We start from the raw sequence: 57,308 nt of genomic DNA, 5'->3' as shown, positions 1-57,308 counted from the left end.
ACTCCGATGGACCAGGATCCGTTCTCGGCGGTTTCCGTTTCGGCTTCGTAGCCGTTGGCGCTCGCCTTGATTCTCACGCCCGAAACCGGGGAGCCGGCGTTCCGCAGGACGCCGCTGATGCGGTCCTGGTACTCCGCGCCGTCGGTCACTTCGCCCTCTCCGGCACTGCCGGAGTCCTGCGCTGTTGCTTCGGTACTGCTCTCCGGTGCCGGGGACTCCGACGCCGGGGGTGGAGCTGTCGTTGCATGCACGGCTGGGGCGGCAAGCAGCAGGCCGGCAAATATGCCAGCCACCGCCACGAGCATCCCCATATACCGGGCGAGTGCCGATATTCTTCCCAAAGTGAATTACCTCCGCCGGGGGTATATATGCGCCGGGTGTCGGCGCGTTTTATATGTGACCTTGTGATGTCCGTCACGAATGGTGATCATGCTACCCGGCGTTTGTTTCGGTGGGGTGACACAATGTGCGAGGTTGTGTCGCGATCAGGTAACGACTCCGCCGGGTGCTTCATTATGGAAGTCCGGAGGCGGATTTGGACCCCCTGGGTACCAAACCGTTACCAAACCCATGGGCCCGGGCGGAATCATCCGCCCCGCCCGAACGTTCCCATTGGTAGGCTGAACTTTAAACCAAGCCCCCAAGACGGAGGACACTTTCATGGCACTAGGCGGCAACCCGGTTTTCAACGGAAAGAATTTCCGTTCCCAGACCCGCGGCGGAGCGCCCACCGTTCCTGCAGGCGGCCCCTTTGCGGGTCAGGATCCAATGAGCCCGCAGGATCTGCAGAACCTCTACTCAGCACCGGCGGCCGGCCCGCGCGAGACCGGCCGGATGACGTATGACGACGTCATTATGAAGACGCTCGGCTGCCTGGCAGTCGTGCTTCTGGGTGCTGCCATCCCCGTCTTCGTGCTTCCGGGCGCAGCCGGACTGCTGATGATTGTCGGTGCCCTGGGCGGTTTCGTCCTTGGCCTCGTCAACTCCTTCAAGCGTGAGCCGGTTCCGGCACTGATCCTTGGCTACGCGCTTCTTGAGGGTATGTTCCTTGGCGCACTGACGGCTGTACTTGATGCCATGTACCCGGGCATCGGCCTGCAGGCCGTGGTCGGTACCCTGGCCGTGTTCGCTGTCACCCTGGTTCTGTTCAAGAGCGGCAAGGTCCGTGCGACGCCGAAGGCAATGCGCTTCTTTATGATCGCAATCATCGGCTACGCGGTGTTCTCGCTGGTCAACGTAGGCCTGATGATCTTCGGTGTCGTCGATGACCCGTGGGGCGTGCGTGGCATCGAGATCGCCGGCATTCCGCTGGGCATCATCATTGGCCTGCTGGCCGTGGGCCTCGCAGCCTTCTCCCTGATCATGGACTTCACCTCCATCGAGCAGGGCGTCAAGGCCGGTGCGCCGCAGCGTTACTCCTGGACTGCAGCCTTCGGCCTGACCGTAACGCTGGTCTGGCTCTACGTGGAAATCATCCGTATCCTCGCCATCCTGCGCGGCGACGACTAGGGACAAAACGGCATGGGCCCCGGGCCCGTAGCCACAGGCGGGACCGCAGCTGCGAAGCTGCGGTCCCGCCGTTCTTTAAGCCGTGCCCCCTTATGCCATTCACGGACCACCCGTAGCATCGTGCTTTCACAGATCTAGGGGGAATTGTGACCGAGGTACATCCCGAGCCAGCTGCCGTCTTCCAGGACCTTTTACTGGGCGCGGAGGAACTGCAGCCGTATTTGTCCGAGCTGGCCGTACTGGCGGTCACCCTCCTTGACGCGAGCCAGGTGCTGGGCTGTTCGATCCTCATTGACCGTCCCAGGCGGACCCGTGCCGAGGCCCACAGTGATGCCCGCACTGCCCGAATGGCAAAGGCTGTCTTCGCCCCGGAGGGACCCGGTGCCGTTGGCCTCTCCGGCGGAGAATCCGTGGTGGTAACGGATGCCTGGAACGAGCGGCGCTGGCATGGTTTCCCGGGCGCCGCCGCAGCGGAAGGTATCCGGTCCCTTGCGTCCGTGCCGCTGAGCCTGGAGGGGACGGCACGCGGAGCGCTGTGCGCCTTCTCGCCAAGGCCGCATCTGTTCCAGCCCCGGGTACTGCGGCTGGTGGAGCGGACAGCGGCGGAAGCGTCCAGCACGCTGCGCCTGGCCCTTCGGATAGACAACCACATGAACCGGGCACACAACCTGCAGGCGGCACTTGAATCCCGGACAGTGGTGGACATAGCGGTGGGGATCATCATGGCGCAGAACAGCTGCAGCCAGGAGGCGGCCGTAGAGATCCTCCGCAGTGTCTCCAACACGCGGAACATCAAGATCCGGACGGTCGCAGCCGGAGTGGTAGCCGCGGTCAGCGACCGGGTCAGTACACACTTCGAGGAATGACAGCGGCGGCCGCCCAGCCGGAGGCATCCCGGGTCTACGCTTAGAGGATGACTTCTGGGACCAAGGACGCGGCCATGCCGGCAACCGGGCGGCAATACCGCCTCTCACGTGGGAACTCTTCCGCCGTCATCGCTTCGCTGGGTGGAGCCCTGCGCAGCTACACGGTGGGCGGGACCGAACTCGTTGAGACCTACCCTGACAGCAGTATCCCGCCGTCGGCTTCGGGCATTCTGCTGGCACCGTGGGCCAACCGGATTGCCGGCGGGCAGTGGACCCTGGACGGCACCAAACAGCAGCTCGATATCACCGAGCCCCAGCTAGGCAATGCCATCCACGGGCTGCTGAGGAACACCGGGTATACCGCGCGGGAAAGCTCTGCGGCCTCGGTAACCCTGGCAGCGGAGATTTTTCCGCAGCACGGCTATCCCTTCCACCTTGTGCACGAGGTCCGTTACAGCCTGGACAATGACGGCGGACTGCGGGTGCGCCAGGAACTGGCCAACCTCTCCGCCCGAAGGGCACCCTTCGCGCTCGGAGCACACCCGTTCCTTCGCCTCGGCGAGGTGCCCAGCGAGGACCTGGTCCTCCGGGTCGACGCCGCGGAGAAGCTGACTACGGATGGGGCAATGATTCCGAACGGACGCGTGCCCGCTGAAGGCGCTGACGACCTGAGTTCCGGGAAACGGGTGGGCGGACTGGACCTGGATGCAGCCTTTACCGGCCTCACTGTGCGGGACGGTGCCTACCGGCACGTCCTCACGGCGGCAGACGGCCGCAGGGTGCAGCTTTGGGCGGAGCCCGGCTTCGAATATGTGCACGTCTTCGTCACTGACAAGTTCCCCGGCCGGAGCTGTGCCGTGGCCCTTGAACCCATGACCGCGCCGGCGGACTGCTTCAATTCAGGGGAAGGGCTTCGCTGGCTCGAACCGGGCGGGAAGTTCGGCGCCGAATGGGGCATCCTCGCGGACCTCTAATGTCCTTGGCCGGCAGGTTACCGAGCGGCGTAAAGGTCAGGGAACGACCAGCAGAATATGGAAAGATGAGGCCATGAGACCACATGCCCGTAATGTCGCCGCGCCCAAAGCGATGCAGGCAGCTGCGGTACGATCCAGCCGGGCCGGCGATGACGTTCCCTATGCCCTGAGGGTGAGCGCCTCCTGGGCCTGGCGGCTGGGAATCGTCCTGGTGGTCGGCGGCGGACTGGTGTGGCTGCTGGGACACTTCTCCCTGCTGATCATTCCGCTGATGGTCGCTGCCCTGCTGGCCGGGCTGCTCGCTCCGGTCAGCTCCTGGCTCCGCCGGAACAAGGTGCCGTCCGGACTGGCCGTCGCCGTCACAATCGTCTCTTTCCTCGGCCTGATTGTCGCTGCACTGACCCTGGTCGGCAGACAGCTTGCACTGGGCTTCCGCGACCTGTGGGACGAGGTCATCAGCGGCTTCGACCAGGTCCAGGGCTGGCTGGCTGACGGCCCGCTCCGGGTGACCTCCACCCAGATCGACAGCCTCCTCAACGAAGCCACCTCCGCGCTTCAGAACAATTCCGCCAGCATCCTCTCCGGCGCAGTCAGCGTTGGCACCAGCGCCGGGCATTTCGCCGCGGGCGTCCTGCTGGCACTGTTCGCCCTGGTCTTTTTCCTGCTCGACGGGCGCAGGATCTGGCGCTTCACCGTAGGGCTGATGCCCCAGCGTGCCCGGGCCGCAGCCTTTGGCGCCGGCATCCGCGGCTGGGAGTCCATGACCAACTACGTCCGGGTGCAGCTGGTGGTGGCCTTCATCGACGCCGTCGGTATCGGCGGCGGCGCTGCGATCATCGGTGTGCCGCTGGCCCTGCCGCTCTCCGTCCTGGTGTTCCTGGGCTCCTTCATTCCGCTCATTGGCGCCTTTGTCACGGGCGGGATCGCGGTGCTGCTGGCGCTTGTCGCCAACGGCTGGATCAACGCCGTCGTCATGCTCGGAATCGTCCTGGCGGTCCAACAGATCGAATCCCACATTCTCCAGCCCCTCATCATGGGCAAGGCCGTCTCCCTGCATCCGCTCGCGGTGATCCTGGGCGTCACCGGCGGCACCCTGGTGGCAGGTATTGCCGGGGCACTGTTCGCTGTTCCGCTGATGGCAATCCTGAACGCGACCGTCCGGTATATAGCCGGAAGGAAATGGGAACAGGACCCGATGCTCAGCCGGGACAGCGAGTTCGGTCCGCCGGGCGCCCCGCCGCCGGACCCGGATGACGGGGACGATGCCGAAGACCTTGAAACCATCCGTGCGGGCGCAGGCCCGGACGGCGACACCGACACCACAGAAGAGAACCCACGTTGACCGATCTGCCCCACCTGCCAGTAACCCTTGACGACATCCAGGCAGCTGCGAAGCTGCTGGACGGGGTAATTGCACACACGCCCATTGAGCAGTCCAGGGCACTGGGCCGGCTCACCGGGTCCAACGTCTACCTCAAGTGCGAGAACCTGCAGCGGGCCGGTTCCTTCAAGGTCCGGGGCGCCTACGTGCGGATGGCCAAACTGAGCGAGGAGCAGAAGGCCCGCGGCGTAGTGGCAGCTTCGGCTGGAAACCATGCCCAGGGCGTGGCCGTCGCGGCTGCCCGGCTGGGAATCAAGGCCCGGATCTTCATGCCCCTGGGTGTGGCACTGCCGAAGCTGGCCGCCACCCAGGGCCACGGCGCGGAAGTGGTTCTCCACGGCCACAACGTGGATGAGGCCCTGGCGGAGGCGCAGCGCTTCGCGGATGAAACCGGTGCCGTTTTTGTCCACCCCTTTGACAATGTGGACATCGTCGCCGGGCAGGGAACGCTTGGCCTGGAACTGCTGGACCAGATCCCGGAGCTGGACACCGTGCTGATGGGCGTGGGCGGGGGAGGCCTGCTCGCCGGCGTCGCCGTCGCCATCAAGGAACGTGCCAGGGAGCTGGGCCGGGAAGTGCGCATCATTGGCGTCCAGGCCGAGAACGCCGCCGCCTACCCGCCCTCCCTTGCTGCTGACGCCCTGGTGCCGCTGAGCAAGGTTTCCACGATTGCTGACGGCATTGCCGTCGGCCGGCCGGGCCAGCTGCCGTTCTCCATCATCAAGGAACTGGTGGACGACGTTGTCACGGTCAGCGAAGACTCGCTGGCACGGGCACTGATTTTCCTGCTGGAACGGGCCAAGCTTGTGGTCGAACCCGCCGGTGCGGTGGGCGTGGCGGCACTGCTGGACGGGAAAATCGAGAACCCGGGCAACACTGCAGTGATCCTCTCGGGCGGAAACATCGACCCGATGCTTATGCTGAAGGTAATCCAGCGCGGCCTCGCAGCCGCAGGGCGCTACCTGGTAGTGCGGATGCTGCTGGATGACCGTCCGGGCTCGCTGGCCACGATTTCGCGGATCATCGCCGAATCGGATGCCAACGTCACCGGGGTGGACCACACCAGGGTTGGAGGATCGATCAGCATGGGAGATGTTGCCATCACCATCAACATGGAGACCAAGGGGCACGATCACTGTGAAAAGGTGCTGCAGAACCTCCGTGCCGAAGGCTTCCACCCCGTAGTCCTGCACGGATAAGCCATGAGGCAGCGGGCAAAGAGCGCACTGGTTGTTGCGGCCGGCTTCACCGCCTGCCTGTGGATCATCTACTTCCTGACCCTGCCGTTCCAGGCCACGCTGCTTCCCGGCCTGGGCATTATTCCGCGCCAGCTGCAGGGACTGGACGGAATTGCGTTTGCCCCGCTCCTGCACGCCGGAACCGGCCACCTGATCAGCAACTCGCTGCCGCTGCTGGCGTTCGCATTCCTGGTGCTGCTCGAAGGCCTGCGGCGGTTCGCCGCTGTGCTGGCGATCTGCTGGCTTGCCTCCGGCATCGGCGTGTGGATTTTTGGCGGGGGACTGACCATCGGCGTATCCGGCGTCGTGTTTGGGCTGTTCGCCTACCTGATGGTCCGCGGCTTCTACAACCGGGACCTGATGCAGATCCTTCTGGGCGGCGTGCTGTTCCTGATCTACGGCTCCCTGCTCTGGGGCGTCCTGCCCACCGCAGCGGGCGTGTCCTGGCAGTCCCACCTGTTCGGCGCCGCCGGCGGAGTGGCCGCAGCGATCCTGCTGCGCCGCCGCGGAAACGGCCCGGAAAACAGGAACGGGCCCGCCATCAGGCGGACCCGCTCCTAAACCACACTTATGGCTGGTTACCCGGCGTACGGGGTGGCTGAAACGATCTCAACGGAGATGCTCTTGCCGTTCGGAGCCGTGTACGAGGTGGATTCACCTGCACGCAGACCGGAGATGGCCGAGCCCAGGGGCGACTTTTCGCTGTAGACGTCAATGTCGCTGTCCCCGGCGATTTCGCGGCTTCCCAGCAGGAACCGCTCCAGGTCGCCGGCAATCCTGGCTTCCACGAGCATTCCCGGTTCGACGACTCCGTCATCAGCGGGAGCTTCGCCGACGTGCGCGTTTTCGAGCAGCTGCGTCAGCTGGCGGATACGGGCCTCAGCCTTGCCCTGTTCCTCCTTGGCCGCGTGGTAGCCGCCGTTCTCCTTCAGGTCGCCTTCGGACCGTGCCTGCTCGATTCGTGCAACGATCTCGCTCCGGCCGGGGCCGGAAAGGTGTTCCAGCTCCGCCTTCAGGCGGTCGTAAGACTCTTGCGTGAGCCAGGCGACAGATGCGCTGTTGGTAGACACGGGTCTCTCCTTATGTGACATCCGAATTCATGAACACAGATTCGGCTTGGCTGAAATTGCCTGGGACCGGATGGCCTGACAAGCAAAGACCCCGCCGGACGGTGACCGGTTGGCTCGGATTTTGATCCGGTGATCACCTGGGCGGGGCGTAACGTAGCCTCCATACTAATCAGGGACCGGCACAAACCCAAGACGCGCGGCAGGGTTTCTCTGCAAGCGTTTAGCGCAGCTAGGCAGGATCAGGACTCCGGCTCAACGATCCAGCACGCGTTGACACCGCCGGTGACCCCAAGGGAGTCGGTCCGGACCGTGGTGCTCAAGGACACGGTTTGGGTCTCCGCCGGAGGAATCCGGACGGTCTTCCAACCCACCACTGCATAGCTTTCGTTCAGGACCTGAACAGCGCAGTCAACGGTGGTGTCAACAGGTTTGGTGACATTAAAATCGACGACGGCGGTAGTCGCATCCGGGATGGTGAACCCGACGTCCTTCGAAGTCAGGGTCCCTGTTCCGGACGGGACGGCCATGTACACCACTGCACCGACCGCTGCGGCTCCGGCGAGGGACCCAAGGATGATCTTGGCGCGGCGGCTGAGGCCTGGCTTGGGGGCACCGTAGCGATTGGCTAATCTTGTCGTGGATGACAAACCGTCCGCGGGGCGCTCGGGAGCCGGTGTGCCGGCAGTATTCTCCTCAGTGCTCACCGTTTCATTTTATCGAACATTCTCGTCGGCGCTTTCCGCCGGCTGTCAGGAGTAACCGCGTTGTCCACCGAAACGAGTTCCGTGCCCGGCGAACTGCGCCTGCTGGCCGTTCATGCCCACCCCGACGACGAGGCCAGCAAGGGTGCTGCGACCATGGCGAAGTATGCCGCTGAGGGAGTCCGCGTGATGGTAGCCACCTGCACCGGAGGGGAACGCGGCGACGTGCTCAACCCTGCGGCGGCAGGCATTCCCGCAGCCAAGCGGGACCTGGCAGGCCTGCGCCGGACTGAAATGGCAGCATCCCAGGCCGCCCTGGGCGTCGAGCACCGCTGGCTGGGGTTCATGGACTCCGGCCTGCCCGAAGGTGACCCGCTGCCGGACCTTCCAGCCGGCTGCTTCGCCCTGCGTCCCCTCGAGACGGCCGCAGCTCCGCTGGTGAAGCTGGTACGTGAATTCCGCCCGCACGTGATCATCAGCTATGACGAAAACGGCGGCTATCCCCACCCGGACCACATCATGGCGCACAAGGTCGCTGTGGAGGCGTTCCACAGTGCCGGCGACGCCGAAAAGTACCCCGGCACCGGGGAACCCTGGGAGCCGCTGAAGCTCTACTATGACCGCGGATTCAATCCGGAACGCTTCCGCGCCCTGCACGAGGCGTTGATTGAGGCCGGGCTGGAATCGCCCTACGCCGAGCGGCTGGCAGCCTGGCTTGAAGCGGACACCGAAGGCCACCAGCCTCCCGCACCGGTGCACCCCACCACCACACAGGTGGACTGCGGCGGGTACTTCCCAGTGCGCGACGCCGCGCTGAAGGCCCACCGCACGCAGGTGGATCCTGAAGGTTTCTTCTTTGCGGTCAGCACGGACATGCAGAGCCAGGTCTGGCCGTGGGAAGACTATTCGCTGATTGAATCCCGCGTACCGGCGCAGGTACCTGAAACCGACCTCTTCGCTGGCATACGATAGAGGGTAGATCCGGCGCCTGAGTGCGCCGCCTTCTGCCAAGAGAGAGAAACTTTGTGAACCTGCTGTACAGCCTGCCCCTGACTGTCACCTCACCCATCGAGGGGGACCTGAAGCCCGGCCTCGAGGAAGGTGACATCACCCCTGGCCTGCTGGGCTTCCTGGCAACCCTGTTCCTGGCGCTGTGCGTGGTCTTCCTGATCCGTGACATGGTGAAGCGGATCCGCCGGGTCCGTTACCGTTCCCGCATGGCGGGAGAGTTCGACGGCGAGGGCACTGGCATTCCGATCCGGCGCGACGGAGACGAAGCAGCCGACGAAGCCACCGAAGATGCAGCGCTTGACGCTGCCGAAACCGAGGCGGCTCCCGACCCGGCGCCCAGGCCCTCCGGCACCAACCCGGCGGGATAAGACATGGCGGAGCGCTTGAAGGACCAGGCCTCCGCTTACCTGCGCCAGCATGCCGGAAATCCGGTTGACTGGTGGCCCTTTGGCGACGAGGCATTCGACGAAGCCCGCCGCCGGGATGTTCCCGTTTTTGTTTCGGTGGGCTATGCGGCCTGCCACTGGTGCCATGTCATGGCACATGAGTCCTTTGAGGACCCGGAAACCGCGCAGATCCTCAACCGGGACTTTGTCAGCATCAAAGTGGACCGCGAGGAGCGGCCCGACGTCGACTCCGCCTATATGGCGGCAACACAGGCGCTGACCGGCCAGGGCGGGTGGCCCATGAGCGTCTTCACCCTTCCCGACGGCCGGCCGTACTTTGCCGGCACCTATTTCCCGCCCCGGCAGCTGCAGGGAACACCGTCCTTCCGCCAGGTGCTGGAGGCGGTAGCGTCCGCATGGCGGGACCGGCGCAGCGAGGTAGAACAAAGCGCCGCCCAGATAGCGGCCCACCTCGCCTCGAACCAGGTCGCCAACCGGAACCTGCTCGGGGACCTCTCCGCGGTGCATCCGGCACCCGGTGCAGGGAGCGGCGCCGCGGAAGCACTCGAGGCTGCCGTCACGGCCCTTGCCGCGGCCGAGGACACCGAGTACGGGGGGTTTGGCGGTGCCCCGAAGTTCCCGCCGTCCCCGCTGCTGAGGTTCCTGCTCGCCCACACCCGCAGCGGTGCGCCCACTGCGGAAACAGCAGCAGCGCTGGCCAGGCGCACGCTCACCGTGATGGCCCTGGGCGGACTGTATGACCAGGTTGGCGGAGGGTTCGCCCGTTACACGGTGGACAGGCGCTGGCAGGTGCCGCACTTCGAAAAGATGCTCTACGACAACGTCCAGCTCCTGCGCGTCTACGCACACTTTTCCCGGCAGGAAGCCGACGGCGACCTGCAGGCACTGGCACTGCGGGTCACGAGGGAAACCGCCCGGTGGATGGCCGATGAGCTGGGCGTGCCCGGCGGCGCCTTCGCGTCCTCACTGGACGCCGACACGATGGTGGACGGGCACCGTGTAGAAGGGGCAACCTACGTCTTTACCCGGGCAGAGCTCAGCGACATTCTGGGCGCAGGTTCGCCGGCACTGGATCTGCTTGATGTTGATGCCGACGACGGTGCCTCCCACCGTCTGACGGGCAGCACCCTGCGGCTCAAATCCGTTCCGGACGAAGCCCAGGCCGCGGTCTGGGAAGCCGCGAGAAGCCGTCTGGCAGCTGTCCGTTCCCACCGGCCGCAACCGGAACGGGACGGGAAAGTGGTTGCCGGCTGGAACGGGCTGGCCGTCGCTGCGCTGGCCGACGCGGCGCTTGCCCTGGCCGACGCCGGAATGCCCGGGGACTGGATGCTCCCTGCCGCAGAGGCTGCCGCAGGCTACCTCATGGATGTGCACTGGGACGGGCGGATCCTCCGCCGGGTCTCCAACGAAGGCGCAGCACAGGGTATCGAGGGACTGCTGGAGGACTATGCCGGGGCAGCGGAGGGGCTCTTCGCGCTGTACGCGGCAACCGGCGATCCACGCTGGCACCGGGACGCACAGCAGCTCACAGCCACCGCCGTCGAACGTTTCCTGGGCCCGGACGGGCTCTCGGACACCGCGCTCGAACCGGAACAGATCAGGCAGGCCCAGGGCGGGCAGTCAGCTGCCAACCCCCTGGACGACGCGGTGCCCAGCGGCACGGCGCTCTTTGCCGGCGTGCTGCTGACTTCAGCGTCCTACGGCGGCCCTGGGCGGCACCAGGAACTGGCTGAGGCCCTGGTGGCGCACGTCCAGCGTGCGGCTCCCGCTATTCCCCAGGCCGTTGGCTGGGCCATGTCCGTCCAGCAGTCCATCCTGGACGGGCCGCGGGAACTCGCCGTCACGGGAACGGACCCGGGAGCTGTGGCCCGCCTGCTGGCCGCCGCCCGCGGGGCCGGGGGACCAGGACTGGTTATCGCCCATGGCCCGGCCGGCGGTGTTCCGCTGCTTGAGGGCCGTGAGACGGACGAACCTGCTCTTGCCTACGTATGCCGCGGGATGGTGTGCCGCCGCCCGGTGGCAACAGCCGACGAGCTGCGTGCCGAACTGGCGGCAGGCCAGGCGGACTAAGCCGGGACGGACAGTACGGCCAGCATGATGGCGATGAAGTGGCAGGTGAAGCCGGCCAGCGTGAAGGCATGGAAGATCTCATGGAAGCCAAACCAGTCCACTGACGGATTCGGACGCTTCATCGCGTAGATGACGGCGCCGGCAATGTAGGCGACGCCGCCGGCGATCACCAGGACCGCTGCAGGCATGTTCACGGACCAGAACTCCGGGATATAGAAAACAGCCGCGCAGCCCAGGGCGATGTAGACGGGGGTATACAGCCAGCGGGGCGCGTGCAGCCAAAGCAGGCGGAACGCGATTCCTGCCAGGGCACCGCTCCAGATAATGACCAGCAGCACAATCGCCCTGTCCCGGGGCAGCAGCGACCAGGCCAGGGGAGTGTAGGAACCGGCGATGACCAGCATGATGTTGGTGTGGTCCAGCCGCTTCAGGACTGTCTTGACCCTGCGGCTCCAGTTGCCGCGGTGGTACACCGCTGAGACGCCAAACAGGAGGATTCCGGTGAGGGCGTACACGGCGGAGGCGATCCGGGTGCCGGTGGTTGGGGCCAGGACCACCAGGACTATACCGGCGGCCAGGGCCAGCGGTGCAGCTCCGGCATGGAGCCAGCCGCGCAGGCGGGGCTTGATGTCCAGGATGTCGGCCGCGGTCTCCACAGCGGATTCCAGCGGCCCCGGCTGCTCGCGGGATTCAGGGTCCCGCTGTGCCGGTACTCGGGAAGAATTCATGCTGCAATCCTAACTTACGACCCGGTAAGTTACCCGCGGGTAAGCGCGGCTCGGTGAACGATCTGCACAGGAGCGGCGCTGCTGCGCGGTAGCCTTGTGGTGAGAAGTTCCAGCGTTCCGCGGAACCCCGTTTCCATTAAAGGCAGGTGAGTCACCCGTGCGGTTTCCCGGTGTGGTTTACGCCTATTACGAACGCCGGCTGCGGCGCAGCCTGGTGAACGACCGGATCCCCGAGCACATCGGTGTGATGGTGGACGGCAACCGCCGCTGGGCCAAGCTGGCAGGGGCACCGACCTCGGACGGACACCAGGCCGGGGCCGACAAAATCCTGGAGTTCCTGGGCTGGTGCGAGGAACTGGGTGTCCGCGTAGTGACGCTCTACATGCTGTCCACGGACAACCTCAACCGGGACCCCGATGAGCTTGAGCCCCTCCTGGGGATCATCGCCAACACACTCGACCGCCTGGGCGAAAAGGGGGACCTGCAGGTCCAGCCGGTCGGTGCCCTGGACATCCTTCCGCCGGAACTCTCCGGACAGCTTGCACGCCTGGGTGAGGCAACGGCGTCGGCAACGGGACTGCATGTAAACGTGGCCATTGGCTACGGAGGCCGCCGGGAGATTGTCGATGCGGTGAAGGAACTCCTGCGCGATGCCCACGCCCAGGGCAAGGCGATAGAGGAAATCACCAGCGAACTCTGCGATGCCCAGATCTCCGAGTACCTCTACACCCGGGGCCAGCCGGATCCGGAACTGGTGATTCGAACGTCCGGAGAGCAGCGGCTGTCCGGCTTCCTCATGTGGCAGAGCGCCTACAGCGAGTTCTATTTCTGCGAGGCCCTGTGGCCCGACTTCCGCCGGGTCGACTTCCTGCGGGCCCTGCGGGACTACGCCAGCCGCCAGCGCCGGTTCGGATCCTAGCCGGCTCGAAGTCCCATGCTGACGCACACCCGCTCGGAAATTGCCCTGGCCTCCGGCCTGGCCTGGACGGCCGGCTATGTGGACGCAGTTGGTTTCCTTCACCTGGGCGGGTACTTCGTTTCCTTCATGACGGGCAATTCAACGCGGGCAGGGGCCTCGGTTGCCGACGCTTCGCTGAGCGGCTTCCTGCAGGCCTTTGGACTGATTGCGGCTTTCTTCATCGGCGTCGTTGCGGCATCCACACTGCGCCGCACCCTTTCCCGGCACCGGCGCCCAGCCATCTGCCTCCTGTCCGGCGCGGTTCTGGGTGCTGCCTGGGCCAGCACGGCTGTGCCGGGCGCCGAAGGAGTCCTGGCACCGGCGCTGGCGGCTTCCATGGGGCTGCTCAATGCCGTCTTCGAACGCGGCGGCGAGGTTTCAATCGGCATTACGTACATGACCGGGACCCTGGTCAAACTCGGCCAGAAAGTCACGGCAGCGCTGTTCGGTGAGCGGGGTAACGGCTGGCACCGGTACCTCCTGCTGTGGTGTGCCCTGACCCTTGGCTCACTCTGTGGAGGTGCCGGCTATCTGCTGCTGGGCCTGGCCGCACTTGGGCCGGCCATCGTCGCGCTGCTGTCCGCGGCCGCCGCCTCATGGGGGCACCCGGGCCATGTGAACGGCTGAAGGGCACACCGCCGTCGAACGGGCCCGTAAATAGTGTGTGAACAATCCAAACACCGTCGTGTCCCTGTGTCCTGCAACGCAGGCTCGGGCGTAGCTTGTACGTATCGATCAGCCCCATGCTGATGGAACCGGAGGCCGGATGCTCACACACTGTGTGCTCGCAGGGAGGCCGCAGTCCGGCACCCCGCGCCGGACTGCGGACAACCACACTTCTAGCTATTCGGGGCCTTCGGTCCCTGACTGGAGTTCTAAGTGGCCGTAACCAAGAAATCCGTGCCAGCACATACCGGTACCTCCGGGAAACCTCAGGGGTTCGTGCTGGACACTTCCGTCCTGCTCTCCGATCCGAAGGCAATCCTGCGCTTCGCCGAACATGAAGTGATCCTGCCGCTGGTGGTCATCAGCGAACTCGAAAGCAAGCGCAGTGACCCGGAGCTGGGCTACTTCGCCAGGGCCGCCCTGCGCCTGCTCGACGACCTGAGGGTCCAGCACGGCGGTCTGGATAAGCCGGTGCCGATCGGCGATGCCGGCGGGACACTGCGGGTGGAGCTGAACCATGTTTCGCTCGAGGTGCTGCCGCTGGGCATCCGGGGATCCGAGAATGACAACCGCATCCTCGCAGTGGCCCGGAACCTCGCCGACGAAGGCCGGACCATCACCGTGGTGTCCAAGGATTTGCCCCTGCGTGTGAAGGCCGCTGCAGTGGGGCTGACCGCCGATGAATACCGCAACGAGCTGGTCCGGGACACGGGCTGGACCGGGATGGTGGAGCTGGAGGTGGGCGACGCCGACGTCAGTTCCCTGTACGACCACCAGCCCGTGTTCGTTCCTGAAGCGGCCGAACTGCCGGTCAACACCGGGCTGGTGCTGCTGGCCGGACGCTCCTCGGCGCTCGGACGCCTGGGTGCGGACAAACAGGTCCGGCTGGTGCGCGGGGACCGGGATGTCTTTGGGCTGCACGGACGCTCGGCCGAACAGCGGCTGGCAATCGACATGCTGATGGACCCGGAGGTCGGGATTGTCTCGCTCGGCGGACGCGCCGGGACAGGTAAATCCGCCCTGGCCCTGTGTGCCGGACTCGAGGCCGTCCTGGAGCGCAGGGAGCACCGGAAGGTGGTGGTCTTCCGGCCGCTCTACGCCGTCGGCGGCCAGGAGCTGGGCTACCTTCCCGGCAGCGAAGCGGACAAGATGGGGCCGTGGGGCCAGGCAGTGTTCGACACGCTGGAGGCGCTGGTTTCCAAGGAAGTCGTGGAGGAAGTCCTGGACCGCGGGATGCTCGAGGTGCTGCCGCTGACCCACATCAGGGGACGGTCACTGCATGATTCATTCGTCATTGTGGATGAAGCGCAGTCGCTTGAAAAGAACGTGCTTCTTACGGTCCTCTCCCGGATCGGGCAGAACTCCAAGGTTGTCCTGACGCACGACGTCGCGCAGCGGGACAACCTGCGGGTGGGCAGGCATGACGGGATTGCTGCCGTTGTGGAGACGCTTAAGGGCCATCCGCTCTTCGGCCACATGACGCTCACACGCTCCGAACGCTCCCCAATCGCCGCGCTGGTAACGGATCTCCTGGAAGAGGGCGCGATCGGCTAGTTCGTCCACAGGCACCGTGCCCTGCGGTACGCCGGGACAACCCGTGGCGTACCGTAGGGCGCATGTGGGGGATCGTGGGGGAGTACTGGGACCAATCCCGTCCGGCCGCGTGGCTGGTGCTGGTGGCACTTGGCTACTTTGCCGTGCTGGCCTGGAAACTGGCGCGGACGGACATCCAAAGCAGGCGGCTGCCGGACCGCCTGGTGCTGCCTGCCTATCCTGCCGCCGCGGTGCTGCTGGGATCCGCGGCCCTGGTAGGCGGCGACGCCGGGCGCCTGGCCGGTATGGCGGGCGGCGGATTCCTGCTGCTCGCCGGTTACTTCCTGCTGCGGGTCCTGTCGCCGTCCGGGCTGGGGCTCGGAGACGTCAAGCTTGCCGGTGTGCTGGGCCTTTATCTCGGTTTTGCGGGGTGGAGCCATGTGCTGGCAGGTGCAGCGGCGGGGTTCGTGCTGGGTGGCCTGTGGGGGCTGGGGCTGGTCCTGACCGGGAAGGGGACCGGCAAGACCCGTATCCCCTTTGGCCCGTTTATGCTCGCAGGAACGGCCCTGGCGCTCGCGGTCCCTGGCCTAGAGTAGTGCCATGCCCACACCAGACTTCATCCTTTCCCTGCGCGAAAAAGTGGGCCACGACCTGCTGTGGCTTCCCGGGGTTGCCGCCGTCGTCTTCAATCCGGCAGGCGAAGTGCTGCTGGGCCGCCGTGCGGACAACGGCCGCTGGACCATCATCACGGGCATTCTTGAACCGGGAGAAGAGCCCGGTCCCGGCCTGCTGCGGGAGGTCGAAGAGGAGACCGGTGTGCGGGCGAAGCTCGAGCACCTCATCCACGTGGGCACCACTGACCCGATCATGTTTCCCAACCAGGACCGCTGCCAGTTCCTGAACCTGGCGTTCCGGTGCGCCTGGGTTTCCGGTACCGCGCGGGTGAACGACGACGAGTCCTCCGAGGTGGGCTGGTTCGCACTGGACGGGCTTCCGGAGCTGAACGCCCGGCACCGGCTGCTCATCGAGCTGGCCCGCACGTCCACCGGTGTGCCGGTTTTCGAGGTCTAGGGTCTTCGACGCCTGGATAAGGCAGGAGGGTGCACCACCTGCCGGCGGTGCACCCTCCTGCCGGGCGTTCCTTAGCCCGGGCGCCTGTTGGAGCCCCTGCTAGGGCTGCTGGTCAGCCTTGGGGTCCTGATTAGAGGCCCCTGCTCCGGGGCGGGCTGCATCCGCCTCACCGGCACCGGGTCCGCCTTCCACGGACGATCCCTGCTGCCCGGCCAGGCGCTCGGCTTCGAGGCGATTTGCTTCCTCGCCGCCGATGGCCTCACCGCGTGCCACCATGCCGGCAACGTCGGAGAGCGGAATCTCCTTGAGGAAGAAGGCGAGGATCAGGGCCAGTGCAAGGAACGGCACCAGGTACCAGAAGACAGGTGCCAGTGACTCGGCGTAGGCGTTGACGATTCCGTCGCGGACGGGCTCGGGCAGGGCTGCCATCGCGGCGGGCTGCAGTGTGGCAGTCGCTTCACCGGCGGCAGCGGCATCGAACCCGGCACCTTCGAAGACACCCATGAGGTTCTCGGAGAGGCGGGTGGTGAACATGGCTCCGAAGATGGCCACACCCAGTGAGGCGCCGACTTCGCGGAAGTAGTTGTTGGATGAGGTTGCCGTACCAATCTGGTCCACCGGCACGGAGTTCTGCACCACCAGGACAACCACCTGCATGATCAGGCCAAGGCCGGCACCGAAGACGAAGAGCTGGGAGCAGATCACCCAGACCGGAGTCTCTGCGGTGAGGGCGGTCATCCAGAGCAGCGCAGCGAGGACCAGGATGCCGCCGGAGATCGGGTACTTCTTGTACCTGCCGGTCTTGGTGATGGCCAGTCCGGACCAGATGGACGTGCCCATCATGCCCACCATCATGGGCAGCATCAGCAGGCCGGATTCGGCCGCGGAGGTGCCGGTGGACATCTGCAGGAAGGTGGGCAGGAAGGCCAGGGCAGCGAACATGCCCATGCCGAGGGTGAAGCCGATTGCGGTGCTGTTCACGAAGATGGGGTTCCTGAACAGGCTCAGCGGAATGATCGGGTCTTCGGCCCGGCGCTCGGCCAGCACGAAGGCGAAGGCAGCTGCCAGCAGGCCGGCCCCGAACGCGAGCGTCAGCGGGTCGGTCCAGCCGCGGTCGGCGTCCCCGCCAAAGTCGGTGAAGAAGATCAGGCAGGTGGTGGCGATGGAGAGCAGGACGACGCCGGGAAGGTCGATCCGCTTTTCTGCCTTCTTGGTGGGCAGGGTCAGGGTGAAGAACGCGATCAGGAAGGCCGCAATGCCGATGGGGATGTTGATGTAGAACGCCCACTGCCAGGTCATGTGGTCCACGAAGAAGCCGCCCAGCAGCGGACCGGCCACAGCGGAGAGGCCGAAGATGCCGCCCAGCGGGCCCATGTACTTGCCGCGTTCATTGGCCGGAACAATGTCCGCGATGATCGCCTGGGAGAGGATCATCAGGCCGCCGCCGCCCAGGCCCTGAATGGCGCGGAAGAGCACGAACATCCAGAAGTCGGTGGCAAAGGCACAGCCGACCGATGCGAGGGTAAACAGTGCAATGGCAAAGAGGAAGAGGTTGCGCCGGCCCAGCACGTCACCGAACTTGCCGTAGATCGGCATCACGATGGTCGTGGCAAGCAGGTAGGCGGTGGTGATCCAGGTCTGGTGCTCTACGCCGCCGAGTTCCCCGACGATGGTCGGCATGGCCGTCGAGACGATGGTTTGGTCAAGGCTGGAGAGGAGCATGCCCGCAATGAGGGCGGAGAAAATGATCCAGATGCGTTTCTGGGTCAGCAGCAGCGGTCCGGAGGAGCGCGCGGCGGTGGTGGTCATGACTGGTCCTTGCTGGAAGTGACGGGAGAGAAGGAAGAAAACGCGGCACGGGCTGACTCGACGGCGGAGGTGAGCACCGCCCGGTAGCTGAGCTTGTTCTCCGGATCGAAGAACTCCGGTCCGGCCCGCTGAATGAGTGCGGAAAAGACGGTGGCGACTGCAGTGACCCGGGGATCGCCGGGATCAAGGTGCTCGCGCCGGGCAATAAGCCCGCGCAGGCGCTCGTCCGCTTCCCGCGTGCCCTGCATAAGTTTCAGGACGAGCCGCGGTTCGGTGGACAGTGCGTCCTTGAGCTGGGCAAGCTCTGCCCGGGAAACGGCCATCGACTCCATGTAGGCCACGGAGAGGTCCACCAGGTCCTGGAGCAGGGTTGGTGTAAGTCCGTGATCCGCGGACCCCGCGGCGACAAACGGTTCGGTGAGCTCCTGGGGCAGAGTGGCCGGGGCGCCGAGTACAGCGTCTTCCTTGGCCGGGAAATAGTTGAAAAAGGTGCGGCGGGAAATGCCCACCTGGTCACACAATTCCTCCACCGTGAAGCCTGCCAGCCCGTGTTCGGCGGTGAGCGCCCGTGCTGCGCTGGTGATGGCACTGTGGGTGGCAGCCCGTTTGCGCTCCCGGAGCCCGCCGTCAAAAGCTGCACTATTCTTCACGAAGTAAACTTTTGCACGCTGCGGAGCTTAGTGCAAACAGGTCATCGATGCCGCAAAAACTGGCAGCAAAAAGGGGCCGCCGGCAACCCGGCGGCCCCTCATTGAATCCGAAAGACTAAGCCTGCGGGGGCTTGGTCATGGACAGGACGTCCAGAGCGGCGTCGAGCTGTTCCTCGGTGACCTCGCCGCGCTCGACGAAGCCGAGTTCGACGACGGCCTGGCGGATGGTCTTGCCTTCCTTGACCGCGAACTTGGCGATCTTGGCCGCGTTCTCGTAGCCGATGTACTTGTTCAGCGGCGTGACGATCGAGGGGGAGGCCTCTGCGAGGTAGCGGGCGCGCTCCACGTTGGCTTCGATGCCGTCGATCATCTTGTCCGCCATGATGACGGAGGAGTTGGCCAGCAGGCGGATCGACTCCAGCAGGTTCGAGGCAATGACGGGGATGCCGACGTTGAGCTCGAAGTAGCCGAAGGTGCCTGCCCAGGCGATGGCGGCGTCGTTGCCCACTACCTGTGCGGCAACCTGCATGACGGCCTCGGAGATGACCGGGTTGACCTTGCCCGGCATGATCGAGGAGCCCGGCTGCAGGTCGGGGATGGCGATTTCGCCCAGGCCGGTGTTGGGGCCGGAGCCCATCCAGCGGAGATCGTTCGCGATCTTGGAGAAGGAGACTGCGATGGTGCGCAGCATGCCGGAGACCTCAACGAGGGCGTCGCGGTTGGCCTGGGACTCGAAGTGGTCCCGTGCTTCGGTGAGCGGCAGTCCGGTGTCCGCAGCCAGCAGCTCGATCACGCGCTGCGGGAAGCCTGCCGGGGTGTTGATGCCCGTGCCGACGGCGGTGCCGCCCAGCGGGACCTCGGCAACGCGGGGGAGGGAAGCCTGCACGCGCTCGATGCCGTAGCGGACCTGTGCGGCGTAGCCGCCGAATTCCTGGCCCAGGGTCACCGGGGTTGCGTCCATCAGGTGCGTGCGGCCGGACTTGACCACGTCCTTGAATTCTTCGGCCTTGCGCTCCAGCGAGGCGGCCAGGTGTTCCAGCGCCGGGACCAGGTTGTTGATCAGGGCGGAGGTAGCGGCAACGTGCACGGAGGTCGGGAAAACGTCGTTGGAGGACTGCGACGCGTTTACGTGGTCGTTCGGGTGGACGGAAGTCTCGCTGCCGGCGGCCTTCAGGGCACGCGTGGCAAGTTCGGCCAGAACCTCGTTGGTGTTCATGTTCGAGGAGGTGCCGGAGCCGGTCTGGAACACGTCGATCGGGAACTGTCCGTTGTGCTTGCCGGCGGCAACCTCGTCAGCTGCTGCGGCGATCGCCTTGGCGCGCTCGTCGTCGAGCACTCCCAGTTCGGCGTTGGCGGTCGCGGCTGCCTTCTTGATCCGGGCGAGTGCCTCGATGTGGGCGTCGTCCAGCGGCTTGCCGGAAATCGGGAAGTTCTCCACGGCGCGCTGGGTCTGGGCGCGGTAAAGGGCGTTTACCGGGACGCGGACCTCTCCCATCGTGTCATGTTCAATGCGGTATTCAGCGGAGTTGGAAGTCATGGCTACCAGCCTAGTCGGCGTGCCCGCCGGCGCTGAAAACGCGTGTCGGATTGGGGCGGGGCCCGTCCCGGCCTAGCCGGCGGCGAGATCCGGGGTTTCCGCCTCCAGGCGGCCGATGCTGGACACCAGATCGGCACGGCCTTCGGCCAGGCGGTAGGAGAGCCCGACGACGGCGGTGGAGCCGGAGGCAACGGCGTCGGAAATCAGGCGGGAGCTTTCCACCAGGCGCTCCGCGGTCTGGCGGGTGTGCTCAACCACCATGTCGTTGACGTCCTCGAGGCCGTTCCGCCGGGCAGCGAGGACGGACGGGGTGATCCGCTCAACCAGGTTGCGGACGTAGCCGGCCGGCATTGAACCGGTGTCCACGGTGTGCTTGGCTGCGGTCACGGCTCCGCAGCTGTCATGGCCAAGGATCACGATGAGCGGGACACCCAGGACGCCGACGCTGTATTCGAGCGAACCGAGGACGGCGTCGTCGGTGACCTGCCCGGCAGTGCGGACAACAAAAACGTCGCCCAGCCCAAGGTCGAAGATGATTTCAGCGGCCAGCCGGGAGTCCGAGCAGCCAAATATGACCGCGAAGGGATTCTGCTCGTTGACCAGGGAACTGCGGCGCGGGGCATCCTGGTTTGGATGCCGTGAAGCGCCGGAGACAAAACGCTCGTTTCCTTCTCGGAGCCGCTGCCATGCTTCGGCCGGCGTCAGGGGAGCAGTAAGGGGGCTGTTCAATTCGGTCACCGTTCAAGAATACGGCGCGTTGGGAGCCGAACCGTTCCTGCACTGCTTGTGTTACCGCCGGAGTTCCACCCGCGGCGGGAGTCCCTGCTACTGCTGCTGGGTATTGAGGTCGGCCAGCACTGCTTCGGCCAGTTCGTCCACAGTTGCCAGGTCCGCTTCGGAACTGAGGATCACGGTCATGCCGTTGACCTCGGTGACTAGGTGGCCTTCTCCGTTGGCGCTGTCCCGCAGCTGCCAGGTGGCACCGCCCGCGGTGCGCTCACCTGCCACCAGTGAATCCTTGGTGGTCTGGGAGATCCATGTGGGGTTGGCTGTATTGGTCTGGGTCAGCCGGATGAACTGGGTGTCCGGAGTGAGATATCCCACTTCCCAGGTCGGGACTCCGGTGTTGACGCCGGAATCCCAGCGGGCGTAATTGGCGGTCCAGCCCTCGGGCAGATCCGGAGCCAGCGGCGGGTACCCGGCGTCGTCGGCTGCTTCCGAGGCAATTGCCTGGACATCCACGTTGCGCGGCTGCATCTTCTGGTACGGGTTCAGCAGCACCGGCACCAGTACGATCGCCAGCGTGATTCCGGTGGCGATAAGCATTCCGATGACCGTCGCGTTGGCGCGCTTGGCCTGCTTTGCGGTCAGGGTAGGGGTAACGGGCTCTTCGGGCTGCTGCTGCTCACTCACTCTTCCATGATCGCCTATCCGGGGCGGCAAGTCCTATTCGCGCACAACGGGACACCGGCGGCGCATGGGGCCCTGTGAATTCCAAATTGCCCGGTGCCAGCAGTGGCGCCGGCCACTTGGCGACTATGATCAGATCAAGGAACAGCAGGCGGCGTACTGTTCGGGACCCAGTTCCGGAGAGTTCTGCCCGAATTTCAAAGATGAGGTTAGACGTGTCCCAAGGTGCCCAGTATTCAACTCTTTCACCCGCGCTGGCAGTCGGCGACGACGAGCCGGACCGCAACCTCGCGCTGGAACTTGTCCGCGTAACTGAAGCCGCCGCCATTGCAGGCGGACACTGGGTTGGCTTCGGCGACAAGAACGCCGCTGACGGCGCGGCAGTGGACGCCATGCGTTCGCTGATCTCCACCGTCCACTTCAACGGCGTTGTGGTCATCGGTGAGGGCGAGAAGGATGAAGCGCCCATGCTTTACAACGGCGAGCACGTTGGCGACGGAACCGGGGCGCTCTGCGACGTGGCAGTGGACCCGATCGACGGCACCCGCCTGACCGCCCTGGGTATCAACAATGCCCTGGCCGTACTGGCAGTCGCCGAACGCGGAACCATGTTCGATCCCTCCGCAGTGTTCTACATGGAGAAGCTGGTCACCGGGCCCGAAGCCGCAGACATGGTGGACCTCCGTCTGCCGGTCAAGCAGAACCTGCACCTGATCGCCAAGGCCAAGGGCAAGAAGATCAACCAGCTCAACGTCATGATCCTTGAGCGCGACCGGCACAAGCCCCTGGTCCAGGAAATCCGCGATGCCGGTGCGCGTACCCGGATGCTGATGGACGGCGACGTCGCCGGCGGCATTGCAGCAGCCCGCGAGGGTACCGACGTCGACGCCCTGATGGGCATTGGCGGCACGCCTGAGGGCATTATCACCGCCTGCGCGGTCAAGACCCTTGGCGGAGTCATCCAGGGCCGCCTGTGGCCGACCTCGGACGAGGAAAAGCAGAAGGCCATCGACGCCGGCCACGACCTGGACCGGGTGCTCTCCACCAACGACCTGGTTACCAGCGACAACTGCTACTTCGCAGCTACCGGCATCACCGACGGCGACCTGGTGCGCGGCGTCCGCTACAAGAAGGACCGGGTGCTCACCCAGTCCATCGTGATGCGTTCCAAGTCCGGGACCATCCGCATGGTTGACGGCGAGCACCAGTCACACAAGTGGGAGTCCTACGCCCGGCTTCGCTAGGCGGGAATTCGCCCCTAAGGCATAAGCAAAGGGAGGGCCCGGCATCCGGACCCTCCCTTTGCTTATGCCTCCTGCCCGGAGTTATCAGTGATCAGCCACGGCTCAGCCCCGGCGGATTGCTGCCACTCGAGCGCCGGCCGTCGCGATCACTACGATGGCGGCTGCCGCTGCCGCCGCGACTGCGGTGGGAGTGGAGAGCAGTTCGCCGTTTACCCGGGAAACAGCGATCCAGGACAGGCCCCAGGCCAGAGCCGCCGCGGGAGCAAGGCGTCCTCGGCCGTAGAGGGCCAGCCCAACACCCACGGCTGCCGCTGCGGCCAGCACAATGAAGGCCCAGATAACCGGGTCCAGGCCGAATCCGTTGAAACCGCCGGAGGTCAGTGCTGAAGCAATGTTGGCGCAGATCGCCACGCAGACCCAGCCGAGGTACAGCCCCAGCGTGCCGTCCACAACGACGGCGCCCAGCAGGCTGTCCGGACGGCTGCGGGAGTAGCGCTTGAAAATGATCGCCAGAACCACCAGCAGTGCCGCGATCACCACAACGGAGAGGGGGACGGATCCTGCCTGCACACTCAGGATCCAGGCCGCGTTCAGGATCAGGGACGCGGCCACCAGCCAGCCCAGGCTGCGCTGGCGGGGCGTAGCCCGCTGGGAGGGGAACCACTGGTAAATGGTGTAGGCGCCCAGGCCGGTGTAGATCACGGACCAGATGGAGAAGGCCGGGCTGGCAGGGGCAAGGTAGGTGGCGTCAGCGCTCAGCGCCCCGCCGGCGGCTTCGGCGATGCGGGTGCCGCCGAAGACCCCGACGCCGATCACCGATCCGATGATGCAGACGATGAAGGAGACTGTGACCGTCAGCTGCCGGGCCAGGTCGCTGCGCTGATAGGAACCCGCGACCGCCGGATCCGCAGGCGAATGACTGGATGTGTTGGGAGTCGAAGTAGCCATATTCGAGCGTAACAAAGCCTGCTTACTAATTTCCCGGGTATTTTCCGGTCCGTGGGTTTCGGCTCTATAACATCCGTGCGAAATCCCGTGCGTTCGGAGGCGGTGCCGGCTTCCACGTAGGCTAGTTGATATGACATTGAGCGTTACTCCCTGCACCGATCCGTCCCGCTGGAACGGCTTCGTTAACCAGTTCAACGGGCACCCGCAGCAGCTGTGGGGCTGGGGCAAGACCAAGGCGGAACACGGCTGGAGCGCGGAGCGGCTCCTGCTTTCCGACGGCGGGCAGGTGGTTGGAACGGCGCAGCTGCTTCTCCGGCGTCTGCCTTTCCCGTTCCGCGCACTGGCGTACATCCCGCGCGGGCCGCAGGGGGAACCCGGACGCGAAACGCAGCTGCTTGACGCCGTCGCCGGCTATGCCAGGGACAAGCATCATGCCGTGGCGCTGACCACCGAACCGGACTGGGAAGCTTCCTCCGACGCTGCCGGCCGGCTCCCCGCCGCCGGTTTCCGGCAGAGCACGAACACCATCCTGATCCCGCGCACGCTGATCCTGGACCTTCGCCTCAGCGAGGAGGATCTGCTGGCCGCGATGAGCAAGAAACACCGCCAGTACATCCGGAAATCCGGCAGGGAAGCGCTGGAGTACCGCGCGGTGCGCCGGGAAGAAATCCCGCAGTGCCTGGCGGTGTACAAGCAGACCGCTGAGCGGGCCGGCTTCGGTATCCACGAAGACGGCTACTACCTGGACATCTTCGACAACCTCGGTGCTGATTCGCCCGTCTACGCAGCCTTCAAGGGCGATGACGTGGTGGCTTTCCTCTGGCTTTCGGCCAGCGGCTTCACCGCATTCGAACTGTACGGCGGCATGAGCGAGGAAGGCGAACGCCTGCGCGCCAATTACGCGCTGAAGTGGCTGGCCATCCGCGAGATGAAGGAACGCGGTATTACCCGCTACGACTTCAACGGCCTGCTCAACGACGGGGTATCCAAGTTCAAGATGGGCTGGGCCCAGCACGAGGACCTGCTGGCAGGAACCTGGGACAAGCCGCTCTCCCCGCTCTATCCGCTGTACAACTCCGCCCTCCCGCTGGCCAAGACGGCGCTGCGCAAGGTTCGCGGAGCTGTTGCCGGTGTCCGGGAGCGGCTGGGCCGGTAGGGGCCTGCTCCGGCACCTCATCCCAGCCGGCGCATCCCAGCCGGGCGTAACCGCCCGGCTGGGAGACGCGCTAAAGCTGCAGGGTCGGCGCGTCCGGATCCGCTGCCGGGGCAAGCGAACCGGCAGTTACGGCGAAAGCCAGCGCGCCGTCGTCGTGCTGGGCTGAGTGGGACGCGAGCTTGGCGATCACCGGCGCCTCATCGGCGCCGATAAATGCGCAGTCGCCCGGATTGAGGATGAGATCCTGTTTTGGGGAGTCCAGCACCAGCGAGCCGCGCAGTGCCATGACGAGGGTGGGCCCGTTCTGCAGCAGGGGCACATCCGCGGCTGACATGCTGCCGGGCTCCGCGCTTTGTGCGAGTTCAAGGCGCTGCAGTGAGAACTCTGAGAACGGCGGACGGTAGATTTCCTGGCCCAGGCCTGTGCGCTGTGCCTGAAGGCGGGGGACGCCCAGCGCCTGGAAGTCGATGGTTTTCAGCAGCTCAGGCAGGTCAATGTGCTTGGGCGTCAGGCCGCCGCGCAGCACATTGTCCGAGGAAGCCATGACCTCTACGCCCAGGCCGCGCAGGTAGGCGTGGACGTTTCCCGCGGGAAGGTAGATCGCTTCGCCGGGGGAGAGGGAAGCCCTGTTCAGCAGCAGGGAAATCAGCACGCCGGGATCACCGGGGTAGTAGCCGTGAAGTTCATCCAGCTCAGCGATTGCGGGGTCCAGCTCGGATCTCTCCGCGGCGTCGAGACTGCGCACTGCGTCCGCGGCGGCCGCAACCGCTTCACGCACGTCGTCACCACCGCTGATGAGGCGGCGGAAAACCCCCTCCAGCCGTTCGGCTTCCGGACGTCCGGACTCGAGGTCCGAGGCTGTTTCGCTGAAGAGCGCGGGTACCGGCTGGCCGGCTGCGTCCACCAGCCGCGCCACGGAGCGGAACAGCCGGGCCGAATCGTCCGGCTCCCGGAAACCGCAGAGGGCCTCGAAATCAGTGAGCGCGAAGATCATCTCCGGCTTGTGGTTCTCATCCTTGTAGTTCCGGTCCGGTGCAGAGCGGTCCACGCCGGCGGCCTCCTCGGCCGCGAATCCTGCCGCGGCCTGTTCGCGCGTGGGATGAACCTGGAGCGAGAGCGGCGAGCCGGCGGCGAGGACCTTGGCAAGGAACGGCAGGGCAGGGCCGTGGACTGCCACCGTTTCACGGCCCAGCATCAGCTCCGGATCCCTGGCAATGAGCTCATCCAGGGTGGCCGCCTCCCCGCCTTCGGTGAGGACGGGAGAGGGAGCTGCGGGGTGGGCGCCGAACCAGAGCTCGGCTTCCGGTTCGCCGCTGGGGTCGCGGCCGAAGAGCTCAGCCATGGCTGTACGGGATCCCCAGGCATAGGGGCGGAGGGTGCCGGAAAGCAGGTACATGTTTCTCTCTTCGGTGCCGTTCAAGCTGCGGACCGGTTACCCGGGCCCGCAGCTTTTGGAGGAGGTCGTCCTGGTCAGCCTGCGCTGCAGACGCCGTTGTTGTCCAGCAGCATGCTCAGCGTAGCCGTGTCCCCAATAGCGGCAAGTTCCTGAAGATACTCTTCGGTGATTTCCGGCTGGGCCGGCGCCGCCGGCTCGGGGACCTCAGGTTCCGCGGGAGCCTGCTGGCTGTCGGGGTTCTCCGGGCTGTCCTGTCCGATTGCACCGTCCTCGACGGGGGCCGGGGCCTCCTGCTCGGCTGTGGCTTCGGCCGCGGCGTCGGTCTCGGCGAGCATTTCCTGCACCCTGGCGTGAATGAGGGCGAAGTCGGGATAGGTGACAAAGTTGTCCGCTGCGGTGCCGAAGTCGGGAGGACCGATGGTCATCCGTTCCACCTCGTGGTTCTTGGACTTCAGGGCGAGGTCAACAAAGCTGCCCAGCTGGTCCTGCGGGATGTCTGTATGGACTACCTGCTCACCGGCGGAGGCAATTGCCTGGAAACGGGTGAGCAGCGTCGCCGGGTCCAGCTGTGCAACCATCGCCTGCTGCACACACTGCTGCCGGGCGATGCGGTGGTAGTCAGTGACGAACTCGCGCGAACGGGCATACCAAAGCGCCGTGTAGCCGTCCATGGTCTGCAGGCCGGGGGCAATCCATCCGTCCGGCGGATAGTGCCGGTTGGTGCCCGGGATTTCAGCGGCGGTGATGGGAACCCATCCTCCGACGTCGATCTTCACGCCGCCCATGGCATCAATCAGGGAGGAGAAGCCCTCCATGTCCACGATCACATAGGACTGGATTTCAAGCCCCAGGATGCCGCCGGCGGCATCCATCATTGCTTCCGCTCCAGGATCCTCCGAACCCGGGTAAAGGTCCGGGTACTGCTCGGTCACTACGGGGTAGAGGCTGTTCAGGATGCACTCGTCGCCGCAGCTGTAACCGTCGGGAAAGACCTGCCAGAGCGGGGAGTCCTGCGTGAACTGGGCGTTCTGGAAGTTCCGCGGAAGGCCAAAGGTGACGATCTGCCCGGTGTCCGCGTCGACGCTGAACACGGACATGCTGTCCGGCCGGAGGCCTGTGCGGTCGGCGCCGGCGTCTCCGCCGAGGAGCAGGAAGTTGTAGCGGCCGTCCACCGGGTCAAAGGCGGGCCCGGAAGCGAAGATGCTGTCGAAGGTCTGCCGGCTGACGTTCAGCAGCCAGGCTCCGTAACCCAGCCCGCCGCTGGTGAGTGCCATCAGCACGACCATGGCGGCTGCCACTGCCGGACGCACGTTCCGTTCCAGCAGGGGCGGGCGGATGATGCGGAAAGTGTTGAGGAAAAGCAGCGCCCAGCCCACGGCCAGCAGGGCCAGGACTGCCATGATCAGGAAGGAGCCCCAGTTGTTGGTGAAGATATTCACCAGCAGGATCCTGTTGGTCAGCGCCAGGACAGCCACGGCAATGACTGCCGCCCAGACCAGGAAAGTAACGCGCAGGGCCGTGCGGCCCAGCCGCCGGTCCCCAGCCACAATCTGTGCTGACCCGGGCAGTACCAGGGTTAGGAAGAGCAGCAGGAAAGCGCGCCTGTTGCGCAGCCGCGGCGATGCGGACTGGGGGTAGCGGACCGGGTCGGTGTACACGGAACCCGCTGCTGAAGCCGCTGTCCTGCTCATCCGGGGCCTATGCGCTTTCCGGTACCGAAGTGCGCAGCCGGGCGCCCTTGGCCATGGCGGTCTGGCGCAGTTCGCCCGCGAAGTCGATCAGTTTCTGCTGCAGGCCCGCGGCAAGGGGATCGGTGCCGGCAGCAAGCATGCGCACGGCGAGCAGGCCGGCATTGCGGGCGCCTCCAATAGACACTGTTGCTACCGGAACCCCGGCCGGCATCTGCACGATCGAAAGCAGCGAATCCATGCCGTCCAGGTACTTGAGCGGAACGGGAACCCCGATGACAGGCAGCGGGGTCACTGAGGCAAGCATGCCGGGCAGATGCGCAGCCCCGCCCGCGCCGGCAATGATCACACGGAGTCCGCGGCGGTGGGCCTCCTGGCCGTACGAAATCATCTCGGCGGGCATGCGGTGGGCTGAGACAACGTCGGCCTCGTAGGGGATGCCGAACTCGGCCAGTGCTGCTGCGGCTGCGTCCATGACGGGCCAGTCCGAATCGGAACCCATCACGATTCCGACCAGCGGCGTTTTGGCAGTGCTCATGCCTTCTCCTCATTAGGTTCGCGGCCATCGCGGATGATCGCTGCTGCGCGTTCGGCACTGCGCCGGACGGCCGGCAGGTCTGCCGTGTCCGCTCCGACGACGTTGACGTGGCCGACCTTGCGCCCCGGGCGTACTGCCTTGCCGTAATTATGGACCTTGGCGCTGGGTTCAGCAGCCATTGCCAGCCGGGTGCCGCGGTAAAGATCAGTGTTGTCAGCGCCAAGGAAGTTCTTCATGACCACAACGCCGCCCAGCACGCCGGTGCCGCCAAGCGGCAGTCCCAGAACTGCGCGGAGGTGCTGCTCGAACTGCCCGGTGACGGATCCGTCCATGGTCCAGTGCCCCGAGTTGTGGGGGCGCATGGCCAGTTCATTGATGAGGAAACCAGGCCCGCGGCCCGGGGTTTCGAAGAGCTCCGCAGCCATAACGCCGGTGACCCCTAGTTCGGCGGCGATTCGCAGTGCTGCATCGGCTGCGGCCGATGCAGTTTCGGGAGCGAGGTCCTGTGCCGGGGCGATTACCTCGTCACAGACACCGTCCACCTGGATTGAGTGCACCACTGGCCACGCCACGGACTCGCCCGCAGGAGTCCTGGCGACCAAAGCGGAGAGCTCGCGCGTGAAGGGGACCTTCTCTTCGGCCAGCAGCGGGGAACCGGTGAACCAGTCGGCAGCGGCGGCAGCAGCTTCGGCGTCCTCGATAATGCGCACGCCCTTGCCGTCGTAGCCGCCGCGCGGCGTTTTCAGGACTACGGGCCAGCCGGCCGCCTTGCCAAAATCAACGAGGTCGGCGACCGAAGCCACAGCCGCCCAGCGGGGGTTCGGCAGGCCCAGGCGATCGACGGCAGCGCGCATGACCAGCTTGTCCTGGGCGTGCAGGAGGGCATCAGGGCCCGGCTGCACGTTAATGCCCTCAGCCTGAAGCGCCTTGAGGTGCTCACCGGGTACATGCTCGTGGTCAAAGGTCAGCACGTCCACGCCGCGGGCAAACGCGAGCAGCGTCTCATAGTCGGTGTAGTCGCCGACTGCGGCGTGGGCTACGGCTGAAACTGCGGATACGTCCGGGTTTTCTGCCAGGACACGCAGCTCGAACCCGAGTTCGGTGGCCGCCGGGGCCATCATCCGGGCCAGCTGGCCGCCGCCGACAACGCCGATAATAGGAAATCTCACGAGTACAGGTTACCGAAACCGCGGGAACTTCCTGCCGTGTGTCGCCCGCGGAAGCGGCCGCCCCCGGGGTAATTCCCAAGATTGGCAGGTAAAGTAGGTTCTTTCTGCCGCGCCATCGCGCGGCAGCGACTTCGTCCGGCGGGGATCCCCGTGCGTACACGATTGGCCGCGGAGGGTCATGATCAGAACATTTATTTCCTGGCTCAGGGGACTGGCGTCTGCCTTTTGGCGCGAGGTAGCCAAGTTCGGCACTGTAGGTGCCGTTGCTTTTGTGGTGGACAACGGCCTGACCTGGATCTTCATGCACTCGGTCATGGAAGGAAGCCCGGCCAAGGCACGTTTCGCGGGCGCCACCATCGCTACCCTCTTCTCCTGGGTTGCAAACCGGTGGTGGACCTTCCGCCACCGCAGGCAGTCGAACGTGGCCCGCGAATTCGGGCAGTTCATCCTCATCAACGGCATCGGGATCGTCATTTCCACCGGCTTCACCTGGATTGCCCGCTATCCGATGGGTATCACGGACAACGGAACTCTGTTCATGGCCGGTGTCATAGGCATCGGTGTGGCCACCGTGGTCCGGTTCTTTGCCTACCGGTACTGGGTCTTCAACAACTCAGCCAGCGAGGCTGAAGCTGACGAACGTGCCATGGAGCTCACCGTGGACCCGGCGCATACGGCCGTCCCGGAACCCGCTGCGGGGGAGGCCCCGGCGAAACCGGTCAGGCCTCAAGCCGGGCAGTAACCCTTTCTGCCTGCAGCATCCGCTCAGTGGGCTCCACCCCGTCTCCGGTGAGTACAACCGCCCCGCCGCCTGCCCAGACCGAAAGCGCCTTCGCCAGGATTCCCGCAGTTCCTGCTTCAGCCGGGAGCAGCACAACCTGCCGTCCGGTCTCCGGTGCCTCCCCGGCATCAAGACCGAACCCAAGGACCCCGGCGTCCCCCGCCACGGGCTGCGCCGGCTCGCTGCGGTAGAGCGGCCCTGCCCAGGTGTCAGCGAAGGATCGGACCTCGGCGGAGTAGTCGCTCGTCCCGGCGGGCAGCGCACCAGGCCACGCCATCGCAAGTGCCGGCAGCGCTACTGCCGCAACCAGCTCTGCGCCCTGCGGCTCAGGGTTTTCGGCCGTTACCCTTACATCCACCCTCGGCACAGCCGATAGGGCAAGTGTGCAGCCGGACTGCCAGACGGCCAGGGCCCACACCAGGGTTTTCCAGTGCGCTGGAAGATCCAGCTGCACTATGGTTCCCGGTTCGGCATCAAGTTCTTCGGTCAGATAGTTGGAAGTCTTGGCAACCCAGTTGTCCAGCACCTTGCCTGAGAGCTCGACCCGTTCGGACCCGGGACCGTACCAGATCAGGGCAGGCGAGGTTGCCTGCTCGCTGCGCAGCGTGGACAGTATGTTGGGAACTGGGTTTTCCGTCATGGAATTCGCTTTCGCTTGGAAGTGGATCATGCCTCGGCGGGCAACGCCGGCGCGTCGGGAGCAAAATTCACGGCGTGGCGCGGCGCCGTGGAACGGTTCCGACTCTATAGGATGCCGAAACAGCTTGACGTGACCGTATTACACGCGTGTAATTAGGGAACGGATTTGTTCCAGCAAACCATGACCTACATGCGTTCACAGCAGGCTGATTGTCGCCTGTGTGAAGCCAGATATCCGCTGCTGGAGCATTTACACCGGGAGGACTCCATGGGGCAAGCAGAGAAGAAGCAGGGCCGGCCGGACATCCAGGCGCAGGCCTCCAAGAGCTACGGCTCGCGCGGTGTGCCCGGTGACTGGTACGTCGATCCCGCTGATCCCGAAGCTGCGGACCGCTTCCGGGAAGGCGCAGGGAGCCTGGAAGATGCGGCTACCGCCTTCCTTGCAGCGCATGAAGCCCTTGCCGGCGGCGAGGAGCAGCGCGGGGACGAACTCCTTGATCCTCCGGTTTCGCTGTTCCCTGCCCCCGCCGAGTCCGAGCAGCGTCCCGTCTGGATCGGACTGCCCGGGATCGGAGACGGCTACGCAGACGAGAGTGAACTCGGCTGGCAGGCCGACGCCCTCTGCGCCCAGACCGACCCGGAAGCGTTCTTCCCGGAGAAGGGCGGCTCCACCCGCGATGCGAAGAAGGTCTGCGCAGCATGCACCGTACGCTCCCAGTGCCTCGAATACGCACTCGCCAATGACGAGCGGTTCGGTATCTGGGGCGGACTGTCCGAGCGGGAACGCCGGCGGCTTCGAAAGCAGGCAGTCTAATTCTTTCGCACGTCCGAGTTATTGCCGTTGTGGTCGCACACAACGGCGCCGAGTACCTCCCCGAAACACTCTCCGCACTGGCGGCACAGACTCGTCCGGCGGACTTCTGCGTCGGCGTTGACGCGGGTTCCACCGACGCCTCCGCATCCCTGCTGCAGCTGGGCCTTCCGGTGGGAAGCCCTGTTACCGGTGCGCCCGCCCGCTCCGGATTTGGTGCCGCGGTCAAGGCCGGCCTCGAGCAGCTGCCCCGCCGCACTGAGCCGGACGAAGCGGCCCAGGAATGGCTCTGGCTGCTCCACGACGATTCCGCTCCGGATCCGGAGGCTCTGGCCCAGCTTCTCCGCGCCGTTGAGCTTGCACCCTCGGTGACGGTAGCCGGCACCAAGCAGGTCGAATGGGAGAACCCGCGCAAACTGATTGACGTTGGAGTCTCCGTGAGCCGCTGGGCTGAACGGCTGACCATGATCGACGTCGACGAGCTGGACCAGGGCCAGTACGACTCCCGCAGCGACATCTTCGCGGTCAACTCGGCGGGCATGCTGATTCGCCGCGATGCCTGGGACGCCCTGGGCGGATTCGACCCCGCGCTTCCCGGCACCGGCGACGACATTGACCTTTGCTGGCGCAACCGGCTTGCGGGCCACAGGGTGGTGGTGGTGCCGTCCGCGCGAATCAGGCACGCCGGAAGCCGCCCCAACTCCGCGGCCACGGCACGGGCCGCGCGGAAGGCCGAAGTCTTCCTGCGCCTGAAACATGCCCCCGGATGGCAGGTGCCGTTCCTGGCGCTGGGCGCCGTGCTGGGCGGTTTCGGCAGGTTCTTCCTCGGCATGCTCGCCAAGGATCCGGGCTACGCCGCGGGTTCGCTGGTCTCGAGCATCGCTGCCGTGCTTCGGCCGGTGGACCTCTACCGGTCCCGCCGCCGGGCTGCGGCTACCCGGAAGCTCCCGCGCAGCACAGTCCGCGGGCTGATCACCAGTCCCCGTGAGGTTCGAGAGCACCGCCGCTCGGTCCACGAATCCGATGCCGCGGCTAACGCCTACCGGACCGACGTGCCGTCCTCCGGACCCTCCTATGAGCCAAGCGGCGACTCCCACGACGATTTCACAGCCCTCTCCGGTCCCGGGCGGACATGGTCCGGTGCCGGAGCGCTTGCCGCCGCCCTGATTCTGGCAGCCGCGTCCCTGGCCGGGCTCCACCGGCTCGTCGGAGCGCCTGCATTGACCGGAGGGGCACTGCTGCCCGTATCCGGCACGCTTGGCGAAATCTGGGCCAGCGCCACTGGCTGGTGGGCTGAGGTGGGCGCCGGATATCCCGGACATGGAGACCCCTTCGACTACGTTCTGTGGCTGCTCGGTGCCGCCGGTTTTGGAAATGCCAACGCTGCGGTGGTGGTGCTGGTCCTCCTGGCGATGCCTCTGGCGGGACTTGCAGCGTGGTTCGCCTCGGGTGCGCTTACCCGGCGGCAAGGCCCCCGGTTCTGGGCAGCCATGGTCTGGGGCTCGCTGCCTGCGCTCCAGGTCTCCCTGGGCGAAGGACGCCTCGGCGCGCTGATAGCCCATGTGGTGCTGCCGCTGACGGTGCTGGCCATGGCACGCGCTGTCGGCGCCGGAGCACCTGCCTCCGCGGAACGGGCGGCCACAGACCCCTCGAACGCACCTCGCAAACCCGGCGTGCACGGTGTCCCCAGCTGGACCGCCGCCGCTGCAGCGGGTTTGCTCCTCGCCGTGCTCACCGCCAGCGCCCCTGCGCTGCTGGTCCTGGGCGTGCTGCTGGTCCTGGTCCTGTCACTTCGGATGGGAACCCGCGCGCGCACCCTCTGGTGGTCGTTGCTGGCACCCGCGGCACTGCTGCTTCCCGTGGTGCTCTCTGCATCCCAAAACCTCCGTGCCGTTGCCGCTGACCCGGGCGTACCGCTGGCCTTTGAACCGGCAGCCCTGTGGCAGCAGCTGCTCGGCTACCCGTCAGCCTTCGGAATCAGTGATCCCGTTGCCGGGCTGGATTTCCTCCCGGCAGGCGGACCGTGGGCACTGGTCCTGGCCGTGATCGTCGGCGGCCCGCTGGTGGCTCTTTCAGCAGCCGGCCTGTTCCTTTCCCGGCGCAGCGGAACAGCGCGCCTGGCCTGGCTCATTGCCATCGCCGCGCTGGCCCTTGCCGCAGCTTCGGGTTACCTGGCTACCGGCAGCGCAGCAGCAGCACTGGTGACTCCGTTCCCCGGCCCGCTGGTGTCCGCGGCCGTGTTTGCACTGGTATGTGCCGCCCTGCCGGCGCTGGACACACTTCTTTCTGCACGCACATCGGACTCAGGCCAGCAGCGCCGGCCGGTTACCGCCGCCGTCGTGACCCTCGCGGTCCTGCTGGGAGCAGGCCCCGCTGCGAGCCTGGCTGCCTGGACGATTCCGCAGGCAACCGGGGCAGCAACGGCTGAGGGAAGCGGGGGAGCGCAGCCCGGCCGGCAGCTCGCCGTGCGCGCCACGGAACCCCGTGTTCTTCCGGCTACGGCCGCAGACCGGGGCAACAGCCCCGACCAGACCCGTTCGCTGGTCCTCTCCGCTGGTCCCGAAGATGATGTAACGGCGACCCTTATGCGCTCGGGCGGCAGCACCCTTGACGGCCTGAACGCTGCCTACGCCGCCCGATCGGTCCAGGGTGAGCCCGGAAGCGAGACGCTGGGTGCTGACGACGAAGCCACCGCAGCGCTCCGGAACGCTGTTGCCGTGATTACTGCAGGCACAGGGGTCGACCCGCGGGAGGACCTGGCCCGCCTGGGCGTTGGATTCGTAGTCCTGCAGTCCTCGGACACCGCAGCCGAACTGCTGGCGGACCGGCTGGACGCTGTTCCGGGCCTGACCGCTGTGGGCGAAACCGGGTCCGGCTGGCTGTGGAGGGTCACCGGTGCACTCGATGATCAGGGAACCGAAACGGTTGAGGGGCAGACAGCCCGCGTACGGATCGTGGACGGGGATGGCCGGACGCTGGCGCTGGTTCCGTCCCGGGCTTCCGGCGTTGACGCGGAGATCCCGGAGGGCCCCGAAGGGCGGCGCCTCGTCCTGGCTGAGCGTGCCGATACCGGCTGGCAGGCCAGCCTGAACGGGAACCGGCTCAGCCCGGCGACCGACGGCTGGGCACAGGCTTTCGACCTTCCGCCCGAGGGCGGGAACGTCACGGTCAGCTATGGCAGCGCCTGGGGACCCTGGACCGGGATCGTGCAGGTTGTCGTGTTCGGCCTGACGCTCCTCCTGGCCATCCCGACGCCGGCCCGCTCCGGCATCATCCGGCTCCCGGGCAGGCAGGGGCCGGTCCGTTCACCGGCTCCCGCCGGGAACCATGACGGTGAACCGGACAAGGACCCGGGCTCAGGCACCGGCAAAACGAAGACTGAACCTGCCCTGACCAGGGACGGACGCACCGGGGCCCGGGCACGCCGGGACAAGCCATCCCGCGGCCGGACCCGGTCCCGGGCCTCGTCGGAGAGTAAGTCCGGAACCCCGGGCGTGCCTGCCGCCAAGAACTCGTCTGAAGGAGTGCGCTGATGGCCGAAGCCAACGAGGCCACGCGTGCCGGTAACCGGATCCGCCGGTCCGCCGGCCGGAAGGCGGCTTACACCGTTTTCTCCGGCACTGTGCTGCTCGGCGTCGCCGGAGGGCTCGTAGCCGCGTCCGCCATTGCGGCTCCGGAGCGTTCGGACCTGTCTGTGCCGCCTCCGCGGACAGAAGTGCCGGCCGGAGTCCTCACCGGAGTATGTCCCGAACCCCTGCGCCTCCTTTCCGGTAGCGGTGACGGAACCGACGCTGAGTTCAGCCCGGTTTCGGAATCAGCAGCCACCGCCGTTACCACCGCCGTGGTGGGCGGAACCGGAGCAGCGCTGCCTGCTGCGGAACTCTCCGTCCTTGGGGGAGGGGAGTCCGTTGCGGCCCTGGAACCCGGAGCCGACGTACCGCTCGCAGGAGCGCGCCTCGCCGGGGTCCTGGCCAAACAAGCGGTTACCAAAGTGACGGCCTTCGAAGCTGCCCCCAGCGGCGGGCAGCAGGCAACCGCCAATGCGGTTATGGGCTACACCGCGAACGACGGCGATCTGGCCGGGCTGGCTGCCGCGAACTGCCAGACACCGGCTAATGACATGTGGCTCGTTGGGGCCAGGACGACTGTCGGTGCAACGGCCGTCCTGCGGCTCAACAATCCGTCCGGCACGGCTGCAACCGTGGACCTGGAGATCTACGGAGCCGACGGCCGGGTGGAGACCGGCGGCAGCCGCGGAATCGTGGTTGCGCCCGGTGAGACCCGGTCCATCATCCTGGCGGGCCTGGCCTCGAACCAGGAATCCGCGGCCGTGCGTGTGCGCAGCTCCGGCGGCCCGGTCAGCGCCTTCATCGAGCAGACAATTCTCCGGGGACTCACCGCCGGCGGCGTCGAAATTATCGAACCGACCGCCGCGCCGTCCCCGCGCCAGGTGATCACCGGCGTCGCGCTCCAGAAGGCTGAGGACACACGCAAACTCGCGGAGCAGGACGGCTACAGCTCTGTTTCGCCGGTGCTGAATGTTGCGGTTCCAGGAACCTCGGACGCATCGGTTCACCTGCGGGTCTTTGGCCCCAAGGGAGAGGTGGAGCTCCCCGGCGGGGGAATCTTCAGCGTTCCGGCAGGGACAGTCGGGAAGATCCCGCTGGCAGAGCTGCCCGAAGGAACCTATTCCCTGGACCTCTCAGCCGATGTGGCTGTTGCAGCTGCGGCTGTGTTCAGCCGGGGCACCGAACCGGGCGAACGTGTGGAACTCGCTGTGGCCTCCGCGGATACCAGACTGGGAAGTGAACACCTGGCTGTGGCCGTTCCCGGGGGAGATTCCTCGCTGGTCTTCACCGCCCCGGACGGGGCTGCAGAGGTCAGTGTCCGCGGAATAGGAATGAACGGGACAATCCAGGAAGCCAGGACCGTCCAGATCCCCGAGGGCCGGACGCTCACGCTGCAGCGCGGGGACATCGGCAAGGGAGAGCTCGCAGCCGTGCTGGTGAGTGCCGCCGGAGAAGCTGTTTACGGTGCCCAGCTGGTGACCGGCGAAGGCCCCGGCATCTCTGTGCTTCCGCTTCCGGACGGGGCATCCGGAACCCGCTCGGTCCAGGTTGGCATCGGTTACTAGCCGCAGTCCAAGCACAAAACGCGCTAGAGCGGGCGGAAACGGCCGTAAGTAGGGTCGATCAACTCCGGATCCAGTCCCATGAGGGACGCCAGCTGTTCTACCACGACGTCGTGGATGAGTTCGTTTACCGGAACCAATCCCCGGGCCGTTGACTCAACGGGTCGCCGGTAGATGGTGATGACGGGGGGCTTGGGGCCGTTGCCCGGAGCCGAGGCTGCGAGGGGAACGTTGCCGCCGCGCCGGACCAGGTCTTCCAGCCCGTCCGGGATCTCCTGCACAACGAACTGGTAAGACTGGATGTCCTCTCCCCACAGCCTTTCCAGCCGCTGAGCAGATTCCATGACCCAGTCATCGAACCGCTCGGCCCGCGTCCGGGAACCTGCCAGGTGTGCCGGCAGCAGTTCTCCGCGCAGTCCGCGTCCGTGCCGGTTGCGCCGTCGCCTGCGGAAGGAGCGCGCTGCAGCAGGGTCCGGCTCTCCTGCGCCGGACCCGCCGTCGAGCCTTATCCGATAGGAAGATCCTGGAGGCATGGCACCTACTCTAGCCCGCACCGTCCGCCACGGGGAGCCCGTCCCGCAGGTCGCCAAGGGCCCCGGCGTGGCTGCGGTGGGAGGAGAGGGCAGCGGGGTAGAGTATTGCTCCGTGGGATCCTTACGTCTTTGTTCACGTTCAGCGTGCCGGCAGGCCGCCGTCGCTACTTTGACGTACGTTTACGCCGATTCCACCGCCGTACTCGGCCCGCTGGCCACCTACGCCGAACCGCATTGTTACGATTTGTGCGAGCTGCACGCCCAGCGGCTTACCGCTCCCCGCGGATGGGAAGTCCTCCGCCTGGATCTCGGCACGCTTCCCCGCAGCCCCGGCCCCGATGAGCTCTCCGCCCTGGTGGACGCCGTGCGGGAAGCCGAGGAACAGGCCCCTGCCGAAGAACCCGCCCGGCGCAGCGGGAAACACGCCCTGGAACCACCCGCAGACCTGGCCGGCAGCCGCCGTTCCCACCTGCGCGTGCTGCGCGAAGAAGTCAGCGAACCCAGCTGACCTGCGGCTCACGGCTTCGCACGCTATAGGCTGGAGGAATCAGCCGGGGACGAACCGCGGCCTGACCCGTCAACCGTTTCGCAAGGAAGTGCCGTAGCCATGGCTAACCTGACCGCAGATCTTTTGGACACCCTGCGGTGCCCGCAGACCCACTCCCGCCTCTTGCAGGAGGGAAACGAACTCGTTTCCTCTGCTCCGGGCCCCGATGGCAAGCCGGTGCGCTACGCCATTGAGGAAGGCATTCCGGTGCTGCTGCCGGCTGCAGGGACCACGGCCGAGAACACACCGAACTGAGGATCCAAATCCAGTGAGCATCGACTTCAAAGTAGCTGACCTGTCCCTGGCCGAAGCCGGCCGCCACCAGATCCGCCTGGCTGAGCACGAGATGCCCGGGCTTATGGCACTGCGGCGGGAGTTCGGTCCCAGCCAGCCCCTCGCCGGTGCCCGCATTGCCGGTTCCCTGCACATGACGGTGCAGACCGCTGTTCTGATCGAGACGCTGACCGCGCTCGGCGCTGAGGTCCGGTGGGCTTCCTGCAACATTTTCTCCACACAGGACGAAGCCGCCGCCGCCGTTGTGGTGGGCTCAGGTACCCCTGAGGACCCGCAGGGTGTGCCCGTCTTCGCCTGGAAGAACGAAACCCTCGAGGAATACTGGTGGACTGCAGAGCAGATCCTCACCTGGCCCGAAGGCTCCGGCGGACCGAACATGATCCTGGACGACGGCGGAGACGCCACCCTGCTGCTGCACAAGGGCGTTGAATTTGAGGCTGCAGGTGCTGTCCCGGCAAACCCGGATGAAGACGACCCGGACTACGCCTACGAGTACACGGTCATCCTGGACACCCTTCGCCGGTCACTGGCCGAGGCGCCGGGGAAGTGGACCGAAATCGCCAAGGGCATCCGCGGCGTCACCGAGGAGACCACCACGGGCGTGCTCCGGCTCTACCAGCTTGCCGCAGACGGCCAGCTGCTCTTCCCCGCGATCAACGTGAACGACTCGGTCACCAAGTCCAAGTTCGACAACAAGTACGGCATCCGCCACTCGCTGCCCGACGGCCTGAATCGTGCCACGGACACACTGATTGGCGGCAAGGTCGCCGTCGTCTGCGGCTACGGTGACGTGGGCAAGGGCGCAGCCGAAGCTCTCCGCGGCCAGGGTGCACGGGTGATCGTCACGGAGATCGACCCGATCTGCGCGCTGCAGGCGGCGATGGACGGCTACCAGGTTGCCCGCCTGGAATCAGTGGTGGGCCAGGGAGACATCTTCATCACCACCACCGGGAACAAGGACATCATCATGGCCTCCCATATGGCACAGATGAAGCACCAGGCGATCGTCGGCAACGTTGGCCACTTCGACAACGAGATCGACATGGCAGGCCTTGCCCGTGTGCCGGGGATCCGCAAGGTTGAAATCAAGCCGCAGGTCCACGAATGGATCTTCGACGAAGGCAAGGACACCCAGCGCAGCATCATTGTGCTCTCCGAGGGCCGACTGCTGAACCTGGGCAACGCCACCGGCCACCCCTCCTTCGTTATGTCCAACTCCTTCGCGAACCAGACCATCGCGCAGATTGAGCTGTTCACCAAATACGGGCAGAACAAGGAAGACGGAACGCCGGAGTATGCCAACCAGGTGTACGTGCTGCCCAAGATCCTGGACGAGAAGGTTGCCCGCCTGCATCTGGGCGCACTCGGCGTCGAGCTGAGCGAACTGACCAAGAGCCAGGCCGAGTACCTCGGTGTGGACGTGGCCGGGCCGTATAAGCCGGACCACTACCGGTACTAAGACCGAAACAGCCGCGCCGTCTCCCTGCAGGGAGACGGCGCGGCTGTTTTGTTTAGGGGTTTGTCCTGCCGGGCCGGGGCTGGCGGCCGCCGGGCCTAGCCTTCATCGGTGAACGGCAGGCGGTGCAGCCGCTGTCCCAGCTGGTCGGTCCGCCGGTGCTGGGTGCTCAGGTGGACGTAGTCGCGTTCCCTCCGCTGGGAAACGACGGCGCGCAGATAGGTTTCTGGGAGGGTGCCGGCAGGAGGAGGCGGGGAAACAAAGGCAGAAACCTCGGTAGCCAGGGAAGCAGCCATTGAGGCGCGGGCCTGGGGAGCCATCCGTCCGGACTGGGCCAGGAAGCGCGAGACCCGGCGGGACAGCGGATCAGGCAGGCGTCCAATGTCTGCCAGGCCGGCCCACGGCTCCAGTTCGGCCGGCATTGAAACTGTTGGGGGAGGCAGAGCCTTCACCCGTTCCCGCATGGCATACGTTCCGGCCAGCATGTCACCCAGCCGCTTGGACTTCTCATTGAAGACGGCAACCACAAAAGCCAGCGAACCAGCCAGCATGTAGATTTCCAGCACGGCCAGGATTCCACGTGTGAAGGCCTGCCGGAACCGAATCGCGCCGCCGTCGTCCCGCACGATCCGCAGGCCCATGATCCACCTGCCCAGCGACTTGCCGCGGGTCAGCGTCTCCACGGTCACCGGGATCACCAGGATCAGGAGCACCACGGAAACCAGCAGCAGCGCCCGGCTCAGCGCCGGATCCAGTGCGCCCTCCAAGGCATTGCCGAGTACCAGGAAAAACAGCAGAAGCAGCACCAGGACCTGCGAAACGACGTCGATCAGGACGCTCAGCGCACGGGCCGCAAACGACGCAGGGCGCAGCTCCAGGACAACGGCCTCGCCAGTCACTACCGTGCTCATGCCTGTCCTGCTCCCGCTCCGGTACCACCCTGCATCTGTCCGGACCCACTTTACCCATGCGCACCGGACGACGCCGCGGCCGGCCAGGCACCCACCAGCAGCGGCCGCTCCGGTTAGGGTGGAAGCGTGGACTTGGATGCCTTCGCCGCCGTACACAGCCAGGACTGGAAGCGGCTTGATGAACTGATTGCCCGGCGCCGCCTCAGCGGAGCCGAAGCAGATGAGCTGCTTCAGCTCTATCAGCGTGCCTCCACACACCTGTCCGTGATCCGCTCCGTGGCGCCGGAAGGTGCGCTTTCTGCCGCCCTTTCAATGCGGTTGTCCCGGGCCAGGACAAGGTTCACCGGTGCCCGTTCGAACTTCTTCGAGGACCTGGCGGGGTTCTTCGTCTATTCACTTCCGGCTGCGTTCTACCGTGTCCGGATCATGACCGTGGTGGTTGGAGCCGTGTTCATCCTCGTCACGGTCCTGAGCGCGCTCTGGGTGGTGAATACCCCCGGAGTGCTGGCCGCCATGGGCACCGACGCCCAGCTGCGCCAGTACGTTGAATCCGACTTCGTCAGTTACTACTCCGAGAACCCCGCGGCGTCCTTTGCCGGCATGGTGTGGACCAACAACGCCTGGATTGCGCTTCAGGCGGTGGCCTTCGGCGTCACCGGCATCTGGGGACCCTACATCCTGTACCAAAACGCCGTAGGGGTGGGCACCGCCGCGGGCACCATGGCGTCCTTTGACCAGCTGGGTGTGTTCTTCACCTACATCCTTCCGCATGGCTTTATGGAGCTGACGGCCATCTTCATCGCTGCCGCCGCCGGCCTGCAGATCTTCTGGGCCATGATTGCCCCCGGGCCGCGCACCAGGATCTCGGCACTGGCCCAGGAGGGCCGGTCGCTGATGACGGTGGCCCTGGGCCTGGTGGTGGTCCTGTTCATCTCGGGACTCGTGGAGGGTTTCGTGACCCCCAGCGCACTGCCCGCCTGGCTGCGCATCAGCATCGGTGCACTGGTCCTTGCCGCGTACTGGGCGTACACGCTGATCCTGGGAAAACGCGCCTACCAGGCCGGCCACCGGGGCGACCTGCTGGCCCGGGATGCCGGCGAAGCCACCGTCCGGTCAGCCTAGGGCACCTGGCGAACAGAAAGCAGTTGGCAGGACTCGCCGGGTACTCCTTCGGCTCAGGGACCGGTGGCCGGTAGTGTCTATGAAGGACGAAACCGGACACACCCCCACCACACCCGGTGACTTCAAACAGGATTGGGATGAGAGACGAAGCAGTGGCAAGCCAGGACCATGACCCCACCACGGAAGGCGCCTCCACGGGCGAGACGCCGGACGGGCGCGGCACAGGCCCGTCCGACGCCAGCGAGACGATAGTCAGCGGCAGCCATGCCGCCGCCACGACCGGCGGCCCCCAGGATCCGGCCCAGCACGACGACTGGGATGCGGAGTTCGCAGGCCTGGCCGGCGCTGCCCCGGAAGATTCCAAAGCCGCGGCCGGTTCCGAAGCTCCGGACCAATCCAAAGCCGCGGCCGGTTCCGAAGCTCCGGCTGAAGAAGCGGCCGGAAAGCCGGTAGCCGGTGATTCGGAAGGTGCAGAAGGCCTAGCCGGCGGCATGGCCGCCACGGGCAAGGATATGGCCGACGCCGGTGCCCGCCGGCGGGCAGCTGAGCCCGAGCCACTTGCCGAGACCGGCACGGGTGAAGGAGCCACCGCAGCCAAACCCGGCCCCAAACGCGACGAAGTCCCCGGCGGACATCCGTCCCTTCCGCAGCGCAGCACCCTGCCCATGCGGGCGGCAAGCACCATGCCGGACCTCAACCGGTTCAAGGGCGAGGATAAGTCTGACGCCGTCGGGAGCACGCCGGAACCGGAAGCAGAACACACTCAGCCAGCCCCGCATCCCACAGAGGCAGCGGGAGGCCCGTGGTACGGTCCCGGCGACGCCGCTGAAGCTGCCGCGCCGAAAGCTCCTGCCGCGGACCCGGTTGCAGAGGATCCCGCCATTTCGACTGAGGAAGCTGCACGCCGCAGTGCCGAGCGGGAACGCGCTGCCACAGCCAAGCCGGTTTTGGGCAGGGTTATCCAGGTGGCTATCGCCGTCTTCTTCCCGGTCATGCTCCTTGCCGCAGCCATCCGTGCCGTCGCTACCCCGCTCTTCCTCTGGGTTGAGTACAACCGGCCCGGTTTCCCGGTGGACAGCTTCGGTTTCAGCTCCGAGGACCGCCTGACGTACGGCTCCTACGCCGTGGATTACCTGCTGAACTTCGCCTCACCGCGGTACCTGGGCGACCTTGTAACGCCCGACGGCGATCCGCTGTACCTCGCCAGCGAGGTCTCCCACATGGCCGACGTCAAGACCGTGCTGACCATCGCTTTTGTCACAGCGCTGGGCATGGCCCTGCTCAGCCTTGCAGGCGGGGTGTACCTGGCCCGTCGCTGCCCGGGCGGCATCCGCCGTGCGCTGTTTGCCGGCGCCGTCGCCACGCTGGCGCTCATCGCAGGACTGCTCGTGGCCGCTGTGCTGGCCTGGGAAGAGTTCTTCACCATGGTGCACACCATCTTCTTCTCGCAGGGCAACTGGACCTTCCGGCTCGATGACACGCTGATCCGGCTTTTCCCGGCACAGTTCTGGATGGACGCCGGAGGCGCCATTGCAGGCATTGTGCTGCTGGTGTGTGTGCTGGTCATGATCTTTACCTGGCCCACCAGGAAACGCCGGGAGCGTTCCCGCCTGGCGCGCGAAGAGGCCCGGCGCCGATACCTCGAGTCACTCGAGGGGATCTAGCCGGCGCAGCGCAAAACTGCCGAGTACCAGACACAAACAACCAGTACAAGACACAAAACAAGCAGGGCCTGTATTCGACCGAATACAGGCCCTGCCTGTTTTGGGCGGGGGTGCTACTTCGTGTAGAGCTTCTCCACCTCAGCGCTGAAATCGGCGATGACAGCCTGGCGCCGGAGCTTCAGGGTGGCCGTGACGTGTCCTCCTGCCAGGGAGAAGTCCTGCGGCAGGACGGTGAACCGGCGGATCTGTTCGGCGCGGGACACCGTCGCGTTGGCGGCATCAACGGCTTCCTGGACCTGGGCCAGGACCAGGGGGTGGTCCGCCGGCGGGGTCTTAGCCGGGTCGACGCCGTTTTCACGCGACCAGGCGGCCAGAGCCTCGTCGTCGAGGGTTACCAGGGCACCCACGAACGGGCGGCCTTCACCGACCACCACAACCTGGGAGACCAGCCGGTGTTCCCGGACTTTCTCCTCCAGCGGGCCGGGGGCAACGTTCTTGCCGCCCGCCGTGACCAGAAGGTCCTTCTTGCGGCCCGTGATGGTGAGGAACCCGTCGCCGTCGAGCTCCCCGATGTCCCCGGTGTGGAACCACTCACCGCTGAAAGCGGCAGCCGTGGCGTCGGGATTGCGGTGATAACCGCTGAAGACTCCGACACCGCTGACCAGGACTTCTCCGTCCTCCGCGATGCGGACTGCGTTGCCCGGCATCGGCAGGCCCACGGAACCCACACGGGTGAGGGGAATTGTGTTCACCGATGCCGGGGCGGTGGTTTCCGTCAGGCCGTAGCCTTCCAGGACGGCTATCCCGGCACCCCGGAAGAAGTGTGAGAGCTGGGGGCTCAGCGGACTGGCTCCGGAAATGGCAATGTCCATCTGTCCGCCGAAAGCGGCGCGGACCTTGGGATACAGGAGGCGGTCGAAGGCAGTGTGGCGCAGCCTCAGGGCCAGGGACGGGCCGCGGCCGCCGCGCGCTTCACTGTCCAGTGCGCGCGAGTACGCAACGGCAGTGGCAGCGGCAGACTCAAACAGCTTGCCCTTTCCTGCGGACTGGGCCTTCTCTTCGGCTCCGGCATAGATTTTCTCGAAGACCCGCGGCACCGCGAGCAGGAACGTCGGCCGGAAGGTACGCATATCCTCGGCCAGGGCAGCGGCTCCGGAGCTGTGGCCCACCGTCACTCCGGCGGCGAGGCAGCCAACCTGCACTGCGCGGGCCAGGACATGGGCCAGGGGCAGGAACATGAGTGTCCGGGCACCCGGGCGTTTCAGCATTTCCGGCAGCAGCTCAATGACATTGACGGCGAACAGGGCGAAGTTGCCATGGGTGATGCCGCATCCCTTGGGCCTGCCAGTGGTCCCGGAGGTGTAGACCAGGGACGCGGTGTCGCTCAGGCGCCGGGAGGAACGGACCGCTTCGAGTTCCGCATCCGTTACTCCGGTACCGGAGGCCGCCAGAGCCGAAAGCGAATCGGTGCTGTTTCCGCCCGTGAGCATCCAGACCTGCACCGACCGTTCCGCAGCAGCAGCACCGGCCGCAACAACGGCGGCCTTGTTGCCGTCACCGGCGAAGACGATCCGCGCGCCGGAGTCGGACAGGATCCACTGGACCTGGCTGGGGGAGGACGTCTCGTAAATGGGAACCGTCACGGCACCGGCGAACCAGATGGCCAGATCCACAACGGTCCATTCGTACCGGGTTCCGGACATCACCGCCACGGCGTCGCCGGGACGGACACCCTGGGCGATCAGCCCTTTGGCGGTCTCGGTGACCTGCGCCAGAAAGTCGGCAGCGCGTACGTCTTCCCACCCGGCACCGTTCTTCCTGGCATACAGCGCCAGATCCGGGGTCCGGGCAGCAGTAGCCAGAAGCAGATCGGTGATATTGGAGTCTTCCGGGAGTTCCACGAATAATCCGGTGGAGGATTCGCGCACGGGACCTCCCTTTCTGTGCGAGCACATTGCGTTGAGACCTAGATCCAGCTCGGCATCCAGATGCGGAGCCGCCAATCAGGATAGGGGATGATCTCCGCCGTCCAGACTGGATAGAAGAAAGCCGAGACAAGAACCACAGCCAGCAGGAACAGTGCTGTGATAAGTGCCCCGCGACGCCTCCGCAGCGGTGGATCAGCTGCCCGGCCCAGAACGAGGCCCAGGGTGAAAGTCAGCGCCAGGACCAGGAACGGCAGGAAAGAGACGGCATAGAAGTAGAACATGGTCCGGTCCGGAAAAGCGAACCAGGGGAGGTAGCCGGCAGCAATTCCGGACAGTACCGCGCCGGCACGCCAGTCCCGGCGGCCCAGCCAGTAGGCCAGCAGGACACCCAGGCAGAGCAGAGCAGTCCACCAGATCAGGGGGTTGCCCACAGACGTGATGGCGGAGGTGCAGGTGTCCGCGCCGCAGACGGCGCCGTCCGGACTCTCATAGAAGAAGGACGTAGGGCGGCCCAGGAACAGCCAGGTCCAGGCACTGGCCTCATAGTTGTGTTCCGAGCTCAGCGAATTGTGGAAGCTGTAGGCGCTGCGGTGGTATTCGGCCAGTGACCGGAGGGGATCCGGGACCCAGCCCAGCGCCCCTGACGGGTTGGATTCCGCCCATTGCCTCCCGTAGCCCCCGCTGGAGACAAGCCAGCCGGTCCAGGTGGCCACATAAGTGCATGCTGCCAGCGGAATGAGGGTGAAGAAGGCAGGGACGCCGTCCTTGAGCAGCCCTGCGGGCCAGTTCCGGATTCCCGCGGTCCGCCGCGCGCTGACGTCCCAGAGCACAGTCATCAGGCCGAAGACGGCCACAAAGGCCAGTGCCGACCATTTGGTGCCGACTGCAAGCCCCAGGCAAACTGCCGCAACGAGCCGCCAGGGCCGCCAAAGCAGCCATGGGCCGGTCCGCAGCACCGCTGCATCGGGGATGCTGCCCGGGGGCCGGGCCAGCTTCCGCGCCAGTCTGCGTCTGCCGTCGTCGCGGTCCAGCAGCAGGGCACCGAAGGCAGCCAGCAGCCAGAACGTCAGGAAGATATCCAGCAGGGAGGTGCGGGAGAGGACAAGATGGTGACCGTCGACGGCGAGCAGCAGCCCGGCCACTCCGCCAAGCAGCGGCGACTTAAACAACCGGTAGGCGATCAGCGCCAGCAGGAGGACTGTCAGGGTGCCGGTCAGGGCCGCTGAAAACCGCCAGCCGAAGCTTGAATCGCTGCCAAACAGGGCCATGCCGAAGGCGATCATCCATTTGCCCACCGGAGGATGCACTACATATTCGGGGCCTTCCAGCAGCACGTCCTGCCGGCCGGAGGTGAAGGATTCGTTGGCGCCGTCGGGCCAGGCCCGTTCATAGCCGGAGACCAGATAGGAATAGGCGTCCTTGACGTAATAGGTTTCGTCGAAGACCAGGGTGCCCGGTTCATCCAGCCGGACAAAGCGCAGGACGCCGGCCAGCAGGGCCGCACCGAGTGCCGCGCCCCAGGCCCAGTAGCGCGACGGAAGTGCGGCACCCAGGAGCCGCTCACGAAGGGACTGTTCGGTGAAAGCCTGTGCCGGTGCCTGAACCCGGGCTGCCCTCTCGGGGGCCGGGGCAGAAGGCAGGGACACGGTCACGCGCTCAACTCTATAGCCTGTCGCGTAGGGTTGAAGGGTGAACTTCAGCAATAACGACTCCCCGGAACCCACCAGTGCTGACCGCGCGGACTCGGAGCGGGGGACCGGAGCAGGGCAGATCGTTCTGGCGGCGACGCCCATCGGGAACATGGGCGACGCGACGGTCCGCCTGATTGACCTGCTGCAGCACGCCGATGTCATTGCTGCCGAAGACACCCGGCGGCTGCACCGCCTGGTCAGTGCGCTGAAGATCAGCACCACCGGCCGGATCATGAGCTACCACGAACACAACGAACAGTCCCGCACCCCGGAACTGCTGGAACTGGTGCGCGGCGGAGCCACCCTGCTGATGGTCACCGATGCCGGCATGCCTTCGGTCTCGGACCCCGGGTACCGGCTGGTTGAGGCGGCAGCCGCAGAGGGCATCGCCGTGACGGCAGCGCCCGGACCCTCGGCCGTCCTGACGGCCCTGGCCCTTTCCGGCCTGCCAACGGACCGTTTCTGCTTTGAGGGGTTCCTTCCCCGCAAGTCCGGCGAACGGGCATCACGGCTGTCTGAGCTGGCGGGGGAACAGCGCACGATGGTCTTCTTCGAAGCCCCGCACCGGCTTGAAGCGATGCTCCGTGCATTGGACACGGCGTTCGGAGGGGACCGGCCAGCCGCCGTCGCCCGTGAACTCACCAAGCTGCATGAACAGGTGCTGCGTGCGCCGCTGCGCGAGCTGCTGGAATGGGCTGAGGCAAGTGAAGTGCGCGGCGAGATTGCCGTGGTGGTCGGAGGTGCCGGCGAAGCGGCTCCGGAGGCTCCGGAAGACCACGTTGGCGCTGTCAACGAGCTGATCGCGCAGGGCTCCCGCCTGAAGGACGCCGTAGCAACAGTGGCCAGTGACGCCCGCATCAGCAAGCGGGAGCTTTACGCTGCAGTCCTCGCGGCCCGCGGCAGCAAGTAGCTTTCGCGGGCCCTGGCCAAGTGCACAGGGGATGGTGCATGTCATTGTGCAGCGGTGCATTTACACTGGTCGGCGCTGCCTTTACGGTGAATTCAGCACCGGGCTGATTGTGATCCGGAAAACCCGCACACTTTGGAGGCACACCCATGGCTGTTAGCGCTGAACGCGAAGCCGAACTGCTGGCGCAGGTTCCCACCGGACTGCTGATCGACGGAGAGTGGCGCGAGGCCGCCGGCGGCAAGACCTTCGAAGTCGAGGATCCGGCAACAGGCAAGGTCCTGCTGAGCATCGCCGACGCGAGCACAGAAGACGGCGCCGCTGCCATGGACGCAGCCGCCGCAGCCCAGGAGTCCTGGGCAGCCACCCCGCCGCGTGTCCGCGGCGAAATCCTGCGCCGTGCGTTCGAGCTTGTCACCGCCCGTGCGGAGGACTTCGCACTGCTGATGACGCTGGAAATGGGCAAGCCACTGGCCGAAGCCCGCGGCGAAGTGGCCTACGGTGCCGAGTTCCTGCGCTGGTTCTCGGAAGAAGCTGTCCGCGTAACCGGCCGCTACGGAACTGCTCCGGACGGCAAATCCCGCATCATGGTCACCAAGAAGCCGGTTGGTCCCTGCCTGCTGATCACGCCGTGGAACTTCCCGCTGGCCATGGCCACCCGCAAGATCGCTCCCGCGGTCGCCGCAGGCTGCACCATGGTGCTCAAGCCGGCGAAGCTCACTCCGCTGACCTCGCAGCTGTTCGCAGCCGTCATGATGGAAGCCGGCCTCCCCGCGGGCGTCCTGAACGTCGTCTCGACCACGAAGGCAGGCGAAGTCACAGGTCCGATCATGCAGGATGACCGACTGCGCAAGGTTTCCTTCACCGGTTCCACACCCGTGGGCCAGGGCCTCATCCGGGACGCCGCAGACAAGGTCCTGCGTACTTCCATGGAACTGGGCGGCAACGCCCCCTTCCTCGTCTTCGAAGATGCGGACATCGACAAGGCCGTTGAGGGCGCCATGGCCGCGAAACTGCGCAACATGGGCGAGGCCTGCACGGCTGCGAACCGCTTCATTGTCCACGAGGACATTGCGGACGAGTTCTCCGAGAAGTTCGCTGCCAAGGTCAGCGCCATGACCACCGCACGCGGCACCGAAGACGAATCCAAGATCGGCCCGCTGATCGATGCCAAGTCCCGTGACAAGGTGCACTCCCTCGTCGAAGACGCGATCGACGCCGGTGCCACCGCCGTTGTTGGCGGCTCACCGGTGGATGGTCCGGGCTACTTCTACGCTCCCACCGTGTTGAAGAACGTTCCCGCAGGCGCCCGGATCCTGAAGGAAGAGATCTTCGGCCCCGTGGCTCCCGTAATTACCTTCTCCACCGAAGCGGAGGCCGTGAAACTGGCCAACGCCTCTGAATACGGTCTGATCGCCTACGTCTTCACCGAAGACCTGAACCGCGGCCTGCGGATCGGCGAAAAGCTCGAGACTGGCATGCTGGGCCTGAACGCCGGCGTCGTTTCCAACGCGGCCGCTCCGTTCGGCGGCGTCAAGCAGTCCGGCCTGGGCCGTGAAGGCGGCGACGAAGGCATCGAAGAGTACCTGTACACGCAGTACATTGGCATCGCTGACCCCACAGCGTAACTGCATAGCTGACAGCGGGTCCCGTCCGGGGAGCACAGTCTCCCTGCACGGGACCCGCTGGCTTAAGCTGCCGGTGATGCGGCGTCGGACTGCCTCCGCGAAGAGGGCAGGAATGAAGCCGGGAAAAACCGGGCACGCAGCCGGACTCCGGTGGACACAGAGGATCGCAGGGCGCGGTGGAGCGTGTCCACGTCCGCCCAGTCTGCGGGGTTCCGGCCAGGACCATTCCGATCAGGGGAGGCAGGGCCGGCGTACGCTTCGGTCTCATAAGCGGCCCGCAGACGGGCCAGCGCAGCCGCAGCGGGCGGCGGGAAGGCAGCCTGGACGGCAAGGCGGTCTGAGTAGGAGCGGGGGCTGTCAGCCGTACGGGCACGGTAACCAAAGTCCTGGGCCAGATCAGTGACCTCCGCCCACGCCGGTGCCGCGCTGCCTGAACGGGTACTCTCCAGCCGCCGCAGGGAGCTCCGGCGGCGCCGTACCGCCCACGGCGCCAGCACAGCCGCTGCGGCCACCAGCACACCGATTCCGACGCCGGCCCACGGTGCCCCGGCGGTCTCTTCCGGGTTCAGCGCCTCGGTTTGCGAACCCGGTGCGGGTGAAGCCGCCGGCGGCACAGCGGGCAGGGGATTCTGCAGTTCACGCGGATCGGCGTCGGCCTGTGCCGCGGAGGCGGCGTTCTGCCGCCGTTGGACGGCGTAGGCCGGCACCACGCCGCGGGACGGGGTGGGTTCGAACCGGACCCAGCCCACGCCTTCGAAATAGAGCTCGGGCCAGGCATGCGCGTCCCGCGCATCCACCGCGAACTCGTTGAGTTCTGTGCCGTCTTCCGACTCGATAGTCTCGCCCGTTGCCCGGCCGGGCGCGTAGCCCAGCCCCATACGGCTGGGGATCCCTACCTCGCGGGCCATCACAGCCATGGCCGACGCGAAGTGGATGCAGTACCCCGAGCGCTGTTCAAGGAACCTCGCCAGGACGTCGATGCCATTGCCGTCGTAGCCGCCCTCGACCGGGGCCTCGAGGGAGTAGTCAAACTGGGCGCCGCGCAGATAGGACTGCAGGGCCAGTGCCTGGGCGTAGGGGGTCTCGGCGCCGGCGACAGCCTCCTGCGCAGTGTCACGGATGATCTGGGGCAGGTTGTCCGGCAGGCTGGTAAACATCGGTTCCACGGAGTCCGGGGACGCAGCAGGCAGTCGGGAGAGAGTCTCGCTGGTCACAACCGGGGTCTCACTGAGCACCCGGTAGCCGGCCCGCGGCTCGGAGCTGCCGCTGGCGGACAGGATGGTCATTGTTGCCGGGTCCCATGTCCAGGATCCGCTGAGCTCCGAGACCTCCGAGGGTGCATATGGAGCCAGCAGCCAGGGACTGGCATAACTAGGGGAGCTGACCACAGTGGTGACGGTATCCGTGGGGATAGCCGAATCCAGTGCTTCCGGCGGCTCCATCCCGGAGATCCCGGAGCGCCGTTCCTGATTGCGGGGGTCCGGCGCCCAGCGGCTGCCGGAAAAGTCCTCGAGCGTGGTTGAGCGGAGGTACACCGGGCGCGTGGAATCGGTCGCGTAGGTGATCCGGCCCGTGGCCGTGGGCTGACGCAGGTCATTTCCAAGCGTGACCACCGGGTTCAGGCCCGTGGAACCGCTGAAGATGGTGAAGCGGGCGCCCTGGGGGAATGCGCCGGTGGTAAAACCCGGGATTGCCAGAGAAACCAGCAGTGCGGCCACCAGCGCTGCGGCCCCGATCCCGGCTGCTCCGGCGGCTTGGGGACCCGTGGGCCGGGCAACGCTGGTTTCGGCTGAGCGGTCCCTCCGGTCCTGCCAGGTTCCCGCTGCCAGGACGAGCAGGTACCCGGCTGCTGCGGCCGTGAAACCCGCGACCCCCACACTCTGCGGCTTGATTACAGCCGGGACCAGCAGGAGGGTGAAAAGCCCCAGGCCGCTGGCAGCCGGCATGCGCAGTGTGACCGCCAGGGTATCTACCAGTACGGCGACGAGACCGACGGCGAGGCAGGCGATAAACACGACCCCCGCATCCGGGACTACGGGGATGACCTGAGTGATTACGGTGGTCTGGGCACCCGCAAGCAGCTCGCCGCCACGGGCCAGGGTCCCGCCGGTGGGAATGACGCCGAGAAAACTTTCGTCCGCCGCGAACATCAGGGTCAGTGCCATGGCCAGCGCAGCCAGCCCGGCCGCGGGAACAAGCGCAGTCGGGAACCGAAGCCACCTGGCCAGGGCGGCACCTCCGGCCACAGCACCCACCGCCATGCCCAGCGGCCAGATCCAGGCGGAGCCTTCGACGACGCCGTGGATACTCATGGCACAGAGCATTACGGCCGCTGCGGACACGGCGCCAAACAGCCATTGGGAGTTGCCGGTGCGGCGAGTCCTTATTGGCGGGCCGGCCCGGGGCGGACGCGGCGGGGCAAGTGTTGCGGTCATGGGCGGTGTCCCGGGTTCGCCAGGGAAGCGGCATGCTCGGCAGCCCCTGCCCACGCTGCCGCGACTGCTTGTGACGGGGATGCGGCAACGGCAGTCCAGCCGGCGGAACGCAGAACCGCCAGCTGAGCCGAGAGAGAGGCTGGGCGTTCAGTTACGACGAGGGCGAGGGCGGAAGGCACATAATCGGCCATCGGCGCCAGGCGTGCGGCATCTTCTTCGGTGAGCGCGCCGGTGATCACTGCCAGGGGTCCCCGGTGCCGGCCATCCTGCAGCGCCTGCAGCAAGCTGTCACCGAACGGTCCCCGTTCAGCCTGGGCCGCCGCAGACGGAGTCCGCTCCGGATACGGATGCGCTCCCGCCGGGGGAGCGCTTCCGGACCGTCGCCACGGCCTGGAACGCAGGGGCAGCGGCCCGCCCGCGCCGGAGGACGCGGCTGCCTCCAAACCCAGTGCAGCCAAGCCCTCACCAAGGTCCGCCACGGCAGCGGTTCCGCTGAAGAGATCAACGTCAGGCAGCACTGCGGAGGGCGAACGCTGCAGGCCGGGGCGGGCAAGGGCATCCAGGATCCGGACTTCGAATCCGTGCTCAAGCAGGTGCGCTCCCACCGACATCAGCGCCGAGACTGCCCATTCGAATGCCTCGGAACTGGCCGGCGCGGAGTCGTCTGCGCTCTCTGCCCAGAGCGAGGAAAGGAATCCCTGCTCGTAACTGGATTCGCGCTGGTCCAGTACCAGGGTCGCCCGGGGAGCGGCCACGGTTTCCTCCTGCCGGACCATCAGCTCCCCGTGCCTGGCCGTGGCTGACCAGTGCACCCTGCGCATAGGGTCCCCGTGCCGGTACTCCCGCGTGGTGACGTCATCCTGGCTCGGGTTTCCCTGCACGCGGGTGGGGACAGAGCCGTCGCTTCCCCGCAGCCCTTCCAGTACGGCCGGCGGCAGGTCCAGGGGAGCCGGCGTCACGACCAGTTCGGCTGTGCCGCCGATTGTATGCCGGGCCACGGCCAGGCCAAACGGGTCCGGGAAGCCTGCGCTGACCGGACCGATGCGGTACAGGCCCCGGCGGGTGGAACGCAGCCGGTATGAATACCGGCTGGCCCGCGAACTGTCAGTCTGGGCCGCGGGATAGTGGAACTCGGGACTGGCCCCAAAGCGTGCCGGGAGTTCCTCCTTCATCCGTGCGGTGCCTGCGAACGGCCGAACCGGCTGCACAGCCAGCGTGATGCCCACTGCGGTTCCAGCCTCGGCAGTTGAGGGGCTGAAGGTCCGCTGTACGGTGAACTGCGGCTTCAGCAGCCGCAGCGCCAGGACGGATACCAGCGGCACCAGGATCAGGAAAACGCCCAGCAGCAGCAGGTCCCTGCGGCCCAGGATTTGGGCTCCGAGCAGCGCTGCCACGCCTGCGGCCACCAACCCCCAGCCGCGGGTGGTCAGCGCAGGCCTGCTCACCTTGAACTGTGCCGGCTTCCGCATGGGCTACGTCCGCGCCAGGCCGGGCCGTGCTGCCGGTGGCCTGGGCACCGGGACCTTGGCAAGAATGGCCGAAAGCAGGGAAGCAGGAGTCTCGCCGGAGCTGAGTGCCTTTCGCTCCAGGATCAGCCGGTGCGGCAGAACCGATCCGGCGAGCCTCGCGACGTCGTCGGGCAGGACAAAATCCCGTCCCTCCAGCGCTGCACGGGCCTTGGAAGCCCGTAGCAGCTGCAGCAGCGCGCGGGGACTGGCTCCGAGGCGGACCTGGGGGTGTTCCCGGGTCGCTGCTCCGATGGCAACCGTGTACTCCTTGACGGCACCTGAGACGTACACATCCCGGACACGGGCGGTCATCGCGGCGATGTCCCGCACTGAGACCACTGGAACAATCGAATCAAGCGGGGAGACCGACTGGTGTGTTTCCAGCATTTCGATTTCCGAGACCGTATCCGGATAGCCAAGGGAAATGCGTGCCATGAACCGGTCCCGCTGTGCCTCCGGCAGGGCGTACGTGCCCTCCATCTCCAGCGGATTCTGTGTGGCAACCACCATAAAAGGCTCTGCCAGGCGGTAAGTGCCGCCGTCGACCGTCACCTGTCGTTCCTCCATGCATTCCAGGAGGGCGGACTGCGTCTTCGCTGACGCCCGGTTGATCTCATCCCCGATCACGATGTTGGCGAAGACCGGACCCTGGCGGAACTCGAACCGGTGGGCATCCTGGTTGTAGATCGACACCCCAGTCACGTCCGAGGGCAGCAGGTCAGGAGTGAACTGGATGCGTGTCACGGAACAGTCCACTGCCCGGGCCAGTGTCTTGGCGAGCATGGTCTTCCCGACGCCCGGAACATCTTCAAGCAGCACATGGCCCTCAGCCAGCAGCACCGTCAGTACCAGGCGGGCAGCTTCATCCTTGCCGTCTATGACCGTGTTGATCGCGTTCAGGATGCGGGCGCTGGAAGCCAGGAACGTATCCGCTTCCTCTGCCGGTCCTCCGGCGAAAGGGGCTCCGGCCCCCGGAGCATCGAATCCGGTGGTGGCAGCGGATGTATTGCGAGTGTCCATGGATACCTTCCAAGCCTCGGCACAGTCAGCCCGGGGCAGGAGCAGGCCCGGCTGGTGGTTAGTACGTACAGGGTACAAGCTCACTTAGGCTTAAAGACATGAGTATTGACAGCGTCTATGTTCCGGGGGAAATACCGCAGACCTACCTTGCGCAGGGACACACCCAGCGGGAGGATTCCCCCGGCACGAAGAAATCCTGGGCTCCGGCGCCCGAACCGCTGCCCGTACCGGTGATGGACAACCACACGCACCTGGACTTTGGGGTCCCGGGTGCCGGCACTGCCGCGGCAGCGCTCGACGCCGCCCAGGCAGCGGGCGTCCGCGGCGCCGTCCAGGTGGGTACGGACCTTGAATCCTCCCGGGAAGCGGTCCGGCTCGCGGAAGAGGAGCCACGCCTCCTGGCCGCCGTTGCAATCCATCCCAACGACGCACCGGAACTGGCAGCTGCCGGAACCCTGGATTCAGCGCTTGAGGAGATCGGGGCGCTCGCTGCCCGGCCGCGGGTACGTGCCGTGGGGGAGACCGGACTGGACTATTTCCGCACCGGCCCGGAGGGCATGGACGCGCAGCAGTACTCCTTCCGCCGGCACATCGGGATTGCCCGCCGGGCGGGCGTGGCGGTGCAGATTCACGACCGCGACGCGCACGATGACGTGGTCCGGATCCTGAAGGAGGAACCCCTGCCGCCCGCGGTGGTCTTCCACTGCTTCTCCGGCGACGCTGGCCTGGCCCGGATCTGCAACGAAAACGGCTGGTACATGTCCTTCGCCGGAACGGTGACCTTCCGCAACGCCCAGGGGATCAGGGACGCCCTGGCGATCGCAGATCCGTCCCTGATCCTGGTGGAGACCGACGCGCCCTTCCTGACCCCGCACCCCTTCCGGGGACGTAACAATGCCAGCTACATGATCCCCTACACGGTGCGCGCCATGGCAGAAATCCGGAACGCCGACCTGGCGGAGATCTGCACCTCGATTGCCGCGAACACGTCTGCCGTCTACGGGTCCTGGGACTAAGTGTCAATACCGCCCGCCGAACCGGAGTTTGCCCGCAGATCACGGTTCGGTTACGGTAGGGACCTATTAGCCGGGGTCGGGGAAGGCATCCGGACTGATAACCACCGCCTTAGCGAACCATGCCCTGCTCCGGCAGCCGGCGAACCACGAAGGCGATGGTCCCTGCCTGCGCGCGCCGGCACTCCGTGAGACCCGGAGCCCTGTCCTGGTGTGCGCCCAAGTCCCCGTGCCCGGAAGCTCGAAAAGTCTGGAATTGGCGTGGCAACTGCAATCGTGAGGCGCGGGCTGAAGCTCGGAGGCCAGGCGGCCGTAATGGTGGCCCTTATCCTGGGACTCGTGGCCTTTGTTGGCACCAACAAGTCCGTCGTCCTGAACGTGGACGGCGAAACCAGTGACATCATTACCTTCGGCGGCACCGTTGAGGATGTACTGGCAAAGGCCGACATCCAGCTCGCGGCAGCAGACCGCGTTGTTCCCGCGGCCTCCACCGAGGTGCAGGACGGCACCACAATTGAAGTGACCACTGCCAAGACCGTTGACGTCAACGTAGACGGCACCGGGCATACCATCCAGACCACCGGTGCCACGGTGGCGGACCTGATCTCCGAACTCCGGGTCTCCGCGAAGTCCTCCGTGTCCGCGTCATTGGACACCTCCCTGCTTTCACTTCAGGGCCTTTCCATCTCCACCCCCAAGACAGTCACCCTGCTGGCTGACGGTCAGACCCGCCAGCTGGAGACCACCGCCGGCACCGTCGGGGAAGTCCTGGCTGAAGCCGGCATCGCTGTCGGCTCCTCCGACCGGCTGTCCGTCCCCGCCCGGGCAGACGTGGCGGACGGTATGACGCTGAAGGTCACCCGCGTGGTTTCCGGCACCGAGGACACCGTTACCGAACCTGTGCCCTTCGAAACCCGCAGCGTTGAGGACGCGGAACTCTTCGAAGGCGAAAAGAAGGTCACCGAAGCCGGAGCTGCCGGCGAACGCATCCTGGTCTTTGACACAGTGGTCGTCGACGGTCGCGAGGTCAGCCGGGTACTGGTCCGGGAAGACGTCACGCGGGAGCCCGTAACCGAGACAGTCGCCGTGGGAACCAAGAAGCGCCCCGCACCTGCCCCGGCGGCAGCGCCCGGAGGCACTGCGCCTGCCGGCGGTGCCTGGGCCGCACTGGCCCAGTGCGAGTCCGGCGGAAACTGGCACATCAACTCCGGCAACGGCTACTACGGCGGCCTGCAGTTCAGCACGCAGAGCTGGCTCGGCGCAGGCGGCGGGGCTTACGCCCCGGTGGCCAGCGACGCCACTCCGGAGCAGCAGATCGCCGTCGCGGAGAACCTGCGGGCGAACGGCGGCTGGGGCCACTGGCCTTCCTGCGCACGCAAGCTCGGGCTGCTCTAGCCCTCACTGCACTGCAAACACGGAAAAAGCCGGCCCTTGTGAACTGCTCCCCGAAAGTTGGACTGGCCAAATAAGATCCTAGGCCGCGAGGGCCTGAGCACGGTATTGCACCGGGCTCAGGCCCTCGAGCTTTGTCGAGATGCGTTCATTGTTGTACCAGCCGATG

52 protein-coding genes (1 of these 52 running past the window's edge) are annotated in these 57,308 nt (G+C 66.1%); 29 read left to right on the top strand and 23 right to left on the bottom strand.

Going from position 1 to position 57,308, the window contains the following annotated elements:
- Positions 1-311 carry the 5' end (the start) of a branched-chain amino acid ABC transporter permease gene (locus tag FYJ28_RS05490; protein WP_055240229.1) on the bottom strand. Its footprint begins 1,045 nt before the window's first position, so only the first 311 of its 1,356 coding nucleotides appear in the window; its start codon is at positions 309-311; its stop codon lies beyond the left edge, outside the window.
- 349 nt (positions 312-660) lie between these two features.
- Here FYJ28_RS05490 and FYJ28_RS05485 point away from each other — a divergent pair, with 349 nt between their 5' ends.
- The 6 genes from FYJ28_RS05485 (at position 661) to FYJ28_RS05460 (ending at position 6,529) form a co-directional block, all read left to right on the top strand.
- A complete protein-coding gene (locus tag FYJ28_RS05485) occupies positions 661-1,509 on the top strand; it encodes a Bax inhibitor-1/YccA family protein (RefSeq protein ID WP_154578573.1) in 849 nt (282 codons plus the stop codon).
- Positions 1,510-1,655: 146 nt separating this feature from the next.
- Complete coding sequence (locus FYJ28_RS05480) at positions 1,656-2,375, top strand: GAF and ANTAR domain-containing protein (RefSeq protein ID WP_154578572.1); 720 nt, start codon at positions 1,656-1,658, stop codon at positions 2,373-2,375.
- Between the two features lie 47 nt (positions 2,376-2,422).
- Positions 2,423-3,349 carry an aldose 1-epimerase family protein gene (locus FYJ28_RS05475; protein WP_154578571.1) on the top strand — a complete coding sequence of 309 codons (927 nt, stop codon included), beginning with the start codon at positions 2,423-2,425 and terminating at the stop codon, positions 3,347-3,349.
- A gap of 73 nt (positions 3,350-3,422) precedes the next feature.
- Complete coding sequence (locus FYJ28_RS05470) at positions 3,423-4,691, top strand: AI-2E family transporter (protein WP_195840603.1); 1,269 nt, start codon at positions 3,423-3,425, stop codon at positions 4,689-4,691.
- Positions 4,688-5,929, top strand: coding sequence for a threonine ammonia-lyase (gene ilvA, locus FYJ28_RS05465; protein WP_055240234.1), 1,242 nt, complete (start codon positions 4,688-4,690; stop codon positions 5,927-5,929). Before FYJ28_RS05470 ends, ilvA begins: the two co-directional genes overlap by 4 nt.
- Positions 5,930-5,932: 3 nt before the next feature.
- Complete coding sequence (locus FYJ28_RS05460; protein WP_154578570.1) at positions 5,933-6,529, top strand: rhomboid family intramembrane serine protease; 597 nt, start codon at positions 5,933-5,935, stop codon at positions 6,527-6,529.
- Positions 6,530-6,546: 17 nt separating this feature from the next.
- On the opposite strand, the gene greA is transcribed toward FYJ28_RS05460, so the two are convergent.
- Together greA and FYJ28_RS05450 are read right to left on the bottom strand one after the other, a co-directional pair.
- Positions 6,547-7,059 carry a transcription elongation factor GreA gene (gene greA / locus FYJ28_RS05455; protein WP_055240236.1) on the bottom strand — a complete coding sequence of 171 codons (513 nt, stop codon included), beginning with the start codon at positions 7,057-7,059 and terminating at the stop codon, positions 6,547-6,549.
- A gap of 218 nt (positions 7,060-7,277) precedes the next feature.
- On the bottom strand, positions 7,278-7,742 hold the full coding sequence (locus tag FYJ28_RS05450) for a DUF4307 domain-containing protein (protein WP_235472026.1): 465 nt from the start codon (positions 7,740-7,742) through the stop codon (positions 7,278-7,280).
- Between the two features lie 60 nt (positions 7,743-7,802).
- On the opposite strand from FYJ28_RS05450, the gene mca reads away from it, so the two are divergent.
- The 3 genes from mca to FYJ28_RS05435 are packed head-to-tail and all read left to right on the top strand — an operon-like array spanning position 7,803 to position 11,227.
- Positions 7,803-8,711 carry a mycothiol conjugate amidase Mca gene (gene mca, locus FYJ28_RS05445; protein ID WP_154578569.1) on the top strand — a complete coding sequence of 303 codons (909 nt, stop codon included), beginning with the start codon at positions 7,803-7,805 and terminating at the stop codon, positions 8,709-8,711.
- Positions 8,712-8,764: 53 nt separating this feature from the next.
- Positions 8,765-9,118 carry a hypothetical protein gene (locus FYJ28_RS05440; RefSeq protein ID WP_055240239.1) on the top strand — a complete coding sequence of 118 codons (354 nt, stop codon included), beginning with the start codon at positions 8,765-8,767 and terminating at the stop codon, positions 9,116-9,118.
- 3 nt (positions 9,119-9,121) lie between these two features.
- On the top strand, positions 9,122-11,227 hold the full coding sequence (locus FYJ28_RS05435) for a thioredoxin domain-containing protein (RefSeq protein WP_154578568.1): 2,106 nt from the start codon (positions 9,122-9,124) through the stop codon (positions 11,225-11,227).
- On the opposite strand, the gene trhA is transcribed toward FYJ28_RS05435, so the two are convergent.
- The gene (gene trhA / locus FYJ28_RS05430; RefSeq protein ID WP_154578567.1) at positions 11,224-11,955 is read right to left on the bottom strand and encodes a PAQR family membrane homeostasis protein TrhA; all 732 of its coding nucleotides are present in this window, start codon (positions 11,953-11,955) and stop codon (positions 11,224-11,226) included. The genes FYJ28_RS05435 and trhA overlap by 4 nt on opposite strands.
- A 157-nt stretch (positions 11,956-12,112) precedes the next feature.
- Here trhA and FYJ28_RS05425 point away from each other — a divergent pair, with 157 nt between their 5' ends.
- From FYJ28_RS05425 to FYJ28_RS05405, 5 genes are all read left to right on the top strand, one after another.
- A complete protein-coding gene (locus FYJ28_RS05425; protein ID WP_055240241.1) occupies positions 12,113-12,874 on the top strand; it encodes an isoprenyl transferase in 762 nt (253 codons plus the stop codon).
- 15 nt (positions 12,875-12,889) lie between these two features.
- On the top strand, positions 12,890-13,540 hold the full coding sequence (locus tag FYJ28_RS05420; RefSeq protein ID WP_055240242.1) for a YoaK family protein: 651 nt from the start codon (positions 12,890-12,892) through the stop codon (positions 13,538-13,540).
- Positions 13,541-13,792: 252 nt separating this feature from the next.
- Positions 13,793-15,133: a PhoH family protein gene (locus FYJ28_RS05415; protein WP_082413399.1), complete on the top strand. Its 1,341-nt coding sequence runs from the start codon at positions 13,793-13,795 to the stop codon at positions 15,131-15,133.
- Positions 15,134-15,195: 62 nt separating this feature from the next.
- Entirely contained in the window at positions 15,196-15,708 is a 513-nt protein-coding gene (locus FYJ28_RS05410; RefSeq protein ID WP_154578566.1) for a prepilin peptidase, read from the top strand.
- 4 nt (positions 15,709-15,712) lie between these two features.
- Positions 15,713-16,183 carry an NUDIX hydrolase gene (locus tag FYJ28_RS05405; protein WP_154578565.1) on the top strand — a complete coding sequence of 157 codons (471 nt, stop codon included), beginning with the start codon at positions 15,713-15,715 and terminating at the stop codon, positions 16,181-16,183.
- A 99-nt stretch (positions 16,184-16,282) separates the two neighbouring features.
- Here FYJ28_RS05405 and FYJ28_RS05400 read toward each other — a convergent pair whose 3' ends face one another.
- The 5 genes from FYJ28_RS05400 to FYJ28_RS05380 all read right to left on the bottom strand — a co-directional run bounded on the left by FYJ28_RS05400 (position 16,283) and on the right by FYJ28_RS05380 (position 21,592).
- Entirely contained in the window at positions 16,283-17,992 is a 1,710-nt protein-coding gene (locus FYJ28_RS05400) for an MDR family MFS transporter (protein WP_154578564.1), read from the bottom strand.
- A complete protein-coding gene (locus FYJ28_RS05395; protein ID WP_154578563.1) occupies positions 17,989-18,642 on the bottom strand; it encodes a TetR/AcrR family transcriptional regulator in 654 nt (217 codons plus the stop codon). Before FYJ28_RS05395 ends, FYJ28_RS05400 begins: the two co-directional genes overlap by 4 nt.
- A 115-nt stretch (positions 18,643-18,757) precedes the next feature.
- Complete coding sequence (locus FYJ28_RS05390; RefSeq protein ID WP_154578562.1) at positions 18,758-20,179, bottom strand: class II fumarate hydratase; 1,422 nt, start codon at positions 20,177-20,179, stop codon at positions 18,758-18,760.
- A gap of 72 nt (positions 20,180-20,251) precedes the next feature.
- The gene (locus tag FYJ28_RS05385; RefSeq protein WP_154578797.1) at positions 20,252-20,908 is read right to left on the bottom strand and encodes a carbonic anhydrase; all 657 of its coding nucleotides are present in this window, start codon (positions 20,906-20,908) and stop codon (positions 20,252-20,254) included.
- A 96-nt stretch (positions 20,909-21,004) separates the two neighbouring features.
- A complete protein-coding gene (locus tag FYJ28_RS05380; protein WP_326831534.1) occupies positions 21,005-21,592 on the bottom strand; it encodes a DUF4245 domain-containing protein in 588 nt (195 codons plus the stop codon).
- A 200-nt stretch (positions 21,593-21,792) separates the two neighbouring features.
- On the opposite strand from FYJ28_RS05380, the gene glpX reads away from it, so the two are divergent.
- On the top strand, positions 21,793-22,833 hold the full coding sequence (gene glpX, locus FYJ28_RS05375; RefSeq protein ID WP_055240249.1) for a class II fructose-bisphosphatase: 1,041 nt from the start codon (positions 21,793-21,795) through the stop codon (positions 22,831-22,833).
- 102 nt (positions 22,834-22,935) lie between these two features.
- Here the strand turns inward: glpX and FYJ28_RS05370 are convergent, their stop codons facing one another.
- The gene (locus FYJ28_RS05370; protein WP_229780284.1) at positions 22,936-23,781 is read right to left on the bottom strand and encodes a tryptophan-rich sensory protein; all 846 of its coding nucleotides are present in this window, start codon (positions 23,779-23,781) and stop codon (positions 22,936-22,938) included.
- Between the two features lie 130 nt (positions 23,782-23,911).
- Between FYJ28_RS05370 and FYJ28_RS05365 the strand changes: the two genes are divergently transcribed.
- A complete protein-coding gene (locus tag FYJ28_RS05365; protein WP_154578561.1) occupies positions 23,912-24,937 on the top strand; it encodes a lipid II:glycine glycyltransferase FemX in 1,026 nt (341 codons plus the stop codon).
- Between the two features lie 70 nt (positions 24,938-25,007).
- Here FYJ28_RS05365 and manA read toward each other — a convergent pair whose 3' ends face one another.
- The 4 genes from manA to FYJ28_RS05345 form a co-directional block, all read right to left on the bottom strand.
- Positions 25,008-26,333 carry a mannose-6-phosphate isomerase, class I gene (gene manA / locus FYJ28_RS05360; protein WP_154578560.1) on the bottom strand — a complete coding sequence of 442 codons (1,326 nt, stop codon included), beginning with the start codon at positions 26,331-26,333 and terminating at the stop codon, positions 25,008-25,010.
- A 74-nt stretch (positions 26,334-26,407) separates the two neighbouring features.
- Positions 26,408-28,024, bottom strand: a complete 1,617-nt coding sequence (locus FYJ28_RS05355; protein WP_154578559.1) for an LCP family protein — start codon at positions 28,022-28,024, stop codon at positions 26,408-26,410.
- A 7-nt stretch (positions 28,025-28,031) separates the two neighbouring features.
- A complete protein-coding gene (gene purE / locus FYJ28_RS05350; RefSeq protein ID WP_055240253.1) occupies positions 28,032-28,559 on the bottom strand; it encodes a 5-(carboxyamino)imidazole ribonucleotide mutase in 528 nt (175 codons plus the stop codon).
- Positions 28,556-29,728 (bottom strand): 5-(carboxyamino)imidazole ribonucleotide synthase, encoded by a 1,173-nt coding sequence (locus FYJ28_RS05345; protein ID WP_326831533.1) that lies wholly within the window; start codon positions 29,726-29,728, stop codon positions 28,556-28,558. Before FYJ28_RS05345 ends, purE begins: the two co-directional genes overlap by 4 nt.
- Positions 29,729-29,906: 178 nt before the next feature.
- On the opposite strand from FYJ28_RS05345, the gene FYJ28_RS05340 reads away from it, so the two are divergent.
- Positions 29,907-30,470 carry a GtrA family protein gene (locus FYJ28_RS05340; RefSeq protein WP_082413401.1) on the top strand — a complete coding sequence of 188 codons (564 nt, stop codon included), beginning with the start codon at positions 29,907-29,909 and terminating at the stop codon, positions 30,468-30,470.
- On the opposite strand, the gene FYJ28_RS05335 is transcribed toward FYJ28_RS05340, so the two are convergent.
- The gene (locus FYJ28_RS05335) at positions 30,448-31,149 is read right to left on the bottom strand and encodes a TIGR03089 family protein (protein ID WP_154578558.1); all 702 of its coding nucleotides are present in this window, start codon (positions 31,147-31,149) and stop codon (positions 30,448-30,450) included. The two genes, FYJ28_RS05340 and FYJ28_RS05335, sit on opposite strands and share 23 nt — an antisense overlap.
- A 267-nt stretch (positions 31,150-31,416) precedes the next feature.
- Between FYJ28_RS05335 and FYJ28_RS17250 the strand changes: the two genes are divergently transcribed.
- The 3 genes from FYJ28_RS17250 to FYJ28_RS05320 are packed head-to-tail and all read left to right on the top strand — an operon-like array spanning position 31,417 to position 37,093.
- A complete protein-coding gene (locus FYJ28_RS17250; RefSeq protein WP_082413402.1) occupies positions 31,417-31,962 on the top strand; it encodes a WhiB family transcriptional regulator in 546 nt (181 codons plus the stop codon).
- A gap of 29 nt (positions 31,963-31,991) precedes the next feature.
- Positions 31,992-35,492, top strand: coding sequence for a glycosyltransferase family 2 protein (locus FYJ28_RS05325; protein WP_326831532.1), 3,501 nt, complete (start codon positions 31,992-31,994; stop codon positions 35,490-35,492).
- Complete coding sequence (locus FYJ28_RS05320; RefSeq protein WP_154578556.1) at positions 35,492-37,093, top strand: DUF5719 family protein; 1,602 nt, start codon at positions 35,492-35,494, stop codon at positions 37,091-37,093. The genes FYJ28_RS05325 and FYJ28_RS05320 overlap by 1 nt, the downstream gene beginning before the upstream one ends.
- 23 nt (positions 37,094-37,116) lie before the next feature.
- Here FYJ28_RS05320 and FYJ28_RS05315 read toward each other — a convergent pair whose 3' ends face one another.
- A complete protein-coding gene (locus FYJ28_RS05315) occupies positions 37,117-37,623 on the bottom strand; it encodes a metallopeptidase family protein (protein ID WP_154578555.1) in 507 nt (168 codons plus the stop codon).
- A 112-nt stretch (positions 37,624-37,735) separates the two neighbouring features.
- Between FYJ28_RS05315 and FYJ28_RS05310 the strand changes: the two genes are divergently transcribed.
- The 3 genes from FYJ28_RS05310 (at position 37,736) to ahcY (ending at position 39,923) form a co-directional block, all read left to right on the top strand.
- The gene (locus FYJ28_RS05310) at positions 37,736-38,131 is read left to right on the top strand and encodes a DUF3499 domain-containing protein (RefSeq protein ID WP_055241964.1); all 396 of its coding nucleotides are present in this window, start codon (positions 37,736-37,738) and stop codon (positions 38,129-38,131) included.
- Positions 38,132-38,230: 99 nt separating this feature from the next.
- A complete protein-coding gene (locus FYJ28_RS05305; protein WP_055240256.1) occupies positions 38,231-38,425 on the top strand; it encodes a Trm112 family protein in 195 nt (64 codons plus the stop codon).
- A 13-nt stretch (positions 38,426-38,438) separates the two neighbouring features.
- Positions 38,439-39,923, top strand: coding sequence for an adenosylhomocysteinase (gene ahcY, locus FYJ28_RS05300; protein WP_055240257.1), 1,485 nt, complete (start codon positions 38,439-38,441; stop codon positions 39,921-39,923).
- A gap of 95 nt (positions 39,924-40,018) precedes the next feature.
- Here ahcY and FYJ28_RS05295 read toward each other — a convergent pair whose 3' ends face one another.
- A complete protein-coding gene (locus tag FYJ28_RS05295; RefSeq protein ID WP_154578553.1) occupies positions 40,019-40,831 on the bottom strand; it encodes an RDD family protein in 813 nt (270 codons plus the stop codon).
- A 126-nt stretch (positions 40,832-40,957) separates the two neighbouring features.
- On the opposite strand from FYJ28_RS05295, the gene FYJ28_RS05290 reads away from it, so the two are divergent.
- Together FYJ28_RS05290 and FYJ28_RS05285 are read left to right on the top strand one after the other, a co-directional pair.
- A complete protein-coding gene (locus tag FYJ28_RS05290; protein WP_326831531.1) occupies positions 40,958-41,953 on the top strand; it encodes a stage II sporulation protein M in 996 nt (331 codons plus the stop codon).
- A gap of 137 nt (positions 41,954-42,090) precedes the next feature.
- A complete protein-coding gene (locus FYJ28_RS05285) occupies positions 42,091-43,617 on the top strand; it encodes a DUF1461 domain-containing protein (protein WP_229780283.1) in 1,527 nt (508 codons plus the stop codon).
- 113 nt (positions 43,618-43,730) lie between these two features.
- On the opposite strand, the gene FYJ28_RS05280 is transcribed toward FYJ28_RS05285, so the two are convergent.
- Both FYJ28_RS05280 and FYJ28_RS05275 read right to left on the bottom strand, forming a co-directional pair.
- Positions 43,731-45,545 (bottom strand): AMP-dependent synthetase/ligase, encoded by a 1,815-nt coding sequence (locus FYJ28_RS05280; protein ID WP_326831530.1) that lies wholly within the window; start codon positions 45,543-45,545, stop codon positions 43,731-43,733.
- A gap of 38 nt (positions 45,546-45,583) precedes the next feature.
- A complete protein-coding gene (locus FYJ28_RS05275) occupies positions 45,584-47,197 on the bottom strand; it encodes a dolichyl-phosphate-mannose--protein mannosyltransferase (protein ID WP_326831529.1) in 1,614 nt (537 codons plus the stop codon).
- Between the two features lie 118 nt (positions 47,198-47,315).
- On the opposite strand from FYJ28_RS05275, the gene rsmI reads away from it, so the two are divergent.
- Both rsmI and FYJ28_RS05265 read left to right on the top strand, forming a co-directional pair.
- The gene (gene rsmI / locus FYJ28_RS05270; protein WP_055241966.1) at positions 47,316-48,146 is read left to right on the top strand and encodes a 16S rRNA (cytidine(1402)-2'-O)-methyltransferase; all 831 of its coding nucleotides are present in this window, start codon (positions 47,316-47,318) and stop codon (positions 48,144-48,146) included.
- Between the two features lie 146 nt (positions 48,147-48,292).
- Positions 48,293-49,771, top strand: a complete 1,479-nt coding sequence (locus FYJ28_RS05265) for an NAD-dependent succinate-semialdehyde dehydrogenase (RefSeq protein ID WP_055240263.1) — start codon at positions 48,293-48,295, stop codon at positions 49,769-49,771.
- Between the two features lie 62 nt (positions 49,772-49,833).
- On the opposite strand, the gene FYJ28_RS05260 is transcribed toward FYJ28_RS05265, so the two are convergent.
- From FYJ28_RS05260 to FYJ28_RS05250, 3 genes are read right to left on the bottom strand one after another with little or no spacing between them, the layout of a single operon-like run.
- Complete coding sequence (locus FYJ28_RS05260) at positions 49,834-52,206, bottom strand: transglutaminase family protein (protein ID WP_154578550.1); 2,373 nt, start codon at positions 52,204-52,206, stop codon at positions 49,834-49,836.
- Positions 52,203-53,675, bottom strand: a complete 1,473-nt coding sequence (locus FYJ28_RS05255; RefSeq protein WP_154578549.1) for a DUF58 domain-containing protein — start codon at positions 53,673-53,675, stop codon at positions 52,203-52,205. Before FYJ28_RS05255 ends, FYJ28_RS05260 begins: the two co-directional genes overlap by 4 nt.
- A gap of 3 nt (positions 53,676-53,678) precedes the next feature.
- On the bottom strand, positions 53,679-54,734 hold the full coding sequence (locus FYJ28_RS05250) for an AAA family ATPase (RefSeq protein ID WP_055240266.1): 1,056 nt from the start codon (positions 54,732-54,734) through the stop codon (positions 53,679-53,681).
- A gap of 98 nt (positions 54,735-54,832) precedes the next feature.
- Between FYJ28_RS05250 and FYJ28_RS05245 the strand changes: the two genes are divergently transcribed.
- Complete coding sequence (locus FYJ28_RS05245) at positions 54,833-55,750, top strand: TatD family hydrolase (RefSeq protein ID WP_082413408.1); 918 nt, start codon at positions 54,833-54,835, stop codon at positions 55,748-55,750.
- Positions 55,751-56,008: 258 nt separating this feature from the next.
- Positions 56,009-57,142 carry a ubiquitin-like domain-containing protein gene (locus FYJ28_RS05240; protein ID WP_326831528.1) on the top strand — a complete coding sequence of 378 codons (1,134 nt, stop codon included), beginning with the start codon at positions 56,009-56,011 and terminating at the stop codon, positions 57,140-57,142.
- A gap of 78 nt (positions 57,143-57,220) precedes the next feature.
- Here FYJ28_RS05240 and FYJ28_RS05235 read toward each other — a convergent pair.
- Positions 57,221-57,308, bottom strand: an 88-nt coding sequence (locus tag FYJ28_RS05235) for an IS3 family transposase (protein WP_154578246.1), incomplete at its 5' end; no start/stop codon positions are given.

The sequence above is a fragment of the Arthrobacter sp. BL-252-APC-1A genome (assembly GCF_009696625.1).
Classification (GTDB): domain Bacteria; phylum Actinomycetota; class Actinomycetes; order Actinomycetales; family Micrococcaceae; genus Arthrobacter_B.
The sequence above is the reverse complement of the archived record's forward strand: the minus strand, read 5'-3'. Positions and strand labels throughout refer to the sequence as shown.

Bases quoted from the DNA above. Each gene is read 5' to 3' on its own strand.
- greA (WP_055240236.1), bottom strand. From the start codon at position 7,059: ATGTCACATAAGGAGAGACCCGTGTCTACCAACAGCGCATCTGTCGCC.
- FYJ28_RS05405 (WP_154578565.1), top strand. From the start codon at position 15,713: ATGCCCACACCAGACTTCATCCTTTCCCTGCGCGAAAAAGTGGGCCAC.
- manA (WP_154578560.1), bottom strand. From the start codon at position 26,333: ATGTACCTGCTTTCCGGCACCCTCCGCCCCTATGCCTGGGGATCCCGT.
- FYJ28_RS05285 (WP_229780283.1), top strand. From the start codon at position 42,091: ATGAGAGACGAAGCAGTGGCAAGCCAGGACCATGACCCCACCACGGAA.
- FYJ28_RS05295 (WP_154578553.1), bottom strand. From the start codon at position 40,831: ATGAGCACGGTAGTGACTGGCGAGGCCGTTGTCCTGGAGCTGCGCCCT.
- trhA (WP_154578567.1), bottom strand. From the start codon at position 11,955: ATGAATTCTTCCCGAGTACCGGCACAGCGGGACCCTGAATCCCGCGAG.
- FYJ28_RS05335 (WP_154578558.1), bottom strand. From the start codon at position 31,149: ATGACGGAAAACCCAGTTCCCAACATACTGTCCACGCTGCGCAGCGAG.
- FYJ28_RS05340 (WP_082413401.1), top strand. From the start codon at position 29,907: ATGATCAGAACATTTATTTCCTGGCTCAGGGGACTGGCGTCTGCCTTT.
- FYJ28_RS05245 (WP_082413408.1), top strand. From the start codon at position 54,833: ATGAGTATTGACAGCGTCTATGTTCCGGGGGAAATACCGCAGACCTAC.
- FYJ28_RS05475 (WP_154578571.1), top strand. From the start codon at position 2,423: ATGACTTCTGGGACCAAGGACGCGGCCATGCCGGCAACCGGGCGGCAA.
- FYJ28_RS05470 (WP_195840603.1), top strand. From the start codon at position 3,423: ATGAGACCACATGCCCGTAATGTCGCCGCGCCCAAAGCGATGCAGGCA.
- FYJ28_RS05435 (WP_154578568.1), top strand. From the start codon at position 9,122: ATGGCGGAGCGCTTGAAGGACCAGGCCTCCGCTTACCTGCGCCAGCAT.
- FYJ28_RS05485 (WP_154578573.1), top strand. From the start codon at position 661: ATGGCACTAGGCGGCAACCCGGTTTTCAACGGAAAGAATTTCCGTTCC.
- FYJ28_RS05315 (WP_154578555.1), bottom strand. From the start codon at position 37,623: ATGCCTCCAGGATCTTCCTATCGGATAAGGCTCGACGGCGGGTCCGGC.
- FYJ28_RS05320 (WP_154578556.1), top strand. From the start codon at position 35,492: ATGGCCGAAGCCAACGAGGCCACGCGTGCCGGTAACCGGATCCGCCGG.
- FYJ28_RS05370 (WP_229780284.1), bottom strand. From the start codon at position 23,781: ATGGCTACTTCGACTCCCAACACATCCAGTCATTCGCCTGCGGATCCG.
- FYJ28_RS05420 (WP_055240242.1), top strand. From the start codon at position 12,890: ATGCTGACGCACACCCGCTCGGAAATTGCCCTGGCCTCCGGCCTGGCC.
- FYJ28_RS05460 (WP_154578570.1), top strand. From the start codon at position 5,933: ATGAGGCAGCGGGCAAAGAGCGCACTGGTTGTTGCGGCCGGCTTCACC.
- FYJ28_RS17250 (WP_082413402.1), top strand. From the start codon at position 31,417: ATGGGGCAAGCAGAGAAGAAGCAGGGCCGGCCGGACATCCAGGCGCAG.
- FYJ28_RS05255 (WP_154578549.1), bottom strand. From the start codon at position 53,675: ATGCGGAAGCCGGCACAGTTCAAGGTGAGCAGGCCTGCGCTGACCACC.
- FYJ28_RS05355 (WP_154578559.1), bottom strand. From the start codon at position 28,024: ATGAGCAGGACAGCGGCTTCAGCAGCGGGTTCCGTGTACACCGACCCG.
- FYJ28_RS05365 (WP_154578561.1), top strand. From the start codon at position 23,912: ATGACATTGAGCGTTACTCCCTGCACCGATCCGTCCCGCTGGAACGGC.
- FYJ28_RS05250 (WP_055240266.1), bottom strand. From the start codon at position 54,734: ATGGACACTCGCAATACATCCGCTGCCACCACCGGATTCGATGCTCCG.
- purE (WP_055240253.1), bottom strand. From the start codon at position 28,559: ATGAGCACTGCCAAAACGCCGCTGGTCGGAATCGTGATGGGTTCCGAT.
- FYJ28_RS05400 (WP_154578564.1), bottom strand. From the start codon at position 17,992: ATGACCACCACCGCCGCGCGCTCCTCCGGACCGCTGCTGCTGACCCAG.
- FYJ28_RS05410 (WP_154578566.1), top strand. From the start codon at position 15,196: ATGTGGGGGATCGTGGGGGAGTACTGGGACCAATCCCGTCCGGCCGCG.
- FYJ28_RS05305 (WP_055240256.1), top strand. From the start codon at position 38,231: ATGGCTAACCTGACCGCAGATCTTTTGGACACCCTGCGGTGCCCGCAG.
- FYJ28_RS05390 (WP_154578562.1), bottom strand. From the start codon at position 20,179: ATGACTTCCAACTCCGCTGAATACCGCATTGAACATGACACGATGGGA.
- glpX (WP_055240249.1), top strand. From the start codon at position 21,793: ATGAGGTTAGACGTGTCCCAAGGTGCCCAGTATTCAACTCTTTCACCC.
- FYJ28_RS05265 (WP_055240263.1), top strand. From the start codon at position 48,293: ATGGCTGTTAGCGCTGAACGCGAAGCCGAACTGCTGGCGCAGGTTCCC.
- FYJ28_RS05260 (WP_154578550.1), bottom strand. From the start codon at position 52,206: ATGACCGCAACACTTGCCCCGCCGCGTCCGCCCCGGGCCGGCCCGCCA.